Source organism: Margalitia sp. FSL K6-0131 (assembly GCF_038008735.1).
GTDB classification, from domain to species: domain Bacteria; phylum Bacillota; class Bacilli; order Bacillales; family Bacillaceae_C; genus Margalitia; species Margalitia shackletonii.
Map to the genome: position 1 here is coordinate 1 of NZ_JBBOZS010000003.1, position 57,671 is coordinate 57,671.

Genomic DNA, 57,671 nt, shown 5'->3' on the forward strand with positions numbered 1-57,671 from the left:
GTCGAAGCAGAGTTTTTAGGAGTTTTTCAATATTCAAATGTTATACCTCCTTCTCCAATGATAGGCGGCCATCCAGGTGGAGTAATTGCATATCCAATAGCAGTAGTAAAATTTAACGAAAAAATAAAAGAAGTTAAGTTATCGGATATAACATTTAAAAATTAAATTGTTTTGTATTTCGAAGATTATCTGAAGGAGGAATAATAAATGTCAAAAGATAGAAAGTTGTTAAAAGAAATTGGATATGACGAAAAATTGCTGAACTCCATGACAGATGAAGATTGTGAAGCAGAAGTTATTGAAATACAAACTGGCGGTCACGAATGAACCATTAAGTTCAGTAAGGAGGATTAGGATTGAGTGAGGAAAAAGGAGCAGTAAAAGCCTATTATATAGAGAAAAAACGAAATGAGAAAATATTTGAGTTAATAACAGAATTTGAAGATAGACTCACGAAAGCTATTGAAGAAAATTATAAGCGTCGTGATGGTTATAGTGAAGAATATCAGGTGGGAATAAAAGTTGGACTTGAGACAGCTAAATCTATGTATCTTGTACAAGTATGGCAAGAAATACAACGATTATATGAATGAACCATTATGTATAACAACAATAAGCCTACTTTTCAGTAGACTTATCAATTATAACTTTATATTGTTGAGCTTGTTCTAATGTCCATATAGGAGTAGATGCAAGAACTTGGATTGGTTCTGGAAGTGGTGGTCTTACTTTTTTACCCTCTCGCTGACGGGAATATTTAGTGCTTAATCGTGCTTTATCCCAGCCGAGAATTTCAGCGAATTCTTTTAAACCAACAAGAGGGGGGATTACTCCCCCAATTCAAAACCAATGATTTCTTTAGGTTCGTCACTGTATTCTGTATCAGCAAAAACAGGATAGTATTTGTTTTCTTGTACTGATTCATGAGACATATCATCTTCAAGGTTTCTTTCGTGAATTAATACAGTGTCGCCATTTTCAAGTTTGAATTCGTAATGCTCTACAACATGGTTAAATTTTGATGATTGAATTTTAATCATTTAACACATCTCCTTTTAATAAGTGATAACTTTGTTATCTTTATTATATCATATACGATAACTTTGTAAACACTTTTTTGAAGAAATGTTAAAAATACTTTTATTTGTTAATGTCGTATATCGAAGATTATGCGAAGGAGTGAACTAATTTGCTTGAACCAAAAGATGTAATTAAATCTTTAAAGAAAAACGACAAAGTAATGATTGTGTATGGGGAAAATAAGGACTTGTTTCAGGGCTATGTAACAGAGATTAATGAAAATAATCTAATTATCCATGAGTATGTATCTGATATCTATAGAACATTCAATATGGGTAGTATTATGGAAATTAGTAAAATATAATACTGCAATTTGGGTGTCAGTCAAAGAATATTATCTTTTACAAGAACGGAGGAAAAAAATGAATGAAATAAATTACAAATCGCTGCATTCAAAGAGCAAAGGGTTATTTAGATACATTCTGTTTATTTCGTTACTTTCTATGTTTCTCATTGCAGCTTTTTTCCTTGTTGCATATTTCAAATTTGCTATAGTTAATCTTGTAGTTTGGCTAGTGGTAGGTATTGTAATTCTTATTGGCCTATCTCTAATTATTGAAATTGGATTAGGCTTATTATGTTTAGGTATAATAGGCGCTTTTATTTTCTTGCTGATCCACATTATATTTTAGTAAATTCAGTACGATTATTAATGAAAATACATTTACTAAAAATAGTAATTGGATTGTAATTAGTAAATTGAGTAATTGTAGGAAAAGATTTTGCATGATATAATATTAGAACCAAATGAAGGTGTCAGTGAAAATGATTTTTGGTTATGCTCGTGTAAGTAGTATAGATCAGAACTTGGACAGGCAAATAGATGCCCTTGAAAAGTTTGGATGTGAAGAAATAGTAGTTGAAAAGGAAAGTGGTGTAGTTGAACGGCCTGAATTCGAAAAGCTTTTAAAAGAAATACGGAGGAAAGATGTAATTGTTTGTGAAGATCTAACTAGATTTGGTCGCTCCCAATTGCATATATTGCAGGTAATAAACGAACTTAAAGAAAAAAAGGCAGGTTTAATTACGCTAAAGGAACGAATTGATACTCGTGAAGAAAACCCGTATTCCGATTTAATTATATCCATCTTTGCTGCAACAGCAGAATTTGAAAGGAAAATAATAAAAGAAACGCAAAGAGAAGGAATATTAAGAGCCAAAAGTAAAGGGAAATACAAAGGAAAACAACGTAAGTATCATAAAGAAGCCAGGAAACCCGAGGATAGACTTATCTATGAAGAAATAGTAAGATTATTACAACAAGGTATAAAAAAAGTGGATATAAGTGATAAAACAGGAGTATCGCGCCCGACAATAAATAAGATTGAAAAAGAATTAATGGATGAAATAAAGCCTAAAAAAATAAATTAAGAAAGGTGTGAAGGTATATGTTTAATGAGAAAAAGACCATCGAAGAACTTTTAAAAGTAGCGCAAAAAGAAAATAAAAAAACAAGTATTCCTCCTCGAAAATTTGAACGTACAGAAGACGGTAAAATAATTTTAGATCCAAATAAGCAATTCGATAAGGAATGGTTTGATAATGACGAAGCATTCGACGTCCTATAAATTGGAGTTTGGAAAAGTATACACAGCCTATATTGTATTTAAAGACAACATTACCGAGGGGAAACGGCGGCCAGTCATTTTATTTCAGAATCAAGAAAACGATTATATAACTGCCTTTCAAGTATCAAGTCAAGTAGATACTCCTTTTAATATAAAATATGGGTATGAAATAATAGATTGGGAGAAAACAGGATTTAAAAAACCTTCAATAGCGAACCTTCACCCAAAAGATTTGCTTGAATTAAAATCATCTGACTTGAAAGTAATAGTGGGTGAACTCACTGATAGAGATAAAGTTGGATTATTAGAAAAATACATTTCTGTTCAAAGAAGAATTAGGAATATGGAAAACGAAATGGAAAGATAAAAATCGTTGAGAAAAATAAGAACTCAACGATTTTTTTATTGCATAGTTTCGTGCGTATATGTACTAAAATGAGTAAAAGTCCTAACGATACTAAAAGAACTATTTCTTTTTCGTTCTTACAGGTAAACCATATTTCTTATTAGAATCAATTCCTTTTTTAGCGATATTTGCAGCTTCCTTTTTTGTCATTTTCATGATTTCTCCTCCCATATTATCCTCGTAATTCTTTAATAAAATTATTACCAATAATCAAACTATTTATACATAACCCTATAATCACATTCATATATTGAAAATAAGTCTAGGACACTAAGACAGTGGTCTAAAAGTATTTTCATGATGGAGGATAATATGGTAGAAGTAAAGAGGACTCGAAAAGAACGTTCTGATAAGAAGAAGGACATAAAACCAACTGTTCCAATAACTCTGAAAGAAACAGTTCATCGTATTTCATATATTACGAATAAGCCAGTAAAAGACGTTGCTGAAGAAATATGTTTATTAGGTTTTGAAAATCGGCCAATCATTGAAAAGTTATCAAAACACTTAAGAAGGGATTTTAAATACAAAAATACGATATTTATTGGAAACATTGAAAGAACCTCGTTGCAAAGGGAAAGAATTAATGGCGCTTCAGATAGAATTACTATTCGTTTTAAACAAACAGATTATGATAACATTTGTAATTTAGCGTATGCTCTTGATGTAACACCTTCTAAAGCCACGGCATTATTATTAGAGTGCAGTGTTAAAAGCAGTAATATAATTAACAAATATATAAAAAGTTATTTAAAAGAACACCTTGATCAAGCCAGGATGAGAGAACTAAAAAAAATCATAAAATATATTAATCAAAATAATCCAGATGAAGAATTTTCTTGGTCGGAATTTCTATCCTTTATTGTTGATGAAATAAAAACCGAAACGTCAAATATCACCAACACACTTAAAATTTGGATAGATAGACACAAATAATATTGTTATTCCCTTTAAATCAAATTAGGTTAATTAGTAAAATTACTAAATATAATACTTGTACTAAAATGAGTATATATAGTATAATGTAAATACAAAGTAAATATACTATTTTTATTTACAATACTAAAAACAGTAATTATACTAATAATAGGACTTGAGAGGGGAAATAATAATATGGCAAAAGTTATTAACGTGGCAAACTTTAAAGGTGGAGTGGGGAAAACTACCACAACAGTATTAACATCGTATATCTTGGCCAAAAAAGGATATAAAACATTAGTAGTGGATTTAGATCCCCAAGCGAATGCAACCGATATGCTACTTAGAACTGCTGATATTAAAAAAACAGAAACAACCTTGTATGAAGCAATGAAGAATAAGGATTTTTCTCAATGTTTAATTTCAATTAAAGAAAATTTAGACATTCTTCCATCAGACCTCGACTTAGTAGGTTTTCCAATGTTATTAAATGAGATAGTGAAAGACGACAATTACAAACGAGCGTATTACGTAGACTATTTACTAAGAGCATTGCATGATATGTATGATTTTATTTTCATTGACGTTCCACCTACCATATCGGACTATACAAATAACGCTGTCGTTGCTTCTGATTATGTTTTAATTGTAATGCAAACTCACGAACGTTCATTATCTGCTGCTGAAAAATTCATACCATATTTACAAGGGATGATTGATAATTACGGCGCTCGAATTGAACTTTTAGGAGTAGTTCCCGTACTTATGAAAAATGATGGTACGATTGATGGCTATGTAATGGAATTAGCAAAAGACATATTCCAAGAAAATTTATTTAAAACAACAGTTAAAATCAGGGAAAGAATTAAACGCTTTGATGTAAATGGTATCACAGAAGAAGATCATCATGATGCACAGGCTTTGAAAATGTATGAAAAATTAGTTGATGAAATGCTAGAAAGAATAGAAGGGATTGAAGGATAAAATGGTACAACCACTTAATAGACAAAAAAGAGATTCAGAAACAAAAAATCCATTTTTAGAAATCGAAAAAAAGGAAGTTGTTGAAGCTGAACCACTTAAAACAATGAAAGTACCTGAAAGCACACACAAAAAACTTTTAGCACTTTCAAAATTAAAAAATAATAAGCTCTATGAAATGGTGGATCAACTTGCAGAATCTTATATAGACAATCTTACCGAAGAAGAAAAAGCCATTTTTAACTTTATGCTTAGTAAAGATTAAACGTAATTTTCAATGAAAAAAAGAGAAAAAAATGAATAATCATCATTTCTTCTCTTTTTTTTCTTTAAAAAATAATTTTACATTTAATAAAAAATAATGATAGAATGCTATTAAATACAAGTTGCGAGTAATTCGCAAAAAATAACAAAAAAAATCCCCCACCTGGACAATTTTTTAGGTCTCTCGGTCGGCAAACTAAGAACCTAAAAAACATAGAATGTGGAGAATATTTTTTCACGTTATTTACTTATGTGTGTTTATTATACCATAGGTTTATTTGTTGTGAAAAGTATTTCCTCCAACATTTTTCTGCCAATTTTGGTAGGGGAATCAGGAGGTTTTTTTATGTCTCAATACTTTGATATTTACGAAGAATATGGATTAAAACATTATCAGATACCAAAAGTTTTCTTTACTAGCAAATTATATGAATCTCTTTCATTACAATCCAAAATTGCTTGGGCTATTTTAAGGGATCGTTTTAGCTTATCCAAGAAAAACGGGTGGTACGAAAAAGATACTAAAAGAATTTATTTTATTTTCTCTAACAAAGATTTGATGGAAATATTGAATATTAAAAGTGAAACAACAATTACAAAAATAAAAAAAGAATTAGAAAAAGCAAAGCTATTAGAACAAAGAAGAATGGGATTAACAGTCCCCAATCGCCTTTATTTACTTAAACCAATAGTTACAGAAGAAGATATTTACAAAATTGATAAGACAGAAGCAGTACCTGATGAAAATGAATATATTCCTACCCCATATACAAAAAAGGAAAATGAAAATTTTAATGAATCCAGAACCACAAAAAATGGAGTTCAGAGTAATATCAACAGAACCACAAAAAATGGAGTTCAGAGTAATATCAACAGAACCACAAAAAATGAAGTTCAAGAACCTCATAATGTGGAGTCTATTAATACTGAATCTATTAATCTTACATATAAAGATACATATAAAGATACGATTAAATTAAGTTCATTTGAATCACTTGATAGAGAAATAGATATGCAAAAAGAAAAACTATTAAAAAATAGTCTCAAAGATAAAATGCCTGAAAGAATATATGAATGCCTAAATGTATTCTGTAATACATTTGATGAAATGTATAATTATTATGGTGTCCTATTGCGGGGAAAAGACAAAGCTTGTAAAGAAAGACAAGCTATGATACGATTTGAAGATTTTGAAGAAGAATACCATCAATGTTTACTTTCATGTTTCAGAAACGAAAAAAACATAGATGAATTTAAAAATTATTTATTTACAAGTATTTATTTATTGACTGATCAAATAATTGCAGAACTACAAAAAAATAAAAATAATAGTACGTTCAACGAAATGACTAAATGGCTACGGGAATTTTAAACTACCCTCGTATAGTTAGAATTATCAATCAGCAGAAAAAAGGAAAAAAATATTGTTCTAATAACATAAATGATGGGTACATTTTCCCAATAAAGAAAAAATCTTATAAATTGCCTTTTTATAACTTTGGTCTGTTATAATAAAAGTGCATTTTTATTATAGGTCTATTCTTAAATGAATGAATAACAAATTAGCATAATTCGACATAAAGGTGAAACTTTGGTACTATTCTTTTAAAGAATTCGAAATAACTTTTATTAACAAATTAGGAGAAATGAACCAGAAAAAAGGTTGTTGAAAATGTTATCACTCGTGGATTTAAAAAAGAAGCTTCTTGAAGAAAAGATACTTTTAAATCATTCTTACAAAGATATTGCAAATGAAATTGGAATTTCCAATGCGAGCATCACGAATTTCATCAACTTTATTGATAATGCCAATTCCAATTGTTCTGAAAGTAATTTCGATACTGTTTTAAATCTAACACAAAGGTATTTTAACAAAACAGGTGATATTTTAGAGATTATGAAGGACTATAAAAAACGGATTCATAGACCCAATAATCTTAAAATGTTACTAGAATTTGCAGATGAATATCAAGAATACGATTTTTTATTAGAGGTTATTCAGACAAGTTTGAGAGCAAAAAATGACAAATTAAAAGCTATAGCCACTGTTTATGAATTGATTTATAAACGGAATACAAAAGCTATTCGTAGTGAAGAAATACGGTCACAACTATCTATGTTAAAACATGGACAACCGAAGGAAGCAAACATTTTATTATGGATACTGGAAGCATATATTTTTTATGATTTACGTGATTATCATTTATTAAAATACAACTTAGAAGTACTTGACGAGATTCTACCTGAAGCAAATGATGACTATGTACTAAAAAGATATCATTTAAGGAAAAACGAATTAAAAATGAGATACCTCCTAAATTGTAATAAGCTTCAAGAATGTAGAGGAATAGCAAACCATATTATTAATACTACGGACAATGTCCGATTAGTCGCCCATTCTTTGTATACAATAGGACTATCATTCATGTTTGAATCATTCTCTAAGTGTCGAGAATTCTTGGGAAGGTCACAAAAACTTTATTCCTTTATCGATCATGCTGCTTCTGTAAAAGTGATAAATTTATATTTAACATTATGCAAATGTATACATGGAATTCCCGTTGATTTAAACGTGGATGAAATATCCGAACTAGATAATATTTATTTAAACATTAAATTGAACAAAAGACATAAAGCTAATAGACTTTTAGAAAACTATGTCAATAATCATAAAAATATCGAAGAAGAACTTCCATTCCTATTATTTTTAAAGGGCCTATTAGAAAAAAATAAAGATATCTTATGGGAATCATACGTTCGTTACATCAAACAAGGTGACTTATTTTTTGCGAATTTTCCTAATATAGAGCTAAGAAAAATGGGGGTTACTCATTATTCTTTTTTTAATAATCAGAAAGAGGGGGTTTCAGTATGAAAAAGTTATTTATGATTATTATGGCGAGTGCAACCATATTCACATTAAGCACTAACTTAACGAAAAGTAGCACCGATCAGACATATACCACCTATTATATTAGTGGTCACAACGGTGATGTTGGGATGGGAAATTAAACTTAATATGAATTAGAAATGGACAGTCTTTAAAATAAGGACTGTCCATCAATTATTTAAGGAGAATTTAACGATTTTTCTTTTTCGAAAATCATTTAAAAAATGTAAACAAATTCCACTATCTGCGTTTAAAAACACGTCAAAAGGGGAGATTTCTGTGAATGTTAAACAACTTAGTGAAAAAGAAATTTTACTTTTACAAGGAATACATTTAATGCTTCAAAAACAAAACACTTCAAGTGAAGCACGTAATATTATAAGCAATATCAAAGAAAAAGAGATATTATTTAAATACATTGTTAGTTAAAAGTGAATGATGGAACTATTATCTATTTAATAGTTCTTTTTCTTTTGATTCATTTCAGCTTGGATATACCCTTTTGAAAAAGTTAAAATATCTCTGGATAATTCTCTTCTTGTATTCTCATCTAAACTGTTTAATAATTCTAAGAGTTCTCTAGCTTCTTTATCTATTTTAAATTTCTCTTTCGGATCAAACACACTTTGTTCTTCGTTCCCCAGCAAGTAGTCTACTGAAACCTTATATAAATGAGATAAAAGTAAGAGTTCTTCAGGAGTAAAGGGATTCTCCCCTGTTTCCTTCTTTCCATAAGCAACCCTACTAACCCCTAAATAGTCAGCGATATATTGTTGAGTAAAACGACTGTCTGTTTCTTTTTTTTTCTCTCTTAATTTTTTTAAACGTTCACCAATACCCTTACGAACATCCATATTTAATCACCCTCAATAAGAATAAAAATAATAATGATAACATTTATTTTCATTTTTTGATAATAAATATTTGCATTGTAACCTGTAGTTACGTTATAATTTGATTAACGATATCGAAATTATTTTTTATGTACATGTACTTTATTAGCATTTGAAAAGGGTGTGATTAATATCCAATTAACTAAATCCTCTACAAATAATAATGCTCGCTTATGGCTAAAAAAAATTAGGTTAGAAAAAAGATTTACACAAGAAAACGTGGCAAAACAGTGCAATATTTCTAGGCCATTATATAGTCAAATTGAAGCAGGATTAAAAAGCCCAGGCCATATAAATGCTAAAAAAATTGCACAGCTTTTAGGCTTTGACTGGACGATGTTTTTCGAAAATATGGATGAATAAACCAACAACAATTATTTAATTTAGCCCTTTATGTTCTTGTTTTAAACATAAAGATGAAATTTAATGTAGAAAATTTAAAATACTATAGATACTTTATCTTTAAAAAAATATAGAATTACACAATTCTACAGATTAATTATAGCAAAAGCTAATTTTCCTTTCATTAGTTTTATAAAGCAATGAAGGAAAATTATTTGATAAAATCAATACCTTTAAGAAAACTTACTATAAGTTTGAAGGGAGTAAAAAAATGAATATATTCTCCGATAAAAGAATTAACAAGGCTGCTACCAGAAAAAGGGTGGAACAAATATTTGAACAGTACCAAGTATATAAGCTTAGATTAAAAGTAGAAAAAACACCTAGTTTAAGCTCTCAAATACAATTAGTGCCAGCTTTTTCGAATAGTTTTCATTCTAAATCCGAAACCTTCATCTGCAAACAAGAAGAAGCTATAGAGTTTATTAAGATGGTGGAAGATGCCGTTTCATTACTACCTTATGAAAAGGAAAGAGAACTCATTACATTAAGATACTTACAAAGTGATAGAATTCTTGAAAGTGAAGTCAGAGACCAAATTATGGTAAGTGAGAGAACATACTACCGATATAAGGAAAGTGCATTAATACACCTTGCGTTTATTCTACAAGTCGTTGTATATAAAAAAGTTCTTTACCATTGCAATGATTGTGGGTCGGAAATATACGATGAATATGAATGGAATGTAGAAGATGATAACACAACAAAGCCCAAATTATGTTGCGTTTGTCATGAGAAGGCCTTGGTAAAAAACTAGATAAATAAGGGGGATTTAAAATGATGATAAATAAAATAAGGTCAAATATAAAAATAACATTTTTCTTTTTAGTTATATCTTTATTTTTCTTGGGGAATAAGAATCAAGCATACGCAGCCGTGAACTTTCATACTTCAGATAATCCAGGGAAAGCCCAAATAACTATTACAACCGATAATACAGGAAATAATCTAGCAAAAGCTTCAGGAGTTGCAGGCGAATTTCTAAAAGGCGGATATGTGCCGGAGACAAAACAATTTTACTTAACAGGTTCTTATGAAGGTACGGTAACTAATGGCCAAAAAGTGGAAATATTTATTCCAACGGGGAATGAACAAGGAACATTTATTGTTGATGTTACAACGGTTAAAAAGACAACATCTAACCCAACACCTGCACCAAAACCGAAACCAAATCCGACACCAACACCAAAACCAACACCGAAACCAACACCAAAGCCAACGACGAAACCGACGCAACCAACAACATCAAAGAATAACTCAACAAATACAAGTAAAAGTAATTCGAATAAATCCAGTAGTACTAAAGAGCCAACAAAAATCACCGTATCAAAGCCAAAACAGAAAGAAAAAACAATAGTTGAAAATAAAAAAGAGACTGTAATCCCAAAGGAATCTAGTAAAAAAAACGATTCAAAAGCAAAGTATTACTCAATCGAAGAATTAAAGAAAATGCATGCAAAGGTACAAAAAAATGAAAATCATTACTTTGCAGTAGTAACAGATAAACATATAAAGCAAGAAATAACAAGAGAAGAAGCTTTAATGCTCGGCTATAAGGACGATACCAAAAAGGAAGCTACTAAACTAACAGTTACAAATAATAAGAGTCCAATAGTTACCAAGAATGATAACAATAATGCTAAAAATAAAGAGAAGTCTGTTAAAGATGAAGAAGTAAAATCCTCTAATTTAAACGTACCACTAATTACAAGTGGAGTAGTAGGTTTGGCAGCTATAACATTTGGATCATTGTTCATTTTCCATCCTAGATTTAAGGATATCTTTACAAGAATGATAAATAAGTTTAAAAAATAAAAAGCAAATAAAACCTGTTAGGAGGGGAAATATGAATTGTCCAAAATGTTCATCCGGGGTATTAGAACAATTAGGATATATAAAGATTAAATTTAATGTAAATGGGTATCTGGATTTTGAACATTCCATGGATAAAAAGACTGAGTTTGCACCTTTATTTATTTGTAGCCTTGATGAATGTTCACATGTAGTTACAAGTGCATTACCAAGAACATTACATGAGGGGAAAAAGTTTTATAGAGAGAAAATGTATAGAGAAGGATTATTATTAGTCCGTTAGATTGGGAAAGCCTTATATTTAAAATATAAGGTTTTTTTTATAAGTAGTTGGCATATCTTTGACAGTTCTCTGACAGATTGAAGGCAGAATTTAGGCATAATAAAGGCAGTGCTTAGGCATGGAAGGTGAGCTATAATGATATTGTGGAAATAGTAGATAGATGAATTGTTTTATCCTCTATCCACTAATTTAAAATTTCAAAATGATTAATATTTAAGAGACTTGTAGATACGTTTAGTTCTACAAGTTTTTTTATTGAAAAAGGAGTGGAAAACAATGTAAATATTTGAATAAACAAACCGAGTTCAAAAACAAAAAAATATCGGAAAGGAAATGATCTATTAAAATGAAGAAGAATTTCACAAAAAAAATTTTTGCAGGCGCATTTGCTGCGCTTATAGGAGTTACGGCAATTAGCGCTCCAAGCTTCGCAGCTGAAACGCCTTCTAGTGCAAGCACACATGTTACTCAACAAATTTTAGGAGGTACTAGAGATGTATCTGTAACTCCTTCAACACAGTTTAAGGATGTAACTTTGGATGGAAGCATTCAAAAGACGAATGCAGATCCTGGGGTTTTGTCATTAAAGGATGCTTCGGGAACAGGGGAAGGTTATCGTATAACGGTTTCAGCTACACAACTTAAAACTGTGACACCTTCAGGTGGTTTTACTAGTGGAACATCGGCTAGAACTTTACCGAAAGGTTCATTAGTACTAAAAAATAATAATGCAGCAATTAATGCAAATGGTGGTACTACATCAGTAAAGCCAAATTGGACAGGCTCCTCATGGGTAATTGACAGTGGTTCACCTGTGGCAGTACTTTCTGCAAACAAAGATACTGGAATGGGAAAATACGATGTTGATTTTGGAAGCGATAATTTAGAGCTAACACTTAATCCTGCCACAACTTATGTTGATACAGTAAACTACGCTGGTAAAGCTACTCCATATGAAACAGACATTACTTATACTATTATTTCGGGGCCATAAGCATAATGGGAAGGTAGATGTAAACATTACATCTACCTTTAATGGTGAAAAATCATGAAATTATATAAGTCAGTAGTTTTAACCATATTAGTTATTTGTATGTTTACAGTAACAACAGGATTTTCTAAAAACGCTTCCGACAACAATCAACAATCACTTCCATTTTCAGTGTCCTTAAATTTACCACAAAATCAAGTTGAAGGTGTAAAAAGTTATTTTGATTTGAATGTACGTCCAAACACAACACAAAAATTATCAGTACTAATTAAAAATTTATCTTCAAAAGAAATAACTGTAAATATGATGATGGCTAATGCCTTAAATAGTCCGCAAAGTGGAATCATCTATCAGAAAGAAAGAAAAAATGATTATGCTCGCTTGATAGACCGTTCTTTCTATATGGATCAATACATCGAAGTTCCAGAAACAATTAAATTAAAGCCTTTTGAAACAAAAAAAACAGAAATTAAAGTAAATATCCCAGACAAAAAAGGTGTACTACTTGGGGGATTACTCTTTAATCAAAAAGAGGATAACAAGAAAAAGGTGGAAAAAACAAAAAATGACGTATCAGTAAAAGGAAATATAAAAATTGGAACTGCTATAGCAATCCAATTAAATTATCCAAAGAAAGAAAGGCAGGTTCCTTTAAATATTATTGATGCATCCAATCAAGTTTTTTTAGGGGGCAGCTTTGTTAACTTTCAACTAACGAATAAGAATGCTGATCTTATAAAGAATGTTTCCTATGATTACAAGGTAATGAATAGTAAAGATAACAAAACGCTATTTAAAGGGAAAATCCAACCGTTCAATGTTGCGCCTAAATCAGAAGTTAAAATGAGAATCCCGTGGGAAGGTAAGACCATTGAATCAGGTCAGTATAAATTAGTTTTGCATGAAACTAATTCAAACAATGAAATAGAAAAACCATTCGAAATTGAAAGAACAGATGTTAAGGAATATGCGAAGGCTACTAATCAAAAAGTTTCAACTCCATTCTTACAACTTCCTTGGTATACATGGGGAGGGGGCAGCTTATTACTTGTATGCATAGTGATATTTGCTTATAGATTTGGAAAGAAGAAAAATAAACAATCTAACACTGAATCAGAAGGGAAAAAGGTTGCTTAATAAGGGGGTGTGTTAGTGAAGAAATTATTTAAGGTTATAATACCCTTCATTATCTTTATTAATGTTTTAAGTTACTTTAATGTTGAACAATCAAATGCTGCAACAAATCCAGCTAGCAAAACAAAGGACTTTCAATTTGCGCAAAGCACTTCACAGAATCAAACTCAAACAATAAATATCCCTAATTTAACAAAAGTAAATAATATTACGGTTGATAACGGGAAAGTCCAATGGACAGTCGACGGTGAAAACATAAAGTTAAATTTAACCGGGGGAACAGGAAAACAGGTACAAACTGGAGGGACATACATTCCGGCAGACACAAAGTTTGTTACCGATCAAACTTCTGCCAGCTATAACAAAGATGGATATAGTGGAACTTTAACAGGATATGTAATAAGTGGAAGTTACACTCCTAGTGATACAAAATGGGTTACAAATCAAACTTCCCCCAACTACAATTCTGGAGGTTATAGTGGTACCTTAAGTTCATATGTATACAGTGGTAGTTATACTCCTGGTTCATGCAAGACTGCGTCTAGATCCACTACTATAGACCCTAGAAAAGGTGAATCACTCCCCGGTAGTATGTATTATAATGATGGAACTTATTCTGGAACTTTATCTTACACTGGTAGTGGTAGTAATGGTGTTTATGTAACAGGATATTATTCAGGAACAGTTTGTTCTTCTGGAACAGATACAAGGGTATGGCGATACGAAGGATATGTTACAAAGCCAGCAGTAGATACAAGGGTATGGCGATATGAAGGAAATGTAACAAAACCAGCCCAAGACACTAGAACTTACACTACTATGTACTCTTATTCTGTAACTGTGGATTACGAGGATATTGTTTATAATCCTCCAAACTTAGATCCAAATAGTGGTCTAGATTTTAGTGGAACACAATTTTACCGTATACCAACGATACAACCTTATTTAGTAAACAATTTTACTTGGGGAATCATGGTTAAACCAAAAAGTTTACAACAAGAAACGCTTGTTTCAAACTCAACTATTTCATCTAAAGATATATCTATAAAAATAGAAGGAGACTCGAAAGTCCACGCCTATGTTTCTATTAATGGTACAAGCTTCGACGCAATGTTTGATGGTTCATTGTTAACACTAAATGGATGGAATTATATTGGTTTAACTTATGACGGTCAAAACGTTAAATTATACCTTAATGGAAAATTAATGGATAGTGTAGCTGCTACGGGTTCTGTTTCATATTCAGGAACGGATTTATACATTGGGGCGAATCCAACTTCTACCGGGGGAACCACTAAACCATTTATAGGTAAAATAGATAACGTTCGTATTTGGAATAGGGCATTAGATTACACAGAATTAATGGATGCAACAGCAGGTAAATATCCAGGTTCAGGTTTAATTGGTTGTTGGGTTTTTGATAAATTAACAACAGGTATATCGTTTGATAAAAGTAGTAATAGAAATGATGCTACAGGATATAACTTTTCATCGGATATGACTTTGACTGCTTCGAATATTGATGACTTAGGTATGACATTAAATTGGGGTAGTATTTCCAATGCCACAGGTTATCGTTTAGAAAGAAATGGCCAAACGATATATCAAGGAAACAATCTTAATTATTTTGATGATGCGTTGATCTCGGACACTGATTACAACTATTCGGTAATACCTATTGGTGTTAATGGGACGGGTTCGCCTGGAAAACAAACATTTAGAACTGCCGTCGGTTCGTTACAAATAATAAGTGCACCGAAAGATATTGTTTTAAGTCCGTTAACTTTAGATGGCAATATTCAAAAATCATACGGTACCTTTAATGAAAAAATCATCGTTAAGGATACAAGAAAAATTAGAAGTGGTTGGATGTTACAAGTGGGAAGTACAAACTTTACAAGTAGTGATCAAAAAAGAAAATTCCCAATTAACTCTATCAATATGAAACCTGCTTTAAATATTGTTCAAACAAGGGGATTAAAAGGTAACTTACCAAGAATCATTAGCACCACACAATCAATAGATAAAGGTTCTCCTGTGACTGTTGTAAATTCAGATGCTACAAACTTAGGATATGGGATATATGAAATTACTTTACCAACCAATACTTTAGAAATTAACTTAAATCCTAGTTATGGTTATGTAAATGCAGATGGTTCACCATTAACTTATAGTACGGATTTAACGTGGACAATTATTCCATCTTAATTTAATAACATAAAAACCTTACAGAATATACTGTAAGGTTTTATTTTGCCTTGAAAGGGGGTGAAGATAGAATGGGTGAAAAATCAGGTGGTCTTTTTAACATGTTAGTTGTAGTTTGTATTGCTGGACTTGTTATTGCAGCAGTTTCAATTTTTTGGCCAGACGTTATGACTGCAATTAAGGATGGAACAATGAAACTAATTAAATCAGGATTTGATTCTGCGAACAGATCCGTAGGATTCATTGGATCTTTCTTTGGGATTAAATAATGAGCGATTATTGCTGCTTATATCATATATTAGAAAATTAGAAGTTTGTTTTTTTGATAGAAACAGACGTCTAATTTTCTTTTTATGAAAGGAGATTGGTATGAAACGAATACAGAAAGCACTTTATACAGGACTATTTGCTTTTTGTTTTTTATTTATGTCGCAAGCACTACATAGTCATGTATTTGCAGCTTCTTACTCTCCTTATGATGTTAACATGAGTGATTTTAACAAGAAAACAAAAGCAGATCGTGGGAATTCATTTGAAAGTGGAAAAAAACTTGTTTACGATGTCTATTATGATGACAGCAATACAGATGGTTGGAGTGTTGTAAATAGGAATTATGGAAAAGGAGCACAACCCTATTTAGAGTTCAAAGGATGGTCGGCAATAGTAGGTTATCATAATCATTACAGTGACAACCAAGAAACGTATATTTGGTTAAAAAATAGGCAAGACGGAAGAGATAAAGTTTACAAGGCCGAGCAATTAGCAAATGATGCTTCTAAAGACTTGGAATACAATAGGATGAGTTCAACGGGTCCAATTAATACTCCGTGTAAAGACAGCGATTATAACAAAAATAATGAAAAGTGTAATATGTACTACAAAAGCGTTGGATTTAAAGTACATATTCCTTTAAATGACTTATTCCCTAAAGGAGAAGAAAGTACAAAATGGAGTATCTATATTGTTAAAAAAGTTGAAAACAAAGTCCTCTATGATGAAATGCGATTACCTTTCGAATTTAGCGATTTAGATTTTAACGATGGCAAAATTAATTTGTCGAGTGGTATTAATGCCAAACAATTAAGAATGAATACGGAAGGAGTTCTGCGTCGGGCAAAGCCAAGAGAGGGCGGATTGGATAATCGAATTTACTTTACTCAAGGCGCCACCTATCAAATGAAAACCTATGACCAAAGTGGTGTTGTAATATGGTATGGTGTTGCTAGTCCTAAAGATGGTGGTAAAACAAAATGGGCAGCCAGTCCTTATTGGAACTTTGCAGGAGAAATAGCCACAATTTCATATCAAAGTACAAAAAAAACATGCCCTGATGGTTCAGTTATTGATAGTACCCAAAAATGCTCTATTGATATAACAATAAAACATAAGGATAGTGGTTCAGGAAAGATATTGAGAACAGACCATAAGACTTTAAAAGAAGGAACATCTTATACATTCGTACCTGAAAAAAAAGGTGTTTTTAAAGATAGTAAAGGGAACCCTTATGTAGCTTCACCATCAACCCAAAAATTCACGGGAAAAGCAAGTAAAAATATTACTTTAACTTTTACTTATGCCGTATCAAAACCTGATCCATCGGAAACTCATCATAATGGAGGTTCAGGACAGGCAAATGGAAGCTTTCTGTGGAAACTATGGAAACCACAAGAAAGTACCAATAGCGTGATTCTATTGCAAAACAATATGAAAATAACCGGGGATCATTACCAAGTAAGAAATATTAAATATGGTATTAGTGTAAACAATGTATTTTCGCAATCTTCAAGTTCTCCTTTAAATCTTCAAATAGATGCTGACTCTATTAAAGGTAAAACGATTAATTATTCATTTGAATATGAGTATACGGATTATTCTCAGGACAATTATAAATGTGTAAAACAACAAGGGAAAGACTGTTTAAAATGGCAATATGTAAATACAACACCTGTCTGGGAAAAAGGGGAAACAGAGAAATGGCAAACGACTTTAGTGGCAGATCATCATCGAGGAGAAACAATCTTTGCAGATGAAGGGAATAGTGTACAACAGTTATTGGTAGGCCAAGATGCTAATTTCAATGGCAGCCCTGATTCTATTAGTAAAAATGACTACTATGAAACATTCATACTTCCTATTTCAACAACCAACCTAATTTCACAAGGTTGGTTTTATTTTGTTCAAAACCCAATTCAATATCAGGTTGATATACCAAATGAAACATGGCATGCAATACCTAAAGTTATGAGTTACTTTCCAGTGGATTTAGATCCAAATTTAAAAAGCAAATATCAAAATACAACTGGATATGATTATTCAGAATATGCAATTCCATTACGGATAGATTCAGTAAATAAAGCTGGCAGTTCAGAATGGAACATTAATGTCATTTCAAAAGATGATTTTTATTTAACCAAAAATACAGGTATGACGTTTTCGGTTCCTCATGGTTCTTCTATAGATACCGTTAATCAGGCAGCTAAAAGTGAATATGAGCGTTTCACGAAATCAACTTACTCCGATTCTGTACTGACAGATGGAAATAATCATTCCAAATATTATATACCTGTTGATGTTAACTCAAAACTACAACCGGAGACTGTATATCAAAATATGTTGGTACTTGGTCAACTAGGTTTAAGTGACATTACATTCGAATTTGGAAATAACTTTTCATTCCAGCGTTACTTATTAGGTAGTGTGTTTGATAACCCATTAGTAAATGAGCAACACGATCCTACCATAGATATTGAAAACTACCCTCATTCTATCGTTATTACTGATGATGAAAGACAACAAATACAAAAAATTGATTTCTCATCCTTTTTACTGCATGGATTCAGAATAACGGATGGTCAGAGAATCTTCGAAAGCATAAAGAAAATTTTAACAAACTTAGACATTTAAGAGGAGGAATCGAAATGGGAGAAACACTAAATAACCCATTTAATAATACTAATCCAAGTAATGAAAATAGCAGTTCAGGTAAACCAAAAAAGAATAAAAAGCCCGCGAAATTCAATGAACAGAAGAAAATGGCGGAAATGATTTTGGAATCAGAAAACCGTTCCTATTTTGAATGGTTGCATGAAAGACATATGGAATTGGTGCAAGAAAAATTACCTGAAATTCTACCAACCTTGCTCTTAAAAGGAGGTGAAAAGTAGATGGAACAGCTTATCACAACACTAACCAACTTTGCTACATGGGCACAGAAACCAGCTAGTGTATGTATAGTATTAGCGCTAATTGTTTGTGGCTATTGTTTTAAATTAGGAGGTCAACAGGGACGTGCAATAGCAAAGGGGATTCTTATTGGCTGCATTGTAGGTGCAATCTTAGTCTATGGTGGTTCAGCACTAGGAAATTCCTTAACTACCAATATGAAATTTAGTTGAAGTTTAAGGAAGAAGAACATTTTTGTTCTTCTTCCTATATTATCAATTAGATAAGGAAGCTGATTTAAAGTGAGAGAACTCTATATTCAATTTAGTAATGACGGTCAAAATATACGAGCTATAGATAATGAAAAAAGATACTTTCTGTTTGAAGCAGAGGAAATCTTATATAAACTTCATTCTGACTTCAAAAAAAATGGGAGAGACGGTGGAGAAAAAAAATTCAATTTATTCATAGAAGAAGAACATATTTTAACAGCATTTTGTATCATAAGTGATGGTAAGTCCTTAGAAAGTATTATAAAGAACGCTATTACAACTACAGATGCGTGGGATGAAGAAAATAAAAATAAATATTTAAACTTTATTAATAACTATATTCAGCAGGAAAAAGAGTTATTTTTAGTGGAGACGTTTTATGCTTTCTCTAAGAATCTTGAGGAGTATTTAAAAAAAATACCATTTTCCTTTTCATTAGAGCAGCATAAGGCTATTTTTGAAACATTTTCTTCAAAAATAACAGAAGGTTTATTTAGTGAAATTGATAGCATTTGTAGTAAGATATATGATTGTTTAATCATTGAAGCCAAGTACCGGCATTTAGAAGAAAAGACGAAATTCAATGAATGGTTTAGTAATGCGGATAATTTCAAGAAATGGCTATTATTTTCTTCGACGTACTATTTTAGTTTTTCTATTTCCCGTATTAGTACTATTCGCTTGGATGTCCATGCATATCAAACCTTACAAGATTATTTATTCAACATTTTTGAAAGCGACGATTTTAATGAGTCACTCAAATGGAATGAGAAAATAGATCAGAGATTCGTTGATAAATGGATTGACCTGAATCGAAATGGAATCATATTGGATACAGAAGAAAAAGTAAAAGTAAGCGTAATAGAGCCTGTCGTTAACGAGTTCTTCACGGAAGAACTTGAAAGAACAACATCTAGTCTATCCCAAGAATATATTTTAAATTTAGGATATGTAGTCAAGCAAAGAAAAGAAGCAATGCCAAAAGCAGAAATTGTAAAAGTGCAAGAGGAAACGCTAAAAGCCAGTACTATCGAGAATGAAGAGGAAAACATCAAAGGAGATACACCTTCAGTAATAATAAATGAAGGCGATACGGAACTCCAAGATGATAGTTTTATGTCGTTTAGCCAAATGTTGAAATGGTACAAAGAAAGTGGAGTAGATCCTTTTTTTATCCCTTATTTTCACGGTTATAAGGACGAATATCTAATTGATGAAGTAAAAATTATGATTGAGTCATTAGCTAATCAAGAAATATCAGAAGAACAAAAAGAGCGCTTTGAAACAAAAAAACTATTTGAACTATATTCAGATGAAATATTATCTTTTATTCTTTGTGAAATAGAGATTGAACAAACAAAAAATCAGTTATTTAATGCCTATGTAATAGAAAAAGACAGTGAGCAGTTTGAATGGTGGGCATTGATTCAATATGTTTCATTCAATGCAAAAAAATTAATCAGAGGAAGTTAGTGGAGGGAAATAAATGGATACACATGTAGAACAATATTATGAAGAAGTAATGAAAAGAGAAATAGGAACATTTTGCTATCAAGAAGCAAAGAAAATTTGGAATAAGGCAAAGAAAACATTGACGGAAAACAAGTCTTTTTCCCCTTTTGTTTATTATGATAATAGCCAAAGAAACCATGTTTTTTGTGCAGGTAAAAATGATCAAGAATTAGACAAGCTTATTGAACTTAGTGCTGATGAAAGTTCTGACTTTATGGTTATTACTCCATTGCGGTTAAGTGAATTCTTTTCCAAAAGGTTTAAATTGGGGGAAGAATATATACGATTTGAAATCGCTAGTGAAATAGAAAAGGATCTTATTTTTCAAGCCGAAAGAGCCAACTTTTCTTTTTTTCAGCAGTCATTAAATGAAAAGGTTGCTAAAAGGAAAGGGCTTTTTTTTATTCCGTTAAACATTACTGAAACATCATCTACTGGATATCCCCGAGTGTTGATGGATATAAAAGAAAAAATTGAAAGAAACTTTAAAAATAAAAGAACCGTTAAAAACTGAATGATATAGGCAGTTATATGGAGGTGATACATTGAAAAACGTTACTAGTTTGGAATTTACAAGTGTTAATCATATGCTCGAAGAACTGAATGCTACGGATGAGGGCAGGTACTATTTATGTGATTGTCCAGAATGCAAGCAGCATGAAGCATTCGTTTATAAAAAAAACATAGGGTTTATCCAATGTAACCGTGATAACAAATGTGGGGTAAAGATCAACGTTAAATTTCATGAAAAATCACAAACGTACAAACTAAAAAAGGAAGCTAAAAGGGTTGAAGATGAAGCCGAACCTCTAACAGAAAATCAAAAATCGCAAATAGAATGGTTAACAAAGTTTCTTACCTTTCAGCAAGAACATGGCCAAAACCCTGAGTTAGAAGAATATCGTGGACTAAGTAGGAAAACAACCTCGCTCTTTAGTGTTGATTTAATGACAGAGAAAAATGTTAAATTGATGTTTTCGAGAATACCTGATCTCCTTAAAAAGGATTATTCAAACTCTTCTTTTATGACAAAACGAAATATAATCTTTTTTATTAAAAATAAAGAGAACAAGGTTGATTATATCCTTTTACGTTCAACCATTGACCCTGAAATAAAGAAAAAAGAAATACAACTATCAATAAATCCTCTAGATAATGCAAAAATCTTCTTCCATGATATCCCTAAAAATGCTACCAAAATAGTCTACGCTGAATCAATAATTGATGCAGCTTCTTTTCGTGAAATTGATGAGAATGTGGGCATAGTTGGGTTAACAGGGAACAGAAAAACACAGCAGTTATTAGACTTTATTAAGGAAAATCCCGATGTATTTAAAGATAAACTACACATTTTGGCTTTAGATAATGATGAAGCAGGAAGAGAAGCACACAGTAAAATTGAAAAAGTGCTATCAAGTGAAGGACATGAATACACGTCATTTAATTATTTAGAAGGGATTAAAGACCCAAATGAATTCCTTCAAAAAGACAGGCTAAAGTTTGAGGATACATATTTTGGTATCTTAGGAGAAAAGGAGAAGGAAAAGAAAATGGTTGAAGTGAAGGAAAATGGAAATAAAAATCTTGAAGTGAAAATAAATAATATGACTTATTTGAAAGATCAGGATCGTGCCTTAGTATCAATACAGTATGGGGAACTATTATTAAACAATATCACTGTAGAGGAGTATAAAGACTCTGTATTAATAAATTACCCGAGACAAAAAGGTGGTGATGATGTTTATCGTGATGTATATGTGTTTAATGACGATCCAAAATATAATCATGATAAACGAATGATAGAAGGTGCCTTGGTAAAGAATTTTTATGAACTGAAACATGGGCTAAAAGAGGAAGTTAAGAAGGAACCGATTAACATCACTATAAAGGATGATATAACCCCAAAAATTTTACGTTCTTATACATTTCAGAATGGTAATAAATCAGTAAATGTCGCTTATAAATCATTAATTATAAATAACGTGATAGTAGGTAAATCGAATGGAAAAGAATATGTAGGGTTTCCCTACTACAAGAAAAATGAAAATGAGATAAAGAATTATGTTAGTTCCTTTAAAAGTTTTTCCGAAAAATTATTAAAAGGTGTTGAGGAAAAAAATAAAAAAAACGAACTTGAGAAGTGAAATTACTCTAAATAGGAAAAATACTAAGAAGAGTAATTTTAGGATAAGGCGGTGTTTTGTTTGATATCATGGCTAAAATATTTAATAATTGCGTTTGTATTTACAGGACTGGCAGCAGTCCTTTTTTATTTTTCTACACAACAAAATTCAAATATTCGTGCTACACAAGAAGTCAAAAGTGCACTTAAATCAAGTGTTGTAGGGAGTTTGCGGCAAAATTATGATGATGTAAATATCAATAAAAAAGACGTTATGTCAAATCTAATCTTAGATATAGTAAAAACTCAAAAGGAGCATGGAAAAGCTATAAAAATAGACTATGTCTTTTTAAATCCTAGTGGAAGCCCTACGGAATTAGATTCAGAGATTTCTAGTATTCAATTCCGTATAGAACTTTTAAATAGTAAGAACGAAGTGGTATCAAAAAGTGTACAACGAATTACATTGAAAGGGGATAGTTAAATGGGTGAGAAGTTCGGCCTTTTAATTAGCATATTTATACTGTGCGTTTTTTTTATCCCGGGAAGTCTCGATCTTTCGGTTCAGAATATCAGGACATCGCAATTATTAGGAGTAACAACAGAAATGCAAAAATTAGTGGATGAAGAAGGCGGTGTTACAAGTCGTGTATTAGATGTCAGTTCAGACCTAAAAAAATCAGGTTTAGAAGTATCTTTTACAGATGAAAACGGCAGTCCTATTTCAGGAAAACAAGATGTTGGGAAATACGTCTATATTCACTATAACTATAACTACGATGGTTTTACAAAAGACAATCATCTTGAAACAAGTAATTATGTTCTTATTTCAAGGCGTTAGACATAGAAAAGGTGGTGTATATATGAATAAAAATTTGCTTTCGTACTTGGCAAATACTAAGGTACTTTTAGTTGCAAGTATTGTATATATTTTTCTCTCAATTTTTCTCTCAAATGTTATATTAACGCTTATATTGAGTTTGTATGATTTTCTTACACTTTTCCTTAAAGACCAAAACGTAAGTATAGCAAATATAGGAATAACATCTTCAAGTATCTTAGAATTTAAACCCAAGTATTATTGGTTTTATATAGGTATGTTTGCTTTAAATATGTGGGGGTTGATTCGTACAGTTTATAAATTAAAAAAGAACTATGGAAATATTAATAAAGGGCAAAGAGGTACAAGTGAATTTACTACTTTGCCGGAATTAAAAAAACAATATCGGGCCGTTCCAGAAAAAGATAAGGAATATCCCGGTAATGGTGGAGTAGTAATTTCAAGGTATAAAGATACGATATTTATAGACGATAATCCCGTTAACAATCTCATTATTGGTACAACTCGTTCGGGGAAAGGTGAAACTTTTGTTGTACCTACAATAGATGTTTATTCAAGGGCAGAAAAAAAACCATCATTAATTGTCAACGATCCTAAAGGGGAACTGGCTGCTGCTAGTTATGAGACATTAAAAAAACGTGGTTACGAAGTTTTAGTCTTAAATCTACTTAATCCAAAAACTTCATTAAGTTATAATCCTTTACAACTTATAATTGATTCTTATAAAAACGGAGACTATTCAACAGCACAACAACTAACTAGAACTGTAGCCTATACATTATATAATGACCCTACGGCTAAAGATAAATTTTGGCAAAGTTCAGCAATGTCCTTGTTTAGTGCAATAGTGTTGGCTATCACGGCCGACTCTTTAAAAAAGGGAAAAGAAGAACAAATAACCTTATACTCTGTGGCTAACTTTTTAGCAAATCTAGGAGAGAAAGAGGACTTGGAGGGAAATAACGAATTAGACAATTTCTTTCAACGTCGCCCTGCAACAGATCCTGCGAAGCTTCAGTACGCAACAAGTAATTTTGCTAAAGGTAGTACAAGGGGTGGCATTTTTTCATCCACAATGGATAAACTACAAATTTTCACGGATGAAAATAATGCAAAAATGACATCTAAAAACACGATTGATTTAGAAGAAATAGGATTCGGAGAAAAACCAATAGCCGTGTTTATGGTTACCCCCGACTATGATTCGTCCAATCATGTATTAGCTTCAATATTTGTTCGTCAGTTATATTATGTGTTAGCAAAAAAAGCAACCATTTCAAGAGGTGGAAAATGCACTCGTGAAGTGGTTTTTCTTTTGGACGAATTTGGTAATATGCCGGCAATTGAGGGAATGAGTAACATTATTACGGTATGCCTAGGTAGAAACATTAAATTTAATTTAATTATCCAAGCGTATTCCCAATTGAAAAAATTATATGGGGAAGATGCCGATACCATCATTGGGAACTGTGGTAATCAAATTTATATATTAACAAATGATCTATCAACGGCAGAGCATTTTTCTAAGCTGGTCGGTAACGAGACTATTGTAGATATATCGCGATCTGGACAATCACTTTCATTTGAAAAAAATCATAGTGAAAGTAATATCGAGAGACCATTACTAACACCAAATGAATTAATGTCTTTAAAAGAGCAAGAAAGTGTCGTTGTTCGTGTAATTAAAAGACAAGATCTAAAGAGAGAAAAGATAAAACCAAAACCAATATACAATCATGATAAAACACAACTTAAGGCAAGATGGCAATATCTATCAGATACATTTGACACCTCTAAATCGGTCAACAATTTACCTATTATTGGGGAACATATAAAAGTTAAACTTGAGGATATTGTTTTTGGCACGAGGACACATAAGGACAAGTACTCAAAAATAATAGATTCATTTACACCTGGAGAATTAGAGGAAATATCTAATATTCTTCATGAAAAGCTGTCAGCTGATATGTTAGAAACGTATACCAAGTTTAAAGATTCACTAACAATTTTACAGTTTGCTGCTTTTATTACCCATGCAAAGACGGATTTCCAGCATGATGAATTAACCCTTATTAAGGAGACAATCAAGCCATATTTCTCCATAGAAGAATGGGAGAAATGGGATAGAAAGTTAGATTACATCGAGAAAAGAGAAAATAATGTATTTAATTTCGGGGAAGAGGAAGAAAATATTGCATTGGAAATGTATGGAGGGTTTTAAATGATGGAGTTATTAACGGAAAAAAATAGGGATATATATTTAGACTATTTCAGAATATCTAAAAATAAATTTTTTCGAACAAGGCTGCTATTTGCATTTCTGCTGCTAATGATTTTCATATTAGTAGTGTTTAGTACCAAAAAATATGTTTTATTTATAGGAATCCCCTTTGTAGGATTCCTATCATTTAAACTACCATATTATAACTTATTAAAAAGAAAAAAATATACGGATATGATTAAAACATTTATGTTTCCTAAATTTTTAAGATGCTTTCTATCTTTACTAGAAACTCAAGGAAATATTTATCAAACAATTAAAGCAACATTACCATATATTGAAGATCCAATAAAAACAGAAGTGGAAAAATTAATTGAAGGTATTAGTCAAAAAAATGAACGAGAACACTATATGAGATTTGCAGACTTTATTGGTACTGGCGAAGCGCATATGATTATGGGCATGATTTATGAATTTAGTGAACACGGGATAAACAAGGATGAATTACAGGAATTAGAAGGTTTAATAGATAAATTACAGACCAATAAAATTAAGGAATTGATTGAATATAGTGTCTCAAGAATGGATAAATACGCAAATCCAACGATTATCATTATGTTAGGATTTGTTTTTGCATTTGTTGTAAGCATGTTTATAAGTTTAGGTTCTCAAGTAATGAAACACCTATAATTCTTTTTTGGGAGTGGAAAAATAAGTATGGAACAACAATCATTTTTTAAAGGAAGTTTCGTCGAAGAAATAATGACAGATGAAAACATTACAGATATATCTTTTAATGGCACACAATGTTGGGTGCAGCACAATATAAAAGGGAGGTTTCTTTCTCCTGTGCAACCTACCCTAGAGCAGGTGGAGGTATTAATTAAAAGACTTGCGGATATACAAAAAAAAGAAATAACAACATCGAATCCAATTTTGGATACGGAAATCGAAGAATATCGGGTCAATGCCATGCACGAATCTATAAGTCCCTATGGAATGACCTTTGCTATTCGTGTATCTAAGCCGAGAAGAGCCATTCAATCTCTAACCCATTTAGCCAATAAAGATGTCGCTAAATTAATAGAAATTCTTGTTCGCGCTGATAGTAACATTATCATTTCTGGAAAGACAGGAAGTGGAAAGACAGAGCTGCAGAAAACCTTAGTAGGGCTAATCCCTGATTCAAAAAAGATTACACTCTGTGAAGATACGATGGATAGTCATATTAAACAGTTATATCCTGAAAAAGATATTAATAGTTGGACTACCTTAATTGATGATAACCGAAATAAAAATATAGAATTTGTGGATTTAATAAAAGCTGGGTTGAGGAATAATCCAGATTGGTTACTTGTAAGTGAAACAAGAGGGGCAGAAGCCTATAATGTATTAGATTCCGCATTAACGGATCATCCCATTATCACAACCTTACATGCTAAGGGTGCAGCAGCTATTCCAAGTAGATTAATTAAAATGATAAATCAAGGTACAAAAAATAATGATCCAATCTTATTAGGAAAAGAAATTGTAGAGTATTTGAAGTTTGGGATTCACATGAAGATGAAAGAAACAGAAAATGGAATTGTCCGTTATATTAAAGAAGTTGTAGAATTTATTGATTATGGAGAAAAAGGTGCTGAATATATTCCGATTTATCGTCAAAACAAGGTTTATGACCATAAGGAGAAAGTTTATAAAGATGTCTATGAATTTTCTCCTCTATCTAAGGATACTATTAGCACATTAGAGGACTATGAGTTATATCATGAACTGCCAGAGTGTTTTATTCCAAAAGAAAAAGTGGCATAAAAAAGGCATTATTTCGGCAGGATATTGGCATACTAATGTCACTCCAAATGATGTATATTATTAGTATCCCCCTCATATTAAGAAGAACTATATACACAAATTTTAGAACTTACAAGTCGTTATTGACTTGTAAGTTTTTTTATTTAGGAGGTAAAAAAATGAGAAATAATCAGGTTGTTTTAGGAGCATTAGGAAAAGGCAAAAATACATTTGTTTTCCCTGAAATGAAGGAGTTTTATAACGTTAATACAGTATTGATGGGCTATGCAGCAACGGGAAAAACTCAAACACTTAGATATTTAATAGAAGGTTCTTTATGCAAAAACAAAAAAATCTTACTCTTGGATTTTTTTAATGAAAACATGGAGTTTACCAATAATATTAATGGTGAAAATGTTTCAGTTGGTCAAATTGAACGACTTTGTGAAACGAAAGCAAATTTTATAAATCTTTATTTTGCTAAGGATAGATATTTCGAAAAAAGTTATTTGGATGCCATATACGACATACTTTACAAGCTTCCTGCTGATCTATACAAACTGAATATTGATTATTTAGTCATAGATGAGGGACAGCGATTAATTTCGCCAAACTATTTAGATATATTCTTAGAAATTTTAGAAATCGTTAATGGCTGCGGCATTCATATCATTCTCTCTGTCCAAAATTTATATGAAGAATGGAATGAACTTACAAAAACGTTCCCGTATAAGGTCATTTTTAATGATACCTTTCGTTATCCTGAAATACATCAAATAACCGACTGTTTACCAAGGGGACATAGTATTTTGATAGATAGTAAAAATAAACCATTATATGCTATTAGGCCAACAGCATTTAAACATTAATCACTTTGGAGGGGTAAAAATGAAAAAACAATTAAATATTTTAAAAGAACTTTTCTCGGGGTGGGCTATCTTCGGTTACATAGTCACCTTTTTTTTATTGTGTGCAATTTACTTCTACGTGATTTCTAATAATCTACTCTTCACTATATTATCGGGAATTATCGGTTCAGTGTTTATCTTAAAGCACTTTACTGCCCAAAACAAAAAAATTAAGAAAGAGTTATATCTCCTAACAGAATTAAATAAATACTCTTCCTCTATTGCATTCTTTCTGCAAACAGGAAAAAATGTTCTTTATGCCTTAGAAGAAACAAAGGAACTTGTTGATCCGCAAATTCAAAAAGATATTCAAAAAACCATTGATACATTAAGGAATAAAGGACAATTAGACATATCCCACTTTAAAAAATATAACTTCAGTGCCTTAGATGTATTTCATAAAACACTTCAAATTAAATATGAACAAGGTGGCAATGCAAAAGATATGTTTAAGCAGCCAAACAAGGATATAAATTTTGAAATAACAAGTAGAGACGAATTATGGAGAAGAAAAACATTTAAGGCAAACCAGGTATACGCAATGTATGGTATTGTCCTTTTGACCCCAATTGGAATGAAGTTCTTTGTGAAAAACCTTTATAGTCAATTTTTGAATCTGTCATTTTCGGGGATAATATGCTTCGTCTTCTTTGTCTCAATTTTAGTATCCGTATTATATTTACAACGACAAAAAGGTGATATTTCGTTAAAACTATAATACGAGAGGGGGTTATATAAAAATGGATGTTTTACCGATATTAGAAAAATTTCGAGACATCTTAGAAGTTACCAATATATTCACCTACGGGATAAGGGAATTAGGTTGGTTAACTATTAAAGGCTTAATGTGGTGTGTTGATGGAGTTGAATCTGTCACAGACAAAGTACTCACCTTAAACGACTTTTTTAACTATGATGCCATAAGTAAACTGCTTGTTAAATTTAGACCCGTACTTTGGGTCTTACTGGGTATATCTATTATTTTTATAGGCTATCAGTTAATTTTTAATAAACTAAAAGATCGTTCGAGTATCGTATTTAATATTATTCTAACTATAACATTTGTTCTAATTTTACCGCAATTAATGGTAAAACTTAATGGAATTACGACAGATGGCATTAATGCAATAAGTGACAGTCAAAAAGCTAATTCGTCAGCGCAAATTGTAAAAGAAAATTTAGCTGATGTTTATTATTACGCGCAAAAAGATTTCAAACTACAAAGTCCAAGTAAAGGCTATGTCAATATGCTTCCATTGGATAAAATTAAATATTTGGATATAACAGAGACAATAGATCCAGACGATAAAAACATTAAAAATGATGTTCTTAAATATAAAGTAGCTACCGATGTAAAAGGTAACCCTACCGAGGTTGAATTAGATTCAGGTTGGTTTGGGATAGGCGATGAATCCTACTACAGATGGAAGATGAATTTCATTATTATTATAGTCTCGTTAGTAACAACATTAATAGCCTTGGTAGTTACGGTTGTAAAAGCAGGAAGGATTATGTTTGAATTAGCATTTAATAAAATCTTTGGTTCTATTGTTGCGGTCACAGATTTATCCAGTGGTCAAAGGACAAAACAAATATTAAGTCATATTCTATCGTCTTTTGCGGTACTTTTCTTTATTGCATTGTTACTAAAAATATATATATTTTATTCGGGTTGGATATCAACCGTAGATTCAAAAATAGGTTCCTTTGGAAGCCTATTATTACTTGTGGCTGGAAGCTTTGCGTTAATTGATGGGCCAAATATTGTAGAGCGTATTTTAGGTATAGATGCAGGGCTGAAAAGTGGATGGCAAACACTCGCTGGAGGTTATTTTGGAGTAAAAGCAGTTGCCGGAGGACTTAAAGGTGCAAAAAATACCGTAGCAAATGCAGCAGGAAAAATGGGCGGTTTGGTCAGTGGTGCTACTGGAATGGCAAAAGGTATTAGTAACGGAATTAAACAATCGGAAGTTCCGTCGATGAAGGACATGAAGGGTGGGGTCAATCCAAGCAGTAACCCAAGTACAGAGTTATCGTCTGGAACCTCACAGATTAATCAAAATGACCAAAGTATGGATAATCCTGAAAACAGTGGTAGTATACCAAATAATACGAATGTAAATAGTCTCAATGATACCCAACCAATCAATAGTACAAATAGTATGAATAGGAAAAATCATAACCAACCTAATATGCCTATTAATACTAATGGACAAAACGGAAATAAATCTAATGTACCTATTAGTCAAAACAGAATGAGTAATAACCATCCAAATATTCCTGTTAGCCAAAATGGAATGAGTAGCAATCATCCAAATGTTCCTGTTAATAGTAATATGAGAAACAATCAGGCGAATGGAAAAGCAGCTAATAAACCAATTGAGCCAGGGATAAGACAGCATAACCTTAATAACAACATAGGTACATCAACACCTATTTTTGACCAACATGGTAATACTTTAAGTTCTGTTTCACCTATGAATGATAGTCAAGCAAAATCTGAAAGTAATTCTTTCAGTCCTTTGAATGAACAATTAAATACAAATATATCTCCGGCTCAAAGTAATGGGGTGAAAACCGAAGCCAATTCTTCTTTAAATCCCGGCCATATAGTTCCTCAACATCAATATACTTTAGGAGGGCAAAATAGATTTAGACAACGGATGAAAGAAACGCATGCCAAGGCGCATAATACAGGATATAACATTGGACAATCGTTAAGAAAAGGAAATGACTTCATAAAAGGTAAAAGTTTAACCTCATCCCCAAATAGCAGTCAGCATTTAAAGGATGTATTAAATATAGGAAATAAGAGAGAGGAGTAAAATAAAAAGTGCGATATACTATACCAAAAAGTGTAAAAAGCGAAATTAAAATAACTAAATCACTATATCTCAAAGATATAGTGATTTTTTTTGCGGTTTTTTTCATTGTCAGTCGTTTTGATTCCTATATCCATAAAATATTGATTATACCATATTACATTTTCTTTTTAGGAATTACGTTATATTTTCTACTGCCGTCACTAAACAATCCTAAAAAAAGAAACTACCATTCCTATTATTATTTTTTAATCAAAAGCAAAGTCAAATATCATTCATTAGATGTCCATGCTATTGAAAATGAGATTGCTTTAAACAAAGCTAACATTCAAGAGGTGAATTCAATTGGAGAGTAATGAAAAAAGTGAAAAAATTACACCTATTATTGTAAACCCTTTGGAAAGCGACGATTCAAAGAAAAAAAGAAAAACCTTCATTTCTCTTAAAAAGTATCGGTTAAAAAGAAAAGAAACAGAACCTAAAAAGAAGAAGGCTAGAGTGCTTCATCAAACAAAAGATATATTACCATTTTTATCATATGATGAACAAAATAATGTAATTGTAACCAAGACGGGGTATATGGACATTTTACAGATCAAAAGTAGAGACATTTATTCATTTAATGAGGACGAAGTTCAACGAAATATATATGAATATACGAAGTTTTTAAGAACGTATATTCCTGACATAAAAGAAGTAGCGTTAAGTTTCCCGGTTAATACTACGGAGCAGCAACAATATATTCAACGAAAAATTGATAAAACCAATAATCCTATCTTTTTAAAATACCTACATCAAAAACATTTTGAATTACAGTTGTTAGAAAAACACCGAACAAACTTAGAATATTTTTTGTTTATTTATGCCAGGGATTTAACTTCCATTATTGAAAGAAGAAAAACGGTAATAAGACTGGCCAAACATTCTTTAGGAGTTAGCATGATTACAGAAAATAAGAAATGCGACATTATTTTCAAAATGAATAATCAAAATTCAAAAATCTTATAGAAAGGAACGGATTTCATGATTCAGAATATACTATCGTTTTTTAAAGAAAAAGAGAATGATTTAGATACCAAGAAGAAAAAGCAAAAACATGACCCTTCCTTCTTAGCAGCAATCCAACCTCAAGGCGGTGTATCTTTTCCTGAACGGTACATAAAAAAAGGGGATGGTTATGAAGCAGTTATCCATATTTACGATTATCCAACCGAAGCAACGGACTTTTGGTTGGCCAATATTGTCAATATGAAAGATATAATTGCAGTAACTGACATTGCAACAGAAGATCGCAGTAAAGCCGTAGCAGAAGTAAATAAAAGCATGGAAGAACAGACTAACCGTTTAAATTCTCAACAAAATGCAATTAGTCATATTGACTCATCAAATTCATTACAATCACTAGTAGACCTCTATCAACAAATTAGCCAACAAGGTGAAGTAATGAAGTATATGCATGTTAGATTATTTGTGCATGGAAAAACAACCTTAGAATTAGAACAGAAGGTTAAAGAAGTCTTAGAAGATTTAGAGGGCTATAGTTTTAGAGGTTCCATATTCTTAAATGAATCAGAATATGAATGGAAGTCACTCTTTTTGCCCTATGAGGAACAGTTGAAGTTACCACCAAAACGGGAAGGAAAGGCGCTATCTGCTTTTGCATTAGCAGGCTCCTTTCCTTTTAATTTTTCAGAGTTGAATGACCCACGTGGAACCTTCTTTGGGACAACAAACACGGGTGGAAATGTTATCCTGGATATATTTCATAAGGATAAGAAAAGACGATATTATAATGCACTTGTTGCAGGTACAATGGGCGCTGGTAAATCGACACTCCTAAAAAAATTAATGCTAGACAGAGCTATACGAGGTGATAAAGTCAGATCTATAGATGTAACTGGGGAATTTGAAAAACTAACATTAGAATTAGATGGAAAAGTTATTGCACTTGATGGAAGTGCAGATATCATTAATCCTCTACAAGTTTTAAAAACGTCAGAAAATGAACATCAATCCTTTATGAATCATTTGTCAAAATTAAGTATGACATATCGCTTTCTTTCCCCTAATGCCTTAGATGAAGATGTTAAAGATTTTGAAAAGGTACTTAGGGGATTATATGAATCTATGGGATTGGTTGAGCGTATCGAAACAACAGGTATTACAACCTTGGATGAAACAGAATATCCAACGTACAGTGATTTTTTAAGATATGTACAAGAAGAATTATATTCAGATATTGGGCAAAGAGAAATTCGGAAGAATCTAAGCAAAGGAAGGATAGAAAGATTAGAAAAAATAGAATTAACACTAGAGAATATCGTGCATAATTACGGATACTTATTTGATGGACATTCAACAATAAAAAATATTATCGAGGAACCCATTGTATCTTTTTCCATACGGAATCTCACACAATTAAAAAAGGAAATCTTTAATGCACAACTTTTTAGCATTTTATCGCTGCTTTGGGATAACATGCTTCAAAATGGAAAACCACAATTAGATGCTTTATATGATGATGGTTTGGCTATTGAAGACATTATCAATTATTTAATCATCATTGATGAATCCCATCGTTTAATCAACATCAATAATATGCTGGCCGTGCAATTTTTAACGGACTTTGAACGTGAAGCTAGAAAGTATTTAGCAGGTTTAATTTATGCTTCTCAAAGTATTCGAGATTACGTTCCAGATGATGCCCCATCGGAGGTAGTAGGAGAAATCAAAAAGTTATTTGAACTTACACAATACAAATTTATCATGCAGCAGGATTCAAACTCACTCAAAACTATGCGCCAAATTTTTGAAGGGCAGTTAAGTGAAAGTGAGTTAGGGAGTATTCCTCAACTACAGGAAGGGGAGTGTATACTTGCGATAAATGGAGTTGGAAACGTCTCGTTTAAAGTAGATGCTAGTGACGAAGAACTTGCTCTATTCAGAGGTGGATTGTAATTGAAGCTTATTATAAATTTTATTAAAAGGCATGTATGGTTAAGCATATTTGGAGTAACAGGAACAATCTATATTATTTTGTTTCTGTTACTCCTTTTACTTATTATAGGATTTCTATATTCCTCAAACAATTCAAATAACACACAAATTGGCGGCACACAAACATGTGGGGAATTAATACAATCACCGGCAGCAGAAAAAGTCTTAAAATACCGTTCTATTGTCGAGAAGGAATTAGATAAAGAAGGTATTTCGAAAGAATATACACCATGTTTTTTAGCCCAAATGCTTCAAGAAAGTGGTGGAAATCCACCCGATGTTTTTCAGGCTTCAGAAAGCAAATACGGTCAAATTGGGATGATTAAAACCGTTGATGAAAGCGTTCAGCAGGCCGCAATTAGGTGGGAGCAAATTACAGAGTTATTGGAGTATTTAAAACTACCATTTAGTATTGAATTGGTTTGGCAAACGTATAACTTCGGTAGTAATTATGCATTTTGGTTAGCGGATAATAAGGAAGAATATTCCCTGGATACGGCTTTCAAATATTCTAGTGAAATGTATCAAAGATTAAAAGACAAAGGAATTTATAAATGCCATTATGCAGAGCAAAAGGGTTCCGCCTGTTATGGCGATTTTATGTATGTAGATCATATAAAAAGATATTTAATGCCTACAGGCGGAGATAACAACGGAAGTAATTTTCAATTTCCTTTCGTGAATATTCCGTTTGTAGTAACGTCAGAATTTGGACAAAGGTGGGGAGAAATGCATGCAGGAATTGATTTGGTTGCATATTTAGGTGCCCCAATTTCTGCAATAGATGACGGGGTTGTTGTTGCTTCCTTACCTACTTCACAAAGTGGAGGTTATGGTGAAATGGTGACAATAAAACATAAAAATGGATTGTATAGTCGATATGGCCACATGAGAAAAAGATTTGTAAAAGTAGGCGATAAGGTGAAAAAAGGAGACGTTATTGGAGAACAAGGAAACACCGGGGAATCAACAGGAAGTCATCTTCATTTAGAAATTAGAAGCGCCAATGATTACGATAAAGGTCACGCTATGAACCCAAGAAACTATTTTAAATTTCCTTAATGTAGCTTACTCCATATGACTAAAAAGCTAAAAAAAATAAAGAAGTGAGGAATAAAAAGGAATAAAAATAATATCATCCATGATAGAAAATAGGATATTTCAAGAGAAACAATAATGGTTATTGATTCTCCCATACCACACTTTCCTTTATTCTTAATCGCATATTTTGAGGACTTAGGATATTGTGTATATAAACATTTGGAAGGAACCGAAGGTGAAAAAACAACCTTAAGTGATATAGAAAAACTCTTTGGTTATAACAAAAGAAAATCACTTCGGAAAATACCAAAAGACAAGATAATAATTGAAGTAAAATATCCAGACTTTTATGAATATGAAAACATGACAAAAAGATTTTTTTTATTTAGACCAAACAAAACTGATGCAAAAAGCTGCTTTGACATCATTAATTATATTTGGGGGAATTTTGAAAAGGCAATGCAAAAGTTAGAACACATTAGAACAATATAAGTAAAAAATCAGCATAAAGAAGGGAGATAAGCGAACATTGAATATCATACGGAGTAAAAAAAATATAAGTTATATTATCATTATCGCAGTACTTTTATGTATTGCGATTTTATTTTTTACATCTAAGACTTACATGTATGATGGCGATCCGATAATGCAAACACCTTTTAATCAGGAATTAAGGACATTAGATAGAACAGCAATAACTTTACAACGATGGGAGTATAATCCTAAAAAGAATCTAATGGAAATTGAGTTTAAAGCAAAAAATGTTTCGAGCAATCCGTTTCCTGCAAAACTATCTTTTGTTGCAAAAGAAAAGCAAAATCCAGCAAAAAATTTACCATTAAAAATAGTTTTTCATTCTAACGATGTATATGTAATCCAAATTAAAAAAGTGCCTGAAAAATATAAGGTTGTAGGATTATTTATTAAAGAAAAAGACGATCAAATGGATACAAATACGATAGATGATAGCGAAACAACAGAATCAACTACACAATCTAATAACACAATTTCGAAGCTGAATTTGTATGGAGATTACCGAGAAATAAAAGTAAATAAGTCATTAACCATTAAAAATAAGAAACAGTATATTACGGACGGAATTGAAAACGAAATCAGATTACAGAAGATAGAAATAGATAATTTAGAAAAGGGAATCTCGTTACAAGATGGAATAATTGAAGAACTCCAAAAGCAAATAAAAGAACTGGAAGTAAATAAAAAATACCAAACAAAAAATGAAATTACGGATACAAATGCCGAAATAACCACGAAAAAAAATGGCATTCAAAGTGCTAAAGACACACAAAATGATATGCGGAAAAAATTAAAAGATACGCAAGAAAAAATTAAAAAGTTAGAACAAAAATTAAAAGATGCCGCACAAAAATTTCAACAAGAAAATCAAAAAAAGTAGAAAAAATTCAGTCCATAAATATGTAGAAAATCTATAGAAACCATGTAGAAAACATATAGAAAATTGTCTTTATCTGTTCCCACGGTTTTGTTAGGCACTGCCTAACTTCACACCTTCGGTGGGAACAAAAACCCCTTATGCTCTTTCCCCCTTCCCAAAGGGTAGGGGGAACAAAGGAGATGTGATGCACGCATGGAAATTAGAGTTAGGGATTTAGATCCGTACACGGTCAAAATGATTGATGAACAAGCGAAAAAAAAGAAGCAATCACGACAACAATATTTGAAAAATGTTCTCGAAAATTTATCAGCTACCAAAGAATTAAAAGAACAAGAAGAAAGATTTATAAAGTTAAATAATCAAGTACTTGCTGCACTTAATCAAAACACTTTAGTAATGCAAAAAATGATAAGAATAATAGATGAATTAACTCTTATGGAGGATGGTGAATAAGGGTGAAGAAAACACAAAAAAATTTGTATCTGTTAGAAGATACAATCCAATATATCGAAAACTATGGAAAAGAAAATGGAGGTCTTAAAATTGGCCAAGCATTAGAAAAAATCATAGAAGAGCATAAAAAATTATCGAATAGATATATTGATGACATAGCAAACGCTGTTGTCGATAAACTTCATAATGATTTAGTTCGTATACGGCTCGGAACTAATACGGCAGATCGAAATACAAAAGTAATTCTTGAACTTCTTAACCACGTATTTATTGATAAAGAATTTAAAAAGGAATACAAAAACTTTATTACTACCGAGAAATATAAAAGTAAAAGTTTAATAGAAGCAGAAGCAGCAGTAAAAAAACAAGTTGATACCTATCGTTTAAAAAGATTGGAAAGAGAAGTCAAACAAAAAGGTGAATAAAAATGACCACACCGGGAGTTGTTCTAAAAACAAAATTCCTATATTCTTCATCACAAACCTACACCGATTATGTTGAATATGTAGACAGAGAAGAAGCCAAGCGAAATAAAATGTATGGTAAATTTTCCTCTTTCAGTTATAACCATGCTGAAACAGAAAAGGAAAACCAACAAAATAAAATTAAAAATAAAAAAGAAGATATTGAAAAAAAATATAACAAGCAAAAAGAAGAAAAAATAAAGCTAGAAAAATTAGTTGCAAGAAAAGAAAAATATGATAAATATCATGATTATATGAACAATATTGATTCCATTGCAGAGTTATTCAAATATGAGAATGACATTTTATCTTGGAGAGAAAAAAAAGAACTGAAACCTATTTATCAGGATTTAATAAAAGAAATCGAAGATTATACGGGGGAAGAGGAAGCGTTTGAAAAAGTTTCTAAACTCATAGATACCTACATTATCAATAAAAAGGACAACCTTCAGTCGATGATTGAGAAAAAAGAACGATATATTGTAAAAATAAAAGAACACATTGAAAAGCAAAAAGAGGAAGTTACTAAACTGGAGGAACGCTTAGCAAATTATGATTTATACATGGATTATATGGACAATCCAGAAAAGACTTCTTCCTTATTTACGGAAACATCTGATTCGTTAACAATTAATGAAAAAAAGAAATTGAAAGAAGTCTTTCAGCATGCACAAAAAAATGGGAGTGTAATGTGGCAAGATGTCATAAGCTTTGACAATGAGTGGTTAGAAAAGCATGGAATTCTTGATAAAAAGACTAAAACAATTGATGAATCAAAATTAAAAAACGCTACAAGATTAGCGATGGATGAAATGCTTAAAAGAGAAAAAATGAAACATAGTGCGATTTGGTCTGCTGCAATCCATTTTAATACTGACAATATACACATTCATGTTGCTACTGTAGAACCTGTGCCAACGCGTACAAGAGGAAAAAGAAAACCGCAGACACTTTCAATGATGAAATCAAAAGTTGTAAATAATATTATGGATCGCAGCGAAGAGTATAAAAAAATAAATGACTTATTAAGGAAGAATATTGTTGGAGAAAAAAAGAATATATCTTCCTTGAGTAATCGAAAAACAAAAAAACTATTTCTTTCTATACTCAAAGAGTTACCAAATGATCGTAGACAATGGAATTATAACTACCATTCTATTTCTCATTTAAAGCCATTAATTGATGAAATGAGCAATATTTACATTGAAAAATATCATAAAGAAGATTTTAAAGCGTTAAATGAAAAACTTGATCGAGAAGTAAAAATGATGAAAGAAGCTTATGGAGAAGGCACAAAGGAAAAAAGGCTTTATGAAAACTTTAAAAAGAATAAGATTGACGATCTTTATGTTAGGTTAGGAAATGCTTTTTTAAAGGAAATGCGGGAATATAAAGAAAAAAGTCAAATGCCATATAGGGTAGTTCGTGAAAAACCAAAAGCTTCAGAAAAGAAGAATACCAGGGAAATCTTACGGAAAAATATGTCGGTCCATTTTTCTTTAAAAAAGTTACAACGTCACTTTAATAATGAATATGAAAATTGGAAAAATCAAATGTACTATGAACGCTTACAACAAGAAATAGAAAACGCAAATGATTATGAAAGGTAAATATGTCATATGGCAGCATTTTGGCACAAAAAAGGCAGTTAGTTGACAGAGTAATTACATTATAATAGTAGTATGGAGAATCACACACGAATAGGTATGTGGTTCTTTTTTTATTATAAATGCAATTTACAAAAGTTCATAAAAAAAGAAAACTTAGACATGCTTCCAAGTTTTTTGTAGGACAATATCAGAAATTGTAGGACGTTTAACGTTGTATTTTTGAGCAAGATAATTTTGAGTAACAGTTTTTTGTGCACCCTCATTAATAGCTTGTTCATATTCTTGACGGATCTTAATGACAGCTTCTGTGGTTAGCTTTACTTGGTTATTTTTTTCACCGAGTTGAGTCTTTCGAAGCTTTTCTTTGTATTTGGTAGTTGAACGTAAAACACATCCTTCTTTGAGTGACCTGGCACCCTTAAGTTCAGTGTTTAGACAATGCTTAACTTTACTAGCAGAGCAATCTAGAAGATTTGCAACTTGTCTTATAGAAAGCTTTTTATGGTAATACAAGTATTCTACTTCTTTAACAAAATCATTCAAAATATCCCCTCCCTGTGACGAGGATATAATTAAATTATTAAGTTGTAAATAGTAGATAAGTTAAGAGGGTGGTTACAGAATTCAAATAAAACTATCTACAAAAATGTTTTGAAGAATATCAGATCCAAAATGAGACATAAGAAAGGTGATGGAAATGAGGGTTTTTAAAATGAATGATTATGATTGGGTTTGTGCAGAAAACGAAGGACAAGCAAAGGAATATTACAAGAAAGAAACAGGATTTAACGAAGATGAAATCGAAGAAGAATTTTTAGGTGATGTTAGTCTTAATGACACAATGCTTGTAAGTGTTGATGATTTGCCAGAAGAAGAAAAAATGATTACACAGTTATATATGAGAAATGTTGGTGGGGAATTATTTGTCCAAAAACCTTTCTCTTGGGTAATTGAAAAGGAAAATATCACTAAGCCTTGTATCATTTGCTCAACAGAATATTGATGAACAGTTCGTTAGTAATCAGACCAATTATTAACCGCAAATTTTAAGTAAACTGGAGGAATTAAAATGGAAAATATTAAAGTATGTTTACACAAAAAGAATGCTCACACACTGGGGTAGCGTCAGGATTATGCGTAATAACAACGCTAAGGAAATAAACCTTGTTCCAATAGGGTTTAATCTATTGAGACTTAACCGATTTTGCGTCAAATAAAGCTTGCTAGTGTCTCGTATGACTTGTCTCAAAAGTCTTATCGTTGTTAAATCCTTCATTTTTAATGCTGAAAACAGCTAACCGTTGTAAATCCGCATTTTCGGGACGCTACCCCACACTGGAAAGAAATGAAAAAGGGAACTGGTTTTTAGATCAAAAAGAAGTAACTCAAGACGAAGCAATAAATGAATTAGTTGAAGCCGTTAAAGATTTAGGTTACTGGTGTCAGGTTGCAAAGGATGTATTGCCTACTGAACAATTTGAAATGGTTCAAGAAGCATATGAGTACGAATAAGATTAGTGTCGTATTTCGAAGATTGAAGGGAGCTTTAAAAAATGAATAATAAATGTGATTTTTGCAGACAAGAAATTAATAAAGACTATGAATATAAATGCCCAACATGTGGGACAGAAGTAAACAAGTAATGTCGTAGTACGAAGAGGAAGGTATGATTTAGAATGGAAAACAATGTGAAAAAGATGATTGAAGAAGCTCCAGAACGGTGTCCAATTACAGGATTAGAAAAGTGTGAGAACTATGTCATTGATGAAAATGTAGTTTATCTACCATATCCTCCTTATGATGCTTATACGTTGCCTGTTTATGATGAAAATGATAAAGCATTTTATAGGACAAAGTACGATATGGACGATGATTTTAGAGAAGAAGTTGAGTATTTATGTGATTTAGCTGATTTAGCGAATCATCCTAATCTAATAGAAATAAAGAAATTCTATAACATTATGTAATGTCGCTTTACGAAGAAGAACTGACAAAATAGGAGGAATAATAATGGTGCATAAAGGGCTTTTTATAGGTTGGGCTAATAATGAGAAATCAATCAAATTTGATTCAATTAAAGAGGGGAAAAATACAAGAGTAGAGGGAAACATTATTTTATGTGAATTGGGGAAAGCGAGAAAATCTATTACTTTTAAACAGAATGAATTTAAAGAAGAATTAGCACCTATTAACGCAAAAATCGAGTATGGTCAAATTGATGGTGAAAAAGTTATAAGAATGACTTATGATTTGTGATTCAAATTAATATTAAAAGTTACGGAAAAAAGTTCTAGTTTAAGAAACAGTTGAAATCTTATGTTTAGTAGAGGAGAATCAAAAATGAGCAAAGAAGAAAAAATGATTTATCGAATAGTGGCACATAAGGAAGGAATTACGATTACTGCCGAAACTCAAAATGATGTTACTTTTGATGAAGCTAAGAAAATAGCGATTACAGATGTTCTAGGTATGACAAATAAAACAATTCAATATGAACCATTTGTAGTTTTACCTGTTACGACAAAAGAACGTTGGGAAGCTAAAACAATTAATTTTTGTCCGAGATGTGGAGCCAATCTAAAAGATTATGAGTTAGAGGAATCGGCTAATTTTGAATGCTATGAATGTGATACATCAATGGACATTCATATTCATAATTGGATGGAAGATTAATGTCGCAGTTCGTTTCAGATATGAACAATTATGCGAAATAAAGGAAGGGTTTTAAATTGACTAAAGCATACGACATTGTGGACTTATGGATGAAATTCTGCGAAGCCAATAATACAACGTATGTTGGGTGGTCGCATGGTACACATACATTTGTAGATAAAGAAGGAAAGCAAAAGAAATGGTATCACTTAACTGAACAACAATTAAGAGATTTATTTGATTAGTATTAAGTCGTAGTTCAAGAAGAACTTACAAAATAGGAGGGATAATAATGGAGCATAAAGGACTTTTTGTAGGTGGTGTTAATAGTGATAAATCAATCAAATTTGAATCACATAAAGAAAAGGACAGTACAAGGGTAAAGAATATAATTGGCTTTGGAAAAATGGGTACTGGAATGTCATATCATTTTACGGATCTCTCTCAAGTGAACCATAAGCTAGTTAATAAAGGATAAAAGGAGAATGCAGGGCTTATCGTTTTGAACAGACCATGTTATTTGACCTTTCACTCTCGTCCCTGCATAACTAAAATTTGATACTTTACAATCAGTTTATCTAGTTCTTGGCTGACTTGAATAGTTTCTGCTGCATTTAACCCTTCTTGGGTACCTACGTAATACATGACTTGTCTAAGATGGTTGATTTTGTTTGATAATTCCTTTTTGTCTTTGGCTAGGAGATTAGTCATAATAATCAACCCTTTCTTTAAACCTATAATTTGTAATATTATGACATATTTTGTTGAAAATTGAAATAAAAAAATCACTATCAAAGGGGCAATAGAAATGGAGAAAGATGAATCAGAAATAGAAAAAGAAAATTCGATTTGCATGGTTTGTTATAGGACATGCCGAAGCAGTTATTAAAGATTACGGTGAAGTGTACACAGATAAGGAAAAATAATTTCTAAAATAATACTGGATAAAGCAAAGGAAATGGGGCTTTATAAAGATTAATCAAAAAGGGGAAAAAACATATGACTGTTTTTATTAGTGCACTCTTCGGAGGGTTACTCGGTTGCTTTTTATCCACTCCCGTTTTAATTACATTGTTTGTAGTTAGTGTTGTGATAATGTTGATAGTTTTAAGGAAAGTCGAATATATTTTTATCTTAGTCGGAGTAGCAATATTCATTACAGCGATAAAATTTTTGCCGCCAACATTTACCTACTTGGTAGAAATCACAAGAAATAGCCATCATAAAGGATTGATAATAGGGATATTTATTCTGATTATGGTCAGCATACTATTTTTATTGTATAAAGTATCAAAATGGGAAGAAAATGAAACAACTAAAAAATTACTGTAAAAATACAGAGGTGAGTTGATGAGAAAAAGTAAGAAAAGGAAAAAGCAAGCACAGTCAGAACTTCTGTTCATTTTAATATTGTGTTTATCGGGAATCAGTTATTACTATACAAAATCACTAACACTTGCGATAAGTGTTTTTTTTATTCTTATTTTAATAATTATTGCCTATTATTTTTACAAAAATAATAGAATTGAATCCCGTTTAAGAAAGTCAGGAATTCGCGAAATTGATAAAATGGATGGTTTGCAATTTGAAAAATATTTAGTTGCTTTATTTAAAGGTCTTGGTTATAAAGCCAAAGGGACTCCGTCAACAAATGATTTTGGAGCCGATCTAATACTGGAAGGGAAAGAGCGCATAGTTGTACAGGCTAAAAGATACAGAGATAAAGTTGGCATAAAAGCCGTGCAGGAGATTGTTTCAGCAAAAGAATATTATAATGCAAATCAGGCATGGGTAATTACGAATAATTTCTTTACTCCAGCAGCAGAAAAATTAGCTAGGTCTACAAATGTAAAATTAATTGATCGAAATGGACTCCAAGATATGATTATTAAAATAAATCCTTCTGTTACACCAAAGGAAATTCGACAAACTGTTGCACCTAAAACTATTAATTGTCCTAAATGCGGAAATCCTATGATTGTTAAAAGTGGTAAATATGGAGAGTTCTTTGCTTGTTCGAAATATCCCATATGCAAAAATACCAGGCAGATTGCTAAATAAATTATGAGGTGAATTAAGATGATAAGCCTAGAGGAACGTCAGGAAATGATTACAGTATTAGAATTGGTTTCATTGTACAGTTACGAATATCTAAAATCATTAAATGATGAAAAATTAGTAGAGTTATATAAAGAGAAACAAGGAAAATGATCTAATGACAACCACGAATAAATTTTACAAAGGATTAGTTTTTGCGTTTATCCTAAGCATTCCACTTTGGGTATCGTTTTTTGGATGGATAAGAATTTTTAAGAACATTATTTTTATTATATTTAATTCGTGAAAGGATGAACTAATGTGAAGGAATTATTTGTCTGTGAAAAACCTGACCAAGCTAAAAGTTATGCTGAAAGTCTAAGCAAAGATTTTATTGCTAAAAAAGGTTACTACGAAGGAAGAGACGGAAAGGTATTCACCTATGCTTTTGGACACTTAGTCTCTTGTAAATCGCCTGAAGAAATCAATCCTGATTGGGGATGGAAGGGTAATGTTGAAACCCTTCCTTTTTTTATTCGCAATATACCGTTAAAGCTTCAGGATGATAAAAAAGAGCAATATCAAATTATTAAGAAGCTTATGGAGCAGGCAGAAATTATATATAACTCGACAGATGCAGGACGCGAAGGAGAACACATTTTTAGAAAAATATATAAGTTAACAGGATTAAATAAACAAGTGAAACGTATATGGTGCCAAGACATGACCAATACCGGCATTCAAAAAGCTTATGCCAATGCAAAAGATGCGAATGAATTTGAAGGACTTGCACTCGCAGGACAATTGCGTGAAGAAGCAGATCTATTAGTAGGAATAAATGCAACTCAACTATTAACAAAATTAAGTAAAAGTACAAAGTTGCTTTCTCTTGGCCGAGTACAGACACCCACTTTGGCTATGATTGTTAAAAGAGACAGTATTATAGAAAGCTTCCAAAAAGTACTTCATTATACCATCGTGGCGGAAACACAAAAGAAGGAAATAGATTTTGAACTGTTAGTAGAAAAGGATACACAGTTAACAAAAGAGGAAGCAATAAAAATCTTAAATTCGTTGAATAAACGTGAAAATTACACTTGCGAAATTAAAGAAGAAAAGGAAAAACCAAAAAATTTATTTGATTTAACTAAATTACAAATGCACATGAATGATCGTTTTGGCTGGTCGGCGAAGAAAACACTCGATATTACACAGATGTTATATGAAAAAAGGAAATTAGTAACCTATCCAAGAACTAGTTCGCAGTATATCGCTAATGATGAAGAAATACCTGAATTACTTAAGCAGCATTCTGATAATCCGTTTATCAAACATGTATTAGACAATAATTATACGATTGAAAAGTCATTTGTAGATCCTAGCAAAGTAACTGACCATGAAGCTATTATTATTACTTCTGAAATACCAAACTTTAATGCACTTTCACAAGACGAAGGTATATTATACACCGAGATCTTTAACCGTTTTGTAAGTGCCTTTTATCCTCCGGCTATTTATCAAAAATCAATTGCCTTCTTTACGGATAATGGCCATACATTCAAAGCAGAGGAAAAAGCATTAATTAAACTTGGTTGGAGAGAGGTATTTGCGGAGCAGACAAAAGTACCTCTTTTACCTGAATTAACGATGAACAATATACAGGAATATCAGTTAAAAGCCAAGGAAACGTCCCCACCTAAACGTTATAACGAAAAGTCTCTATTGAGTGATATGGAAAACGCAGGTAAATTCCTTCAAGATGAGAGTGATAAAAAAATAATGAAAACAGTAGAAGGAATTGGAACACCTGCAACTCGTGCAGCAATTATCGAATTGCTTATTAATAGAGAATTTGTTGAAAGGAAAGGCAAACAATTAGTATCTACCAAACTAGGTAGAGACATCATTGGGATGATGCCGCAGGGTTTTAGCTTATATAGTCCCAAACTGACTGCGTTATTTGAAAACATGCTTTTAGACGTTCAAAATAACCAAATGAGTAAGGATAAATTTTATTCTAATTTAGAAACGCTTGTTAAAAACATTGCTACTGAAATTAGGCAAAATATTAAAGAAGTCGCTACAGATACATCCGTAAAGGAAGTTGTTGCAAGGTGTCCTAAATGTGGTAAGGACATGTATGAGGGTACCAAAAACTATTATTGTAGTGGATATAAAGATGGGTGCAAAACGAGCCTTTGGAAAAACGGGTTAGAGAAACTCGGAAAGAAAAATATAACCGTCAGGGAAGCAAAGAAACTGTTATCAGGTGAAAAGGTTAAAGTGAATCTAAAAAGCCAGTCAGGAACCTCCTACCAAAAGGAGGTGATTTTTAATAAGGAAAAATCATGGGTAGAAATAGTTAAATAAGATTAAGTAAGCATTGATAAAAACTGGAATATATCAATACTTTTCTTTTTAAGAAAGGGGAATTCTATTTTGGGGAAAGCAGTAAAAACAGTAAAAACATACACAATTAAAGACTTACAGAATGATGAAACACACATGCAGTTAAGTGAAGATGATGTCTTGTATTTCGCAAATGATATATTTTGGAATGATCCAGACGTCGAATTTACAGATATAGACAAAGCAATTGTTGCTATTGAAAATAGTGATTATGAAGTAACCGAGGTTCCAGAAGTTATAAAGGAAAAACCTATTAGAAAAAAGAAAATCTTCGAATTAGAGCGATAAAGTAAGTTGACAAAAATACTAAAAGTAGTAATATTATTATAAGTACTAAAGGAAGTGTTTGTATTGTCTAAGAAATTGACAACATTGCAATCCATTTACAAAACAACTCTTAGCACATTAATGAAATCTGAAGATGAATGGAAGAAATATTTATCGTTTGCTGCGCAGATACATAAGTATCCATTTGACCAAGCAGTACTTGTATATGCTCAAAACCCAAATGTTAGTATGTTGGCGCCTCTAAGCATTTGGAAACAATTTAATAGAATTATTAAGCATAATTCAAAAGCCATAGAGGTTATTAAGTTTGAAAATGGCCAAAGTAAAGTTGACTATCTCTTTGATATTTCTCAAACTACAGGCAATGTTTTGCAAAAACCACAATGGGAAATCCAAGATCAAGAGAAGGATTTTATTATAAAAGCAATATCACAAAATCCTAATCATTCACTTGAAGAAGCTATTGATGATTTAGTGAAAAATATCGCTAAAATTCACTTTCTTAATGCAGAGGATTATTTTGAACAAACATTCGCTAATGAACTGAATGATGCTGAATACAAAATGCAAGTGAATTCACTTTATAATCTAGTTGTGGCCAGCTCGCAATATGCAGTGAGAGAAAAATGTGGATTGGTAGCTGCCAGTAATTTAGATATGTCCTATTTAAAAAATATTGATTCTATTGCTAAAGTGAATTTATTAGGAAACCTAGTTACAAATAGCACAAAAGCAGTTATGAATGAAATTGCGTTAATAAAGAAAAATTTTATATTAGAAAGGAATATGGATAATGACAGACAATTTAGTTTACCAAGAGAAAGACGGACTACTTTACCCGAACATTCAAATAAGCAACAATCCGCAACACGATCAACCCCTGGGGATTTACGGGAAAAGGGCAATGGCGTATCTACAGGAAACGAATCCACTTCGGTTCTCGGAATTAGTAATGACAGGGACACTCATGGAAACGATGCACCAAGTAGACAAGGAAGCGAAAGAGAAGATTATCAATCTAATGAGGGACTTAGAGAAAACGAATCCGCAACCGAAAACGGAGGACATATTTCTAACAACCCAACACAAGAATCAATTGAAGGCACAGGCAGAGGAGATCGTCCTCAAGGAATTCGTGTATCAACCCAGATAAATAATGATGAAATAGAAGAAAAAGAACTTGTTTCGAGTGATGAAACAAGTTCTTTTGTTATTTCTAAAGAGGAAAATGGACAATTAGAATTATTTAATGACTGGGATTCTATTGGGGAAAGTAATGAGGAACAGGACACGGAAAATATTACTGGAAATGAAGAATCTTCCGTAACCATCACCCAAAAAGATATTGATGATGTCCTGATTCATGGTACTGGATTTGAAAATGGAAAATTACGTGTAGTGAATTTATTTGCAACGAACCCAACAGATAGTGAAGCAGCCACGTTCCTTAAAAAGGAGTATGGCATTGGAGGTTGGGGAAATTCAAGTTTATTTGTAAATTGCGATAGCAAAGGGCTATTTATTACAAAGGATACGGCAAAAAAGCAAATAACATGGACAAATGCTGCTAAACGTATTAGACAATTAATTAGCCTTAAACAATATCTATCCCCTTCAGAAAGGGTAGAATTGGAATCCTATAACGAACAAGAAAATAAAGCAGATAATAATCAGGATTCCAATATTGTTCCTACAGAAACAACTAATGGGCAGGAAACTATTGTACAAAATTATCGGTATAATGAATCCGATGATTTGTATCCAAGTGGAGAAAAAACCAAATTTAAGAATAATATCGAAGCCATCCGTTTATTAAAGCAATTAGAACTAAATAAACAAATTGCAACACCTGAACAACAAATAGTGCTTGCTAAGTATGTTGGTTGGGGTGGTCTTGCAAATGTTTTCTCTACAGAAAATGAAAAGTGGGAAAAAGAACAATTAGAATTAAAGACATTACTAACGGATAAAGAATACAGGGAAGCAATGGAAAGCACTATAACTGCTTATTACACTGACCCGAATATCGTTAAGAAAATTTATGGTGCCTTAAATAAATTCGGATTTGAAAATGGAAACATTTTAGATCCAGCAATGGGTACGGGTAATTTCTTTTCTGTATTGCCTGAATCTATGAATCAATCTAATTTAACAGGGGTGGAATTAGATAGCATAACAGGAAGGTTAGCGAAACAATTATATCCAAACGCTAATATTTTGGTACAAGGCTATGAAACTACAAATTTTAAGGATAATCAATTTGATGTAGTTATAGGGAATATCCCTTTTAATAATATTCAAGTGTCTGACAAGCGCTATGATGAACATAAATTCTTGATCCATGACTACTTTATCGCTAAATCTTTAGACGTTGTTAAACCCGGAGGAATCATAGCTGTTATTACCTCAAAAGGGACAATGGATAAAAAGAGTACAAAAATAAGGGAGTATATGGCGGCAAGAAGCGAATTGCTAGGGGCTATTCGATTACCTAATAATGCTTTTAAATCAATAGCTGGCACGGAAGTTACGACAGACATTCTCTTTTTGAAAAAAAGGGAAGAAATGATTAATATCAATGATTTATCAATCCGGCCAAATTGGATTGATATAAGTCCAATGCCAAATAATCATATAGAAATTAATAATTATTTCATTGAAAACCCCCATATGATGTTAGGGGAAATTGAATTTGACGGTTATTATGATGGTTCCCGTCAATATACATGTGTGGCTCATGAGGGTCAAGATCTATTAAAGGCAATAGATGAAGCTATGGAGAATATTAATGGCTCATTTACTGCTAAAGTAGTTAACACAAATGAAGAGGAAAAAACAGAAGATACTCATACTGATGTTTTGGATGCACCTATAGGTACAAAGAATTTCACTTATGTAGTACAAAACAATAAACTTTATTACTGCGAAAATAAAAAATTAATTCCGCAAAATATAAATAAAACAACTGCCAAAAGAATAATGGGTTTGTGTGAAATTCGTACTGCATTAAAAGATGTCATTGATATACAAACATCACCATATGAAGAATCTGAACTAAAAAAGAGACAAGAAATTTTAAACAAAAAATATGATGAATTTGTTAGCAAATACGGGTACATTAATGATCCTGTTAATCAGAGAGCATTTTTTGAAGATGAACAATTACCTTTGCTTTTATCTATTGAGGATGAACAGAGTGATAAAACCTTTAAAAAGGCAGCTATTTTTTACAAAGCTACTATTCGTCCACAAGTAGTTAAAGATTATGCGGAAACAGCCCAAGAAGCATTAGAAATGTCATTAAATCATAATTTGCAGGTCGACATTCCATATATGTCTAAATTATGTAAGAGCGATCCTGAAACTATTATTAAAGAGTTAGGGAATCTTATATATTTAAACCCTGAAAAATATACAGGAGACATAACTAAAGGATGGGAAACAAGCGATGAATATTTAACTGGGAATGTCCATGATAAATTAGCATATGCAAGACTAATGGCTACAAAACATCCTAACTTGTTTCAACGGAATGTAGAAGCTTTAGAAGATGTACAACCACCGAAATTGTTACCTGGTGACATCCACTTTCGAATCGGTTCGCCTTGGATTCCTAAAGAATATTATCAGGAATTTATGTACGATTTACTTGGAACATCAACCTTTAATAAAACTAGTGCTTACGGAATTAAGTTGGAATATTCAACATTCACCAACACTTGGAAAGTAGAGGGAAAAGATAGAGAAAGTAATTCTGTAAAAGTAAATTCTGTTTATGGTACTGCTCGTAGAAACGGGTACCAAATATTTGAGGACTGTTTAAATTTACAAGATTCTACCGTCCGAGATCCTAAACAGTATTTAGACAATAATGGGAAAACTCAAGTAAAGTATGTCGTTAATCCAAAAGAAACCATGATTGCAAGATCAAAACAACAAGAGATTCAGGAAGCATTTCAAAATTGGTTATTTCAAGACCCTGTACGGTCAGAACATTTATTGCAAATATACAATGATAATTTTAATAATATACGGCCAAGAACTTATAATGGGGAACACTTAACCTTTCCTGAAATGAATGAAGAAATGCAATTAAGGTCACATCAAAAAAATGTTGTTGCTAGAATCTTATCTACAGGAAGGGCATTAATGGCGCATGAAGTTGGTGCAGGAAAGACCGCCGCCATGATTGCAGCTGCTATGAAGTTAAAGCAGATTGGCGCAGTGAAAAAGCCAATGTTTGTAGTTATGAACCATACGATAGACCAATGGGCGAAAGAAATTTTAAGGTTTTATCCTGGGGCGAATGTTCTCGTCACCACAAAAAAAGATTTTGAAAAGAAAAATCGTCAACGCTTTGTTTCGAAAATTGCCACAGGAGATTACGATGCAGTAGTTATTGGTCATAGTCAATTTGAAAAAATACCAATATCGAAAGAACGTCAAGAAAATAATTTACGAAAAGAAATACAAACATTATCTTATGAAATTCAACAAGCAAAAAAGGAACAGGGAAATAACTGGAGTGTAAAACAACTCGTCATTTTCCAAAAATCATTAGAAAATCGGTTAAAAAAACTAATTAATGAAGAAAAAAAGGATGACGTAATAAATTTTGAGGAACTCGGAGTAGACTGTTTGTTTGTTGATGAAGCACATGCATATAAAAATCTTCATACTGTTACAAAATTACAGAATGTAGCCGGAATTGGTACTTCGAGTAGCCAACGTGCAACCGATATGAAGATGAAATGTGAATATATTCAAGAGATAAATCAAGGTAGGGGTGTTATTTTTGCTACAGGTACACCGATAACTAACAGTATGTCGGAATTGTTTGTTATGCAAAGGTTCCTACAGCCTGATTCTTTGCAACGTGCAGGACTTGAATTCTTTGATAATTGGGCAGGGACATTTGGTGAAGTGGTGTCATCACTAGAAATGACACCTGAAGGTTCAGGGTATCGAATGAAATCAAGGTTTTCAAAGTTTCATAACCTTCCAGAATTAATGAATATGTTCAACCAAGTAGCAGACATTCAAACTGCTGAAATGTTAAAGTTACCTGTACCTAAATTAAAAGGTGACAAAGCGCAAATAATTGTATCTGAGTGTTCGGACTTCCAAAAAGAAAAAATGGACGAATTTGTAGAAAGGTCAGAATTGATTAGAGACGGGGCAGTTGATCCATCCATTGACAATATGCTTAAACTAACACATGAGGCAAAGCTAATGGCGATTGACCCACGATTAATTGATGAAAATGCACCCGTTAATGAACATTCTAAATTAAATATGTGCGTCAAAAACGTTTATAAGATTTGGGAAGAAACAAAAGATAAAAAGTCAACGCAAATGATCTTTTGTGATAGTGGAACTCCAAAACCAAATAAATTCAACGTTTATGATGAAATAAAGAATCAATTAATGAAAAAGGGTATACCTTCAGAGGAAATAGCATTTATCCATGATGCTAAAACGGATGTCCAAAGAGATAAACTATTTTCTAAAGTCCGAAAGGGTGAGGTACGCATACTTTTAGGAAGTACTAATAAAGTTGGTACTGGAACGAATGTACAGGACAAATTAATTGCCGGACATCATATTGATTGCCCTTGGAGACCAGCAGATTTAACACAAAGAGATGGACGTATACTAAGACAAGGTAATACCAATGAGGAAGTTGCTATATATCGTTACGTTACAAAAGGAACGTTCGACGGGTACCTATGGCAAATTCAAGAACAAAAACTGCGCTATATCTCTCAAGTGATGACGGGTAAAAATATTTCACGTTCTTGTGATGATACTGACGAAACTGTTTTAACCGCAGCAGAAGTTAAAGCAATCGCTACAGATAATCCTTTATTGCTTGAAAAAATGACACTCGACAATGAAATTACCCGATTACGTTTAGTAAAGAATCGTTGGAGTAATGAAAAAGCACAAATGGAAGAAAATCTAAATAAAACTTTTCCGACAAGGATAAAAGAATATCAAAAATCTATTAGTAAATACGAAAATGATTTAACTACTGCCCTTCAAAGTAAAGAGGACAGCTTTCAAATACAAATTGCTGGAGAAATGTATACGGATCAAAAAGAGGCCGGAGAAGCTTTAAAAGCAGTAGTTAATTCAAAAACCATTGATGAAAAACCGTTAATAATTGGGGAATATAAATCTTTAAGGGTCTTTGCTAGGAGAAATGTATTTAATGAAATGCTAGTTGGGTTACAAGGTGAAAGTAGCCTTGAAGTACGACTGCTGAAAGATGAAAAAGGAAACATCCAAAGATTAGAAAGTGTTGTTCAAGAATATCCTAAAAAGATAAGAGAACTAGAGACAAATATTGAGAATACAAAAATACAAATGGAAGATATAAAGTCCGAACTAGAAAAGCCTTTTGTATACGAAGAACAACTTACTTCCCTAATAAAAAAACAAACAGAATTAAATTTGAAATTAGAATTTGAAAATGAAATAAAACAATATGATGAATCAAAAAAAGAGGAACCGTCATTATCCTCTCCATCAAAAAATAATGCTTATGAATTGGAAAGATAAAAAATAGCCCTAGGACAGTTTCTAGCTGTCCTAGGGCTATTCATTTTTATTTCGATGTTTCAGTAACTTTTGTAATTGTCCCTTGATAGTAAGAATACCATCTTTGTTTATTAGGATCTTTTTCATCTTGCGTGTCAGGAGTAAGAAATACTTGTGCAATACTTAAAGTACCTTTATAACCATCCTTATCATACTCGAAGTATCTAGGCATTTGATCTCTACCCTTTCCTAATTCCCCTACTAAAGCAACAAAACCTGTTTGAGAATCTCCATTTGTTGATTGTGCATAGAATTTGCTTTCAATATTGAGTTTTGATTCAGCTTTTGTAGTTTCTTTTTGTGTTACCACAGGCTTTGTATCTACTGATTTTGCGGTTACAGTTTTAGTAGCTACAGGCTTCGTTGTCGTAGATTTGCTTGCCGCAGTTACCGATGGATTGTGGAAACTGTAGAAAGAAGCTGATAAAATCCCTAATGAGAAAGTAACACCTGTGATAATTTTAGTAACTTTTTTCATAATTATTCCTCCATTTACATATAATTAGTAGTTTTATTATATCATAGTTGTTATTTTAGTATTATGTAATTTACAATATTTCGGAATATGCCATTTTGTATTAATATTCCGTATGAATATCTCGCCCCCTTTCTAATACTAATTATACTAAAAGTAGTACAAATAGTAAAGATAGTATTTATATTTTTTTTAATTTTTTTATTCCTATTAACATCAACATACAAGTTGTAATTGCCCACTTGAATCAGCAATTAGTTCTGTTCCGTAGTCCTCATTGATGATCACTTTGAATATTGCTTCAAGCACCTGAACTACAATACTATTACCAGCTAAAGCATAAAGTGTTGCATTACGTTTACCTTCTTTTGTCGGAAACTCTTTTAACATAAGTTCAAAATCTTCATCATTAAACCCAAGCAATCTCCAACATTCTCGCTCTGTCAAATAGCGATATTGTGGCTGATTTAATCGAATAATACCTGCGTTTGGACAACGATCTTGTCTTTCGGTTATTGTATAGCAATAGTTTTCAATAACATCTAATTGTCTCTTATATCTTCCTATTGGCTTTGGATTAAATTCTTTAATTTTACTAAGCATTGAAGGAACGGTGATAAGATATTGTTCTGGAATATTATCATTCGGTCCATATTCCAAAAACTCATTTATGCTTCTCATAGGTTGATGTTGCAACTTACTAAAATCAAACATTGCATTGCCTAATAAAGAAATACAGAAAACTCTTTCTCTTGCATGTGGAATGCCAAAATTTCGAGCGTCCAAAACATCGAAGGAATTCGTATAACCTAAATTCTTCATTTCCTGTAGATAATAATTAAAAATAGGTATTACATTACGATCAAGTACTCCTTTTACATTCTCCCAAATGACTACTTTTGGTTTCCATGTACCCATTTCTTTGATAATCCGTAATGTCTCAATCATTAATTGGGAGCGAGAATCCTTTGCGACTCCTTTTCTTTTTATATTCCCCCTACTGTTATCCTGGCAAGGTGAACCATGTACCAAAATATCAGGTTTTAAGTTCCAGCCTCTTACATCTTGAGGTTGATGTAAATGGTCATATAATGCGTTATAAGCTTTAACTCTATTGGGTTGCCATTCTACATAATCAATACATTTATGATTAATACCTAGATTTATAAGCGCCTTACGAGGTGCTCCTATTCCTCCAAATAACTCAAGAATCTTTATCAACCTTCATCCCTCCAAATTATATAGGTACAAAAATAGTATTATTAGTAATGTTACTCAACGTAATGGGAATAGTATTATTAGTAATGTTACTCAATGTAATAAGAATAGTATCTCCCCTACCGAAAATTAAACTAAGAACAAAGGGAATGTGTCCCAAAGATAAATTAGTAATAAACGATATGAAAGAAGAGGGAGGAAGAGAAACACCCCTCTCCTTTATTCCTCATCTAAAATTTCAATCTCACAATCTGTACACACTTCCAAAATCGTATAGCCACCCACAAACTTTGTATTACATTCAAACTCTCTTCCGCAAAACGTACATTTTTCCATATCTCATTTCCTCTCGCTCTCAGAAGCACACTTTTTTTTAGTCCATTTCGCTGAGTATTTTTTTGGTTTTCTTCCAACTGTATAAATTTCAATTCCCATCCACTTCTTTTGAATAATAACCTGCATTTTTACTACCCCCTATTTTATTCCCTAATCAAATTATACTATTATTAGTACTTATAATAAATATACTATTAGTAGGTTATTTAGTAAACATAGTACCTATATTATAATTACTATTATTCTGGAATCTTCTAACTAAATGAAATTGTTTGTTTGTAATAGATTCGTATATAATGGTCATCCACTATTTCATAACCGAAAATCGAAATCATACGATGATAGTCCTCCAATCCCCTTAAAAAATCTAATTCGCCTTTTACTTGGAACCAATCATCAACCGTAGTAAATTGGATCATTTTCTCGTTCGCTATTCTTTCTTTATTAACTGGCTGGATGTTTAATATAGCTTCTATTTCCTTTAGAGAAAGAGAATAGTAATCAGTCACTTTGTTCGGGTAATCTTCATCAACTATAAATCGAAGAGTTTCATCTAAATATTGCATACTGTTTATTCCTTCCTTTCGGGATTTCTTAATATCATTATACTACTTTTACTACTTTTAGTAAATAAACTAATAGTAATAAGTGCACTAAAATAATTATTAAATTTACATTTGACAAATTAAAGGGAGTAGCTAATTGCTACTCCCTTTTCATATTACTTTGATGCTTATTATCAATTCTTTCTTCTATGTTCCTGATATATTCCTTATTGCTCATTATCTCTTTTTTATTACTTTCTATTAGTTGTTCTAAAGATAATTTTCTTTTTGCTCTCATATATTAAACTCTCCTTACATCAGTTCATTACAATTTCATCATCTATTGAAGATCTTGTATAATCGACTTGATTCCCTTCGCTAAACCCTCTTTGATAAGCTTGAATTTCTCCTATTGGCGGCAACTGAAAACCTATACCCTTGGTCCCCGCGAACATTTCATCATATGCAGATTGAACCTCAACAGGTAGTAAAACCATTAAACCAAATTCTTGTTTCATTTTTTCTACCTGCTCTTTAAAACGAGTATCCATTCCCTCCAGAAACCCCCGAATATAAGAATTCTTGTAATCCGCCGTCTTTCCATGATCTCTAAAGAAACCTTTATCTTTATATTGTTCTTCTACAAACTGCTTTGTATAAAATGTTAAAACGTCATATGCTAAAACATACATTTCTTTGGCCAATTCAACATCCCTGTCAAAACCTAAAAAAACGATTGCTCTTTTGATTTTCTTTTGACCATTCAAATGTTTATTATTATAAAAGAATTTCACTCTAAAATTGTTAGAAATAATGATCGCTAGTTTTCTTTCCCACCAAAAAAGCTTCTTATGTACCGTAACTTGTCCTTGCTTAATATCTTGGCTTTCTTTTTTAGATTCAACTTCCCCCATCGAGATATCATATTTAATCATTAATTTCTGTGCCATTATAAAAGCTGATTGGGATTCTTCATCATTTTTATTGTCGTTAGCTATAGCAAGTAGCCCTTTTATTTTTTTTATTATTCCATCATTCCTATTATCCATCTAAGTGTTCCCCTCTTTCTGCTTCAAAAAACTTTTATATAGTAAGGTATAAATTTTATATTTTTAGACCAAAATATTAATACTGCACGTAATAGGCTATTCATTATATAACTTTATAAATCTCTTTACTAAACCTATCTCATGCTTAATTTTATCGTTTTCATAAGCACTTACTGTGTTTATGTTGATTCCTAACTTTTCTGCTACTTCTTTCTGGGTAATATTTTTCGCGAACCTCATTAGTCTTAATTTAGTACCAATTGACTCTTTCAACACATACACCCCTTCTTTCAACGACTAAGAAGCCCTAGAATAGTCGTTGAAATATCTCTTAATTTCGGTTCCAATCCATCTTCCCATAAAAGTAGGTACCGCATTACCTATCTGTCTATATGCGTCATTATCTGTCCCTGCAAACTCAAACCAATTGGGAAAACCTTGTAACCTAGCATATTCTCTTACCGAATAAGGTCTTACAGATACCCCATCGTTAATAAGTCTTGTTGATCTATCTTTTGCATAATGAGCCACGCAAGTAGGAGCAATTCCATCTAAGTCGGTGATTATAGGCTTGTCACGATACATCCCATTTAAACGCC

The 57,671-nt window shown here is 31.9% G+C and carries 68 protein-coding genes (1 of these 68 running past the window's edge); 57 read left to right on the plus strand and 11 right to left on the minus strand.

The window, feature by feature from the left end; all coding sequences use genetic code 11:
* Nucleotides 1-356 precede the first annotated feature (356 nt).
* Nucleotides 357-593 carry a hypothetical protein gene (locus NSQ59_RS27500; protein ID WP_340833337.1) on the plus strand — a complete coding sequence of 79 codons (237 nt, stop codon included), beginning with the start codon at nucleotides 357-359 and terminating at the stop codon, nucleotides 591-593.
* Nucleotides 594-827: 234 nt separating this feature from the next.
* Here the strand turns inward: NSQ59_RS27500 and NSQ59_RS27505 are convergent, their stop codons facing one another.
* Entirely contained in the window at nucleotides 828-1,040 is a 213-nt protein-coding gene (locus tag NSQ59_RS27505) for a hypothetical protein (RefSeq protein WP_340833338.1), read from the minus strand.
* Between the two features lie 149 nt (nucleotides 1,041-1,189).
* On the opposite strand from NSQ59_RS27505, the gene NSQ59_RS27510 reads away from it, so the two are divergent.
* The 12 genes from NSQ59_RS27510 to NSQ59_RS27565 all read left to right on the plus strand — a co-directional run bounded on the left by NSQ59_RS27510 (nucleotide 1,190) and on the right by NSQ59_RS27565 (nucleotide 8,536).
* Nucleotides 1,190-1,384, plus strand: coding sequence for a hypothetical protein (locus NSQ59_RS27510; protein ID WP_340833339.1), 195 nt, complete (start codon nucleotides 1,190-1,192; stop codon nucleotides 1,382-1,384).
* A gap of 58 nt (nucleotides 1,385-1,442) precedes the next feature.
* On the plus strand, nucleotides 1,443-1,712 hold the full coding sequence (locus tag NSQ59_RS27515) for a hypothetical protein (RefSeq protein WP_340833340.1): 270 nt from the start codon (nucleotides 1,443-1,445) through the stop codon (nucleotides 1,710-1,712).
* A 133-nt stretch (nucleotides 1,713-1,845) separates the two neighbouring features.
* Entirely contained in the window at nucleotides 1,846-2,451 is a 606-nt protein-coding gene (locus NSQ59_RS27520; RefSeq protein ID WP_340833443.1) for a recombinase family protein, read from the plus strand.
* Nucleotides 2,452-2,468: 17 nt separating this feature from the next.
* Nucleotides 2,469-2,648 (plus strand): hypothetical protein, encoded by a 180-nt coding sequence (locus NSQ59_RS27525; protein WP_340833341.1) that lies wholly within the window; start codon nucleotides 2,469-2,471, stop codon nucleotides 2,646-2,648.
* Nucleotides 2,623-3,015 carry a hypothetical protein gene (locus NSQ59_RS27530; RefSeq protein ID WP_340833342.1) on the plus strand — a complete coding sequence of 131 codons (393 nt, stop codon included), beginning with the start codon at nucleotides 2,623-2,625 and terminating at the stop codon, nucleotides 3,013-3,015. The genes NSQ59_RS27525 and NSQ59_RS27530 overlap by 26 nt, the downstream gene beginning before the upstream one ends.
* A gap of 351 nt (nucleotides 3,016-3,366) precedes the next feature.
* Complete coding sequence (locus tag NSQ59_RS27535) at nucleotides 3,367-3,990, plus strand: hypothetical protein (RefSeq protein WP_340833344.1); 624 nt, start codon at nucleotides 3,367-3,369, stop codon at nucleotides 3,988-3,990.
* Between the two features lie 177 nt (nucleotides 3,991-4,167).
* Complete coding sequence (locus NSQ59_RS27540; RefSeq protein ID WP_340833346.1) at nucleotides 4,168-4,956, plus strand: ParA family protein; 789 nt, start codon at nucleotides 4,168-4,170, stop codon at nucleotides 4,954-4,956.
* Between the two features lies 1 nt (nucleotide 4,957).
* Nucleotides 4,958-5,218 carry a hypothetical protein gene (locus tag NSQ59_RS27545; RefSeq protein WP_340833347.1) on the plus strand — a complete coding sequence of 87 codons (261 nt, stop codon included), beginning with the start codon at nucleotides 4,958-4,960 and terminating at the stop codon, nucleotides 5,216-5,218.
* Nucleotides 5,219-5,563: 345 nt separating this feature from the next.
* The gene (locus NSQ59_RS27550) at nucleotides 5,564-6,589 is read left to right on the plus strand and encodes a replication initiator protein A (RefSeq protein WP_340833349.1); all 1,026 of its coding nucleotides are present in this window, start codon (nucleotides 5,564-5,566) and stop codon (nucleotides 6,587-6,589) included.
* A 300-nt stretch (nucleotides 6,590-6,889) separates the two neighbouring features.
* Nucleotides 6,890-8,092, plus strand: coding sequence for an AimR family lysis-lysogeny pheromone receptor (locus NSQ59_RS27555; RefSeq protein WP_340833351.1), 1,203 nt, complete (start codon nucleotides 6,890-6,892; stop codon nucleotides 8,090-8,092).
* Entirely contained in the window at nucleotides 8,089-8,229 is a 141-nt protein-coding gene (locus NSQ59_RS27560; protein ID WP_340833352.1) for a hypothetical protein, read from the plus strand. Before NSQ59_RS27555 ends, NSQ59_RS27560 begins: the two co-directional genes overlap by 4 nt.
* Nucleotides 8,230-8,386: 157 nt before the next feature.
* Nucleotides 8,387-8,536, plus strand: a complete 150-nt coding sequence (locus tag NSQ59_RS27565; RefSeq protein WP_340833353.1) for a hypothetical protein — start codon at nucleotides 8,387-8,389, stop codon at nucleotides 8,534-8,536.
* Between the two features lie 26 nt (nucleotides 8,537-8,562).
* On the opposite strand, the gene NSQ59_RS27570 is transcribed toward NSQ59_RS27565, so the two are convergent.
* Nucleotides 8,563-8,961 carry a helix-turn-helix domain-containing protein gene (locus tag NSQ59_RS27570; protein ID WP_340833355.1) on the minus strand — a complete coding sequence of 133 codons (399 nt, stop codon included), beginning with the start codon at nucleotides 8,959-8,961 and terminating at the stop codon, nucleotides 8,563-8,565.
* Nucleotides 8,962-9,123: 162 nt separating this feature from the next.
* Between NSQ59_RS27570 and NSQ59_RS27575 the strand changes: the two genes are divergently transcribed.
* The 31 genes from NSQ59_RS27575 (at nucleotide 9,124) to mobP2 (ending at nucleotide 39,460) form a co-directional block, all read left to right on the plus strand.
* Nucleotides 9,124-9,363, plus strand: a complete 240-nt coding sequence (locus tag NSQ59_RS27575; protein ID WP_340833357.1) for a helix-turn-helix domain-containing protein — start codon at nucleotides 9,124-9,126, stop codon at nucleotides 9,361-9,363.
* Nucleotides 9,364-9,613: 250 nt separating this feature from the next.
* Entirely contained in the window at nucleotides 9,614-10,159 is a 546-nt protein-coding gene (locus NSQ59_RS27580; protein ID WP_340833358.1) for an ArpU family phage packaging/lysis transcriptional regulator, read from the plus strand.
* 20 nt (nucleotides 10,160-10,179) lie between these two features.
* Nucleotides 10,180-11,217, plus strand: coding sequence for a hypothetical protein (locus tag NSQ59_RS27585; protein ID WP_340833359.1), 1,038 nt, complete (start codon nucleotides 10,180-10,182; stop codon nucleotides 11,215-11,217).
* 31 nt (nucleotides 11,218-11,248) lie between these two features.
* The gene (locus tag NSQ59_RS27590; protein WP_340833360.1) at nucleotides 11,249-11,497 is read left to right on the plus strand and encodes a hypothetical protein; all 249 of its coding nucleotides are present in this window, start codon (nucleotides 11,249-11,251) and stop codon (nucleotides 11,495-11,497) included.
* Nucleotides 11,498-11,843: 346 nt separating this feature from the next.
* Nucleotides 11,844-12,491, plus strand: coding sequence for a WxL domain-containing protein (locus NSQ59_RS27595; protein WP_340833362.1), 648 nt, complete (start codon nucleotides 11,844-11,846; stop codon nucleotides 12,489-12,491).
* 54 nt (nucleotides 12,492-12,545) lie between these two features.
* Nucleotides 12,546-13,625, plus strand: coding sequence for a DUF916 domain-containing protein (locus NSQ59_RS27600; RefSeq protein WP_340833364.1), 1,080 nt, complete (start codon nucleotides 12,546-12,548; stop codon nucleotides 13,623-13,625).
* 15 nt (nucleotides 13,626-13,640) lie between these two features.
* On the plus strand, nucleotides 13,641-15,830 hold the full coding sequence (locus NSQ59_RS27605) for a LamG domain-containing protein (protein WP_340833367.1): 2,190 nt from the start codon (nucleotides 13,641-13,643) through the stop codon (nucleotides 15,828-15,830).
* Nucleotides 15,831-15,901: 71 nt separating this feature from the next.
* A complete protein-coding gene (locus NSQ59_RS27610) occupies nucleotides 15,902-16,099 on the plus strand; it encodes a hypothetical protein (protein WP_340833369.1) in 198 nt (65 codons plus the stop codon).
* 217 nt (nucleotides 16,100-16,316) lie between these two features.
* Nucleotides 16,317-18,734 carry a hypothetical protein gene (locus NSQ59_RS27615; protein ID WP_340833370.1) on the plus strand — a complete coding sequence of 806 codons (2,418 nt, stop codon included), beginning with the start codon at nucleotides 16,317-16,319 and terminating at the stop codon, nucleotides 18,732-18,734.
* Between the two features lie 14 nt (nucleotides 18,735-18,748).
* Entirely contained in the window at nucleotides 18,749-18,994 is a 246-nt protein-coding gene (locus tag NSQ59_RS27620; RefSeq protein WP_340833372.1) for a hypothetical protein, read from the plus strand.
* Nucleotides 18,995-19,225, plus strand: a complete 231-nt coding sequence (locus NSQ59_RS27625; RefSeq protein ID WP_340833375.1) for a hypothetical protein — start codon at nucleotides 18,995-18,997, stop codon at nucleotides 19,223-19,225.
* A gap of 69 nt (nucleotides 19,226-19,294) precedes the next feature.
* Nucleotides 19,295-20,737, plus strand: coding sequence for a hypothetical protein (locus NSQ59_RS27630; RefSeq protein ID WP_340833376.1), 1,443 nt, complete (start codon nucleotides 19,295-19,297; stop codon nucleotides 20,735-20,737).
* 13 nt (nucleotides 20,738-20,750) lie between these two features.
* The gene (locus tag NSQ59_RS27635; protein ID WP_340833377.1) at nucleotides 20,751-21,290 is read left to right on the plus strand and encodes a hypothetical protein; all 540 of its coding nucleotides are present in this window, start codon (nucleotides 20,751-20,753) and stop codon (nucleotides 21,288-21,290) included.
* 49 nt (nucleotides 21,291-21,339) lie between these two features.
* Complete coding sequence (locus NSQ59_RS27640) at nucleotides 21,340-22,920, plus strand: toprim domain-containing protein (protein ID WP_340833378.1); 1,581 nt, start codon at nucleotides 21,340-21,342, stop codon at nucleotides 22,918-22,920.
* Nucleotides 22,921-22,980: 60 nt separating this feature from the next.
* Nucleotides 22,981-23,382 (plus strand): hypothetical protein, encoded by a 402-nt coding sequence (locus tag NSQ59_RS27645; RefSeq protein ID WP_340833380.1) that lies wholly within the window; start codon nucleotides 22,981-22,983, stop codon nucleotides 23,380-23,382.
* 123 nt (nucleotides 23,383-23,505) lie between these two features.
* On the plus strand, nucleotides 23,506-23,739 hold the full coding sequence (locus NSQ59_RS27650; RefSeq protein ID WP_340833381.1) for a hypothetical protein: 234 nt from the start codon (nucleotides 23,506-23,508) through the stop codon (nucleotides 23,737-23,739).
* A gap of 22 nt (nucleotides 23,740-23,761) precedes the next feature.
* Nucleotides 23,762-25,960 (plus strand): VirD4-like conjugal transfer protein, CD1115 family, encoded by a 2,199-nt coding sequence (locus tag NSQ59_RS27655; protein WP_340833383.1) that lies wholly within the window; start codon nucleotides 23,762-23,764, stop codon nucleotides 25,958-25,960.
* Nucleotides 25,961-26,650, plus strand: coding sequence for a flagellar assembly protein FlaJ (locus NSQ59_RS27660; protein WP_340833384.1), 690 nt, complete (start codon nucleotides 25,961-25,963; stop codon nucleotides 26,648-26,650). It abuts the gene before it with no gap.
* Nucleotides 26,651-26,677: 27 nt separating this feature from the next.
* Nucleotides 26,678-27,772 carry a CpaF/VirB11 family protein gene (locus NSQ59_RS27665; protein WP_340833385.1) on the plus strand — a complete coding sequence of 365 codons (1,095 nt, stop codon included), beginning with the start codon at nucleotides 26,678-26,680 and terminating at the stop codon, nucleotides 27,770-27,772.
* 158 nt (nucleotides 27,773-27,930) lie between these two features.
* The gene (locus NSQ59_RS27670) at nucleotides 27,931-28,620 is read left to right on the plus strand and encodes a hypothetical protein (RefSeq protein ID WP_340833386.1); all 690 of its coding nucleotides are present in this window, start codon (nucleotides 27,931-27,933) and stop codon (nucleotides 28,618-28,620) included.
* Between the two features lie 19 nt (nucleotides 28,621-28,639).
* Nucleotides 28,640-29,377 carry a hypothetical protein gene (locus NSQ59_RS27675; RefSeq protein WP_340833388.1) on the plus strand — a complete coding sequence of 246 codons (738 nt, stop codon included), beginning with the start codon at nucleotides 28,640-28,642 and terminating at the stop codon, nucleotides 29,375-29,377.
* Nucleotides 29,378-29,399: 22 nt separating this feature from the next.
* A complete protein-coding gene (locus NSQ59_RS27680; protein WP_340833390.1) occupies nucleotides 29,400-31,484 on the plus strand; it encodes a pLS20_p028 family conjugation system transmembrane protein in 2,085 nt (694 codons plus the stop codon).
* A gap of 8 nt (nucleotides 31,485-31,492) precedes the next feature.
* Nucleotides 31,493-31,837: a DUF5592 family protein gene (locus tag NSQ59_RS28060; RefSeq protein ID WP_445669252.1), complete on the plus strand. Its 345-nt coding sequence runs from the start codon at nucleotides 31,493-31,495 to the stop codon at nucleotides 31,835-31,837.
* Entirely contained in the window at nucleotides 31,827-32,489 is a 663-nt protein-coding gene (locus NSQ59_RS27685) for a hypothetical protein (RefSeq protein ID WP_340833391.1), read from the plus strand. Before NSQ59_RS28060 ends, NSQ59_RS27685 begins: the two co-directional genes overlap by 11 nt.
* A gap of 15 nt (nucleotides 32,490-32,504) precedes the next feature.
* Nucleotides 32,505-34,439, plus strand: coding sequence for a VirB4 family type IV secretion system protein (locus NSQ59_RS27690; RefSeq protein ID WP_340833393.1), 1,935 nt, complete (start codon nucleotides 32,505-32,507; stop codon nucleotides 34,437-34,439).
* Nucleotides 34,440-35,540, plus strand: a complete 1,101-nt coding sequence (locus NSQ59_RS27695; RefSeq protein WP_340833397.1) for a lysozyme family protein — start codon at nucleotides 34,440-34,442, stop codon at nucleotides 35,538-35,540. It abuts the gene before it with no gap.
* A 114-nt stretch (nucleotides 35,541-35,654) separates the two neighbouring features.
* Entirely contained in the window at nucleotides 35,655-36,011 is a 357-nt protein-coding gene (locus tag NSQ59_RS27700; RefSeq protein ID WP_340833399.1) for a hypothetical protein, read from the plus strand.
* 37 nt (nucleotides 36,012-36,048) lie between these two features.
* Complete coding sequence (locus NSQ59_RS27705) at nucleotides 36,049-36,933, plus strand: coiled-coil domain-containing protein (protein WP_340833401.1); 885 nt, start codon at nucleotides 36,049-36,051, stop codon at nucleotides 36,931-36,933.
* Nucleotides 36,934-37,125: 192 nt separating this feature from the next.
* Complete coding sequence (locus NSQ59_RS27710) at nucleotides 37,126-37,386, plus strand: hypothetical protein (RefSeq protein WP_340833402.1); 261 nt, start codon at nucleotides 37,126-37,128, stop codon at nucleotides 37,384-37,386.
* Nucleotides 37,387-37,388: 2 nt separating this feature from the next.
* Nucleotides 37,389-37,811: a hypothetical protein gene (locus NSQ59_RS27715; protein ID WP_340833403.1), complete on the plus strand. Its 423-nt coding sequence runs from the start codon at nucleotides 37,389-37,391 to the stop codon at nucleotides 37,809-37,811.
* 494 nt (nucleotides 37,812-38,305) lie between these two features.
* The gene (mobP2, locus tag NSQ59_RS27720) at nucleotides 38,306-39,460 is read left to right on the plus strand and encodes a MobP2 family relaxase (RefSeq protein ID WP_445669253.1); all 1,155 of its coding nucleotides are present in this window, start codon (nucleotides 38,306-38,308) and stop codon (nucleotides 39,458-39,460) included.
* 153 nt (nucleotides 39,461-39,613) lie between these two features.
* Here the strand turns inward: mobP2 and NSQ59_RS27725 are convergent, their stop codons facing one another.
* Nucleotides 39,614-40,003: a hypothetical protein gene (locus NSQ59_RS27725; RefSeq protein ID WP_340833405.1), complete on the minus strand. Its 390-nt coding sequence runs from the start codon at nucleotides 40,001-40,003 to the stop codon at nucleotides 39,614-39,616.
* Between the two features lie 169 nt (nucleotides 40,004-40,172).
* Here NSQ59_RS27725 and NSQ59_RS27730 point away from each other — a divergent pair, with 169 nt between their 5' ends.
* From NSQ59_RS27730 to NSQ59_RS27760, 7 genes are all read left to right on the plus strand, one after another.
* The gene (locus tag NSQ59_RS27730; RefSeq protein ID WP_340833406.1) at nucleotides 40,173-40,463 is read left to right on the plus strand and encodes a hypothetical protein; all 291 of its coding nucleotides are present in this window, start codon (nucleotides 40,173-40,175) and stop codon (nucleotides 40,461-40,463) included.
* A gap of 257 nt (nucleotides 40,464-40,720) precedes the next feature.
* Nucleotides 40,721-40,972 carry a hypothetical protein gene (locus NSQ59_RS27735; protein ID WP_340833407.1) on the plus strand — a complete coding sequence of 84 codons (252 nt, stop codon included), beginning with the start codon at nucleotides 40,721-40,723 and terminating at the stop codon, nucleotides 40,970-40,972.
* 164 nt (nucleotides 40,973-41,136) lie between these two features.
* Nucleotides 41,137-41,427 carry a hypothetical protein gene (locus NSQ59_RS27740; protein ID WP_340833408.1) on the plus strand — a complete coding sequence of 97 codons (291 nt, stop codon included), beginning with the start codon at nucleotides 41,137-41,139 and terminating at the stop codon, nucleotides 41,425-41,427.
* Nucleotides 41,428-41,470: 43 nt separating this feature from the next.
* The gene (locus NSQ59_RS27745) at nucleotides 41,471-41,716 is read left to right on the plus strand and encodes a hypothetical protein (RefSeq protein WP_340833409.1); all 246 of its coding nucleotides are present in this window, start codon (nucleotides 41,471-41,473) and stop codon (nucleotides 41,714-41,716) included.
* Nucleotides 41,717-41,800: 84 nt separating this feature from the next.
* A complete protein-coding gene (locus tag NSQ59_RS27750) occupies nucleotides 41,801-42,133 on the plus strand; it encodes a hypothetical protein (protein WP_340833410.1) in 333 nt (110 codons plus the stop codon).
* A 56-nt stretch (nucleotides 42,134-42,189) separates the two neighbouring features.
* Entirely contained in the window at nucleotides 42,190-42,357 is a 168-nt protein-coding gene (locus tag NSQ59_RS27755) for a hypothetical protein (protein WP_340833412.1), read from the plus strand.
* A gap of 47 nt (nucleotides 42,358-42,404) precedes the next feature.
* Entirely contained in the window at nucleotides 42,405-42,590 is a 186-nt protein-coding gene (locus NSQ59_RS27760) for a hypothetical protein (protein ID WP_340833413.1), read from the plus strand.
* A 50-nt stretch (nucleotides 42,591-42,640) separates the two neighbouring features.
* Here NSQ59_RS27760 and NSQ59_RS27765 read toward each other — a convergent pair whose 3' ends face one another.
* On the minus strand, nucleotides 42,641-42,823 hold the full coding sequence (locus NSQ59_RS27765) for an aspartyl-phosphate phosphatase Spo0E family protein (protein WP_340833414.1): 183 nt from the start codon (nucleotides 42,821-42,823) through the stop codon (nucleotides 42,641-42,643).
* Nucleotides 42,824-43,111: 288 nt separating this feature from the next.
* On the opposite strand from NSQ59_RS27765, the gene NSQ59_RS27770 reads away from it, so the two are divergent.
* The 6 genes from NSQ59_RS27770 to NSQ59_RS27795 all read left to right on the plus strand — a co-directional run bounded on the left by NSQ59_RS27770 (nucleotide 43,112) and on the right by NSQ59_RS27795 (nucleotide 53,410).
* The gene (locus tag NSQ59_RS27770; RefSeq protein WP_340833415.1) at nucleotides 43,112-43,444 is read left to right on the plus strand and encodes a hypothetical protein; all 333 of its coding nucleotides are present in this window, start codon (nucleotides 43,112-43,114) and stop codon (nucleotides 43,442-43,444) included.
* An 18-nt stretch (nucleotides 43,445-43,462) separates the two neighbouring features.
* The gene (locus tag NSQ59_RS27775; RefSeq protein WP_340833416.1) at nucleotides 43,463-44,173 is read left to right on the plus strand and encodes a restriction endonuclease; all 711 of its coding nucleotides are present in this window, start codon (nucleotides 43,463-43,465) and stop codon (nucleotides 44,171-44,173) included.
* 18 nt (nucleotides 44,174-44,191) lie between these two features.
* Nucleotides 44,192-44,323, plus strand: a complete 132-nt coding sequence (locus tag NSQ59_RS27780) for a hypothetical protein (protein ID WP_340833417.1) — start codon at nucleotides 44,192-44,194, stop codon at nucleotides 44,321-44,323.
* Between the two features lie 147 nt (nucleotides 44,324-44,470).
* A complete protein-coding gene (locus NSQ59_RS27785) occupies nucleotides 44,471-46,519 on the plus strand; it encodes a DNA topoisomerase (RefSeq protein WP_340833419.1) in 2,049 nt (682 codons plus the stop codon).
* Between the two features lie 69 nt (nucleotides 46,520-46,588).
* On the plus strand, nucleotides 46,589-46,846 hold the full coding sequence (locus NSQ59_RS27790; RefSeq protein ID WP_340833420.1) for a hypothetical protein: 258 nt from the start codon (nucleotides 46,589-46,591) through the stop codon (nucleotides 46,844-46,846).
* Nucleotides 46,847-46,909: 63 nt separating this feature from the next.
* The gene (locus tag NSQ59_RS27795) at nucleotides 46,910-53,410 is read left to right on the plus strand and encodes an SNF2-related protein (protein ID WP_340833423.1); all 6,501 of its coding nucleotides are present in this window, start codon (nucleotides 46,910-46,912) and stop codon (nucleotides 53,408-53,410) included.
* Between the two features lie 46 nt (nucleotides 53,411-53,456).
* On the opposite strand, the gene NSQ59_RS27800 is transcribed toward NSQ59_RS27795, so the two are convergent.
* The 7 genes from NSQ59_RS27800 to NSQ59_RS27825 all read right to left on the minus strand — a co-directional run.
* Nucleotides 53,457-53,927, minus strand: a complete 471-nt coding sequence (locus NSQ59_RS27800) for a hypothetical protein (RefSeq protein ID WP_340833425.1) — start codon at nucleotides 53,925-53,927, stop codon at nucleotides 53,457-53,459.
* Between the two features lie 213 nt (nucleotides 53,928-54,140).
* Nucleotides 54,141-55,145 carry a DNA cytosine methyltransferase gene (locus NSQ59_RS27805; protein ID WP_340833427.1) on the minus strand — a complete coding sequence of 335 codons (1,005 nt, stop codon included), beginning with the start codon at nucleotides 55,143-55,145 and terminating at the stop codon, nucleotides 54,141-54,143.
* Between the two features lie 587 nt (nucleotides 55,146-55,732).
* Nucleotides 55,733-56,044 carry a hypothetical protein gene (locus NSQ59_RS27810; RefSeq protein ID WP_340833428.1) on the minus strand — a complete coding sequence of 104 codons (312 nt, stop codon included), beginning with the start codon at nucleotides 56,042-56,044 and terminating at the stop codon, nucleotides 55,733-55,735.
* Nucleotides 56,045-56,183: 139 nt separating this feature from the next.
* Nucleotides 56,184-56,321 carry an FbpB family small basic protein gene (locus tag NSQ59_RS27815; protein WP_340833429.1) on the minus strand — a complete coding sequence of 46 codons (138 nt, stop codon included), beginning with the start codon at nucleotides 56,319-56,321 and terminating at the stop codon, nucleotides 56,184-56,186.
* 19 nt (nucleotides 56,322-56,340) lie between these two features.
* On the minus strand, nucleotides 56,341-57,072 hold the full coding sequence (locus tag NSQ59_RS27820; RefSeq protein WP_340833431.1) for a DUF2786 domain-containing protein: 732 nt from the start codon (nucleotides 57,070-57,072) through the stop codon (nucleotides 56,341-56,343).
* Nucleotides 57,073-57,168: 96 nt separating this feature from the next.
* Nucleotides 57,169-57,354, minus strand: a complete 186-nt coding sequence (locus NSQ59_RS28065; protein WP_445669254.1) for a helix-turn-helix domain-containing protein — start codon at nucleotides 57,352-57,354, stop codon at nucleotides 57,169-57,171.
* A gap of 15 nt (nucleotides 57,355-57,369) precedes the next feature.
* Nucleotides 57,370-57,671, minus strand: partial view of a DNA cytosine methyltransferase gene (locus NSQ59_RS27825; RefSeq protein ID WP_340833433.1) — the 3' portion only. 571 nt of this gene lie beyond the right edge of the window; only the last 302 of its 873 coding nucleotides appear in the window; its start codon lies beyond the right edge, outside the window; it ends in the stop codon at nucleotides 57,370-57,372.

What these genes read in the sequence shown, in the direction of transcription:
- NSQ59_RS27505 (WP_340833338.1), bottom strand. Translation starts at nt 1,040, where the DNA reads ATGATTAAAATTCAATCATCAAAATTTAACCATGTTGTAGAGCATTAC.
- NSQ59_RS27515 (WP_340833340.1), top strand. Translation starts at nt 1,443, where the DNA reads ATGAATGAAATAAATTACAAATCGCTGCATTCAAAGAGCAAAGGGTTA.
- NSQ59_RS27520 (WP_340833443.1), top strand. Translation starts at nt 1,846, where the DNA reads ATGATTTTTGGTTATGCTCGTGTAAGTAGTATAGATCAGAACTTGGAC.
- NSQ59_RS27525 (WP_340833341.1), top strand. Translation starts at nt 2,469, where the DNA reads ATGTTTAATGAGAAAAAGACCATCGAAGAACTTTTAAAAGTAGCGCAA.
- NSQ59_RS27530 (WP_340833342.1), top strand. Translation starts at nt 2,623, where the DNA reads ATGACGAAGCATTCGACGTCCTATAAATTGGAGTTTGGAAAAGTATAC.
- NSQ59_RS27535 (WP_340833344.1), top strand. Translation starts at nt 3,367, where the DNA reads ATGGTAGAAGTAAAGAGGACTCGAAAAGAACGTTCTGATAAGAAGAAG.
- NSQ59_RS27540 (WP_340833346.1), top strand. Translation starts at nt 4,168, where the DNA reads ATGGCAAAAGTTATTAACGTGGCAAACTTTAAAGGTGGAGTGGGGAAA.
- NSQ59_RS27545 (WP_340833347.1), top strand. Translation starts at nt 4,958, where the DNA reads ATGGTACAACCACTTAATAGACAAAAAAGAGATTCAGAAACAAAAAAT.
- NSQ59_RS27550 (WP_340833349.1), top strand. Translation starts at nt 5,564, where the DNA reads ATGTCTCAATACTTTGATATTTACGAAGAATATGGATTAAAACATTAT.
- NSQ59_RS27555 (WP_340833351.1), top strand. Translation starts at nt 6,890, where the DNA reads ATGTTATCACTCGTGGATTTAAAAAAGAAGCTTCTTGAAGAAAAGATA.
- NSQ59_RS27560 (WP_340833352.1), top strand. Translation starts at nt 8,089, where the DNA reads ATGAAAAAGTTATTTATGATTATTATGGCGAGTGCAACCATATTCACA.
- NSQ59_RS27570 (WP_340833355.1), bottom strand. Translation starts at nt 8,961, where the DNA reads ATGGATGTTCGTAAGGGTATTGGTGAACGTTTAAAAAAATTAAGAGAG.
- NSQ59_RS27580 (WP_340833358.1), top strand. Translation starts at nt 9,614, where the DNA reads ATGAATATATTCTCCGATAAAAGAATTAACAAGGCTGCTACCAGAAAA.
- NSQ59_RS27585 (WP_340833359.1), top strand. Translation starts at nt 10,180, where the DNA reads ATGATGATAAATAAAATAAGGTCAAATATAAAAATAACATTTTTCTTT.
- NSQ59_RS27590 (WP_340833360.1), top strand. Translation starts at nt 11,249, where the DNA reads ATGAATTGTCCAAAATGTTCATCCGGGGTATTAGAACAATTAGGATAT.
- NSQ59_RS27595 (WP_340833362.1), top strand. Translation starts at nt 11,844, where the DNA reads ATGAAGAAGAATTTCACAAAAAAAATTTTTGCAGGCGCATTTGCTGCG.
- NSQ59_RS27600 (WP_340833364.1), top strand. Translation starts at nt 12,546, where the DNA reads ATGAAATTATATAAGTCAGTAGTTTTAACCATATTAGTTATTTGTATG.
- NSQ59_RS27610 (WP_340833369.1), top strand. Translation starts at nt 15,902, where the DNA reads ATGGGTGAAAAATCAGGTGGTCTTTTTAACATGTTAGTTGTAGTTTGT.
- NSQ59_RS27615 (WP_340833370.1), top strand. Translation starts at nt 16,317, where the DNA reads ATGAGTGATTTTAACAAGAAAACAAAAGCAGATCGTGGGAATTCATTT.
- NSQ59_RS27620 (WP_340833372.1), top strand. Translation starts at nt 18,749, where the DNA reads ATGGGAGAAACACTAAATAACCCATTTAATAATACTAATCCAAGTAAT.
- NSQ59_RS27625 (WP_340833375.1), top strand. Translation starts at nt 18,995, where the DNA reads ATGGAACAGCTTATCACAACACTAACCAACTTTGCTACATGGGCACAG.
- NSQ59_RS27635 (WP_340833377.1), top strand. Translation starts at nt 20,751, where the DNA reads ATGGATACACATGTAGAACAATATTATGAAGAAGTAATGAAAAGAGAA.
- NSQ59_RS27650 (WP_340833381.1), top strand. Translation starts at nt 23,506, where the DNA reads ATGCAAAAATTAGTGGATGAAGAAGGCGGTGTTACAAGTCGTGTATTA.
- NSQ59_RS27655 (WP_340833383.1), top strand. Translation starts at nt 23,762, where the DNA reads ATGAATAAAAATTTGCTTTCGTACTTGGCAAATACTAAGGTACTTTTA.
- NSQ59_RS27660 (WP_340833384.1), top strand. Translation starts at nt 25,961, where the DNA reads ATGATGGAGTTATTAACGGAAAAAAATAGGGATATATATTTAGACTAT.
- NSQ59_RS27665 (WP_340833385.1), top strand. Translation starts at nt 26,678, where the DNA reads ATGGAACAACAATCATTTTTTAAAGGAAGTTTCGTCGAAGAAATAATG.
- NSQ59_RS27670 (WP_340833386.1), top strand. Translation starts at nt 27,931, where the DNA reads ATGAGAAATAATCAGGTTGTTTTAGGAGCATTAGGAAAAGGCAAAAAT.
- NSQ59_RS27675 (WP_340833388.1), top strand. Translation starts at nt 28,640, where the DNA reads ATGAAAAAACAATTAAATATTTTAAAAGAACTTTTCTCGGGGTGGGCT.
- NSQ59_RS27680 (WP_340833390.1), top strand. Translation starts at nt 29,400, where the DNA reads ATGGATGTTTTACCGATATTAGAAAAATTTCGAGACATCTTAGAAGTT.
- NSQ59_RS27690 (WP_340833393.1), top strand. Translation starts at nt 32,505, where the DNA reads ATGATTCAGAATATACTATCGTTTTTTAAAGAAAAAGAGAATGATTTA.
- NSQ59_RS27700 (WP_340833399.1), top strand. Translation starts at nt 35,655, where the DNA reads ATGGTTATTGATTCTCCCATACCACACTTTCCTTTATTCTTAATCGCA.
- NSQ59_RS27710 (WP_340833402.1), top strand. Translation starts at nt 37,126, where the DNA reads ATGGAAATTAGAGTTAGGGATTTAGATCCGTACACGGTCAAAATGATT.
- mobP2 (WP_445669253.1), top strand. Translation starts at nt 38,306, where the DNA reads ATGATTGAGAAAAAAGAACGATATATTGTAAAAATAAAAGAACACATT.
- NSQ59_RS27730 (WP_340833406.1), top strand. Translation starts at nt 40,173, where the DNA reads ATGAATGATTATGATTGGGTTTGTGCAGAAAACGAAGGACAAGCAAAG.
- NSQ59_RS27740 (WP_340833408.1), top strand. Translation starts at nt 41,137, where the DNA reads ATGGAAAACAATGTGAAAAAGATGATTGAAGAAGCTCCAGAACGGTGT.
- NSQ59_RS27745 (WP_340833409.1), top strand. Translation starts at nt 41,471, where the DNA reads ATGGTGCATAAAGGGCTTTTTATAGGTTGGGCTAATAATGAGAAATCA.
- NSQ59_RS27750 (WP_340833410.1), top strand. Translation starts at nt 41,801, where the DNA reads ATGAGCAAAGAAGAAAAAATGATTTATCGAATAGTGGCACATAAGGAA.
- NSQ59_RS27760 (WP_340833413.1), top strand. Translation starts at nt 42,405, where the DNA reads ATGGAGCATAAAGGACTTTTTGTAGGTGGTGTTAATAGTGATAAATCA.
- NSQ59_RS27765 (WP_340833414.1), bottom strand. Translation starts at nt 42,823, where the DNA reads ATGACTAATCTCCTAGCCAAAGACAAAAAGGAATTATCAAACAAAATC.
- NSQ59_RS27770 (WP_340833415.1), top strand. Translation starts at nt 43,112, where the DNA reads ATGACTGTTTTTATTAGTGCACTCTTCGGAGGGTTACTCGGTTGCTTT.
- NSQ59_RS27775 (WP_340833416.1), top strand. Translation starts at nt 43,463, where the DNA reads ATGAGAAAAAGTAAGAAAAGGAAAAAGCAAGCACAGTCAGAACTTCTG.
- NSQ59_RS27780 (WP_340833417.1), top strand. Translation starts at nt 44,192, where the DNA reads ATGATAAGCCTAGAGGAACGTCAGGAAATGATTACAGTATTAGAATTG.
- NSQ59_RS27800 (WP_340833425.1), bottom strand. Translation starts at nt 53,927, where the DNA reads ATGAAAAAAGTTACTAAAATTATCACAGGTGTTACTTTCTCATTAGGG.
- NSQ59_RS27810 (WP_340833428.1), bottom strand. Translation starts at nt 56,044, where the DNA reads ATGCAATATTTAGATGAAACTCTTCGATTTATAGTTGATGAAGATTAC.
- NSQ59_RS27815 (WP_340833429.1), bottom strand. Translation starts at nt 56,321, where the DNA reads ATGAGAGCAAAAAGAAAATTATCTTTAGAACAACTAATAGAAAGTAAT.
- NSQ59_RS27820 (WP_340833431.1), bottom strand. Translation starts at nt 57,072, where the DNA reads ATGGATAATAGGAATGATGGAATAATAAAAAAAATAAAAGGGCTACTT.